The 57,671-nt window shown below is 38.6% G+C and carries 62 protein-coding genes (2 of these 62 only partly in view); 3 read left to right on the forward strand and 59 right to left on the reverse strand.

Annotated elements, in window-relative coordinates; all coding sequences use genetic code 11:
- The 3 genes from MKX83_RS22195 to MKX83_RS22205 all read right to left on the reverse strand — a co-directional run.
- A protein-coding gene (locus tag MKX83_RS22195) for a S8 family serine peptidase (protein ID WP_322909828.1) crosses the window boundary here: on the reverse strand, nt 1-125 show its 5' end (the start). It extends 3,805 nt beyond the left edge of the window; 125 of the gene's 3,930 nt are visible here — the first part of the coding sequence; the start codon lies at nt 123-125; its stop codon lies beyond the left edge, outside the window.
- 661 nt (nt 126-786) lie between these two features.
- Nucleotides 787-1,197 (reverse strand): single-stranded DNA-binding protein, encoded by a 411-nt coding sequence (locus MKX83_RS22200; protein WP_307318234.1) that lies wholly within the window; start codon nt 1,195-1,197, stop codon nt 787-789.
- A 184-nt stretch (nt 1,198-1,381) separates the two neighbouring features.
- The gene (locus MKX83_RS22205; protein ID WP_322909829.1) at nt 1,382-1,852 is read right to left on the reverse strand and encodes a DUF7878 domain-containing protein; all 471 of its coding nucleotides are present in this window, start codon (nt 1,850-1,852) and stop codon (nt 1,382-1,384) included.
- 180 nt (nt 1,853-2,032) lie between these two features.
- Between MKX83_RS22205 and MKX83_RS22210 the strand changes: the two genes are divergently transcribed.
- Nucleotides 2,033-2,464: a YwpF-like family protein gene (locus tag MKX83_RS22210; RefSeq protein ID WP_095371620.1), complete on the forward strand. Its 432-nt coding sequence runs from the start codon at nt 2,033-2,035 to the stop codon at nt 2,462-2,464.
- A 131-nt stretch (nt 2,465-2,595) separates the two neighbouring features.
- On the opposite strand, the gene MKX83_RS22215 is transcribed toward MKX83_RS22210, so the two are convergent.
- From MKX83_RS22215 to spoIIID, 7 genes are all read right to left on the reverse strand, one after another.
- Entirely contained in the window at nt 2,596-2,868 is a 273-nt protein-coding gene (locus tag MKX83_RS22215) for a hypothetical protein (protein WP_095371619.1), read from the reverse strand.
- Between the two features lie 182 nt (nt 2,869-3,050).
- Complete coding sequence (gene fabZ, locus MKX83_RS22220) at nt 3,051-3,473, reverse strand: 3-hydroxyacyl-ACP dehydratase FabZ (protein ID WP_095371618.1); 423 nt, start codon at nt 3,471-3,473, stop codon at nt 3,051-3,053.
- A 147-nt stretch (nt 3,474-3,620) separates the two neighbouring features.
- On the reverse strand, nt 3,621-3,902 hold the full coding sequence (locus MKX83_RS22225; RefSeq protein ID WP_095371617.1) for a DNA-directed RNA polymerase subunit beta: 282 nt from the start codon (nt 3,900-3,902) through the stop codon (nt 3,621-3,623).
- Nucleotides 3,903-3,916: 14 nt separating this feature from the next.
- On the reverse strand, nt 3,917-4,753 hold the full coding sequence (locus MKX83_RS22230; RefSeq protein WP_095371616.1) for a flagellar hook-basal body protein: 837 nt from the start codon (nt 4,751-4,753) through the stop codon (nt 3,917-3,919).
- A 29-nt stretch (nt 4,754-4,782) separates the two neighbouring features.
- Nucleotides 4,783-5,598, reverse strand: a complete 816-nt coding sequence (locus MKX83_RS22235) for a flagellar hook-basal body protein (protein WP_095371615.1) — start codon at nt 5,596-5,598, stop codon at nt 4,783-4,785.
- Nucleotides 5,599-5,745: 147 nt separating this feature from the next.
- Nucleotides 5,746-6,747, reverse strand: coding sequence for a rod shape-determining protein (locus MKX83_RS22240; protein WP_341058054.1), 1,002 nt, complete (start codon nt 6,745-6,747; stop codon nt 5,746-5,748).
- Between the two features lie 441 nt (nt 6,748-7,188).
- Entirely contained in the window at nt 7,189-7,461 is a 273-nt protein-coding gene (gene spoIIID / locus MKX83_RS22245) for a sporulation transcriptional regulator SpoIIID (RefSeq protein ID WP_095371613.1), read from the reverse strand.
- Between the two features lie 653 nt (nt 7,462-8,114).
- Between spoIIID and MKX83_RS22250 the strand changes: the two genes are divergently transcribed.
- Nucleotides 8,115-8,771: a LysM peptidoglycan-binding domain-containing protein gene (locus MKX83_RS22250; protein WP_095371612.1), complete on the forward strand. Its 657-nt coding sequence runs from the start codon at nt 8,115-8,117 to the stop codon at nt 8,769-8,771.
- 78 nt (nt 8,772-8,849) lie between these two features.
- Here the strand turns inward: MKX83_RS22250 and MKX83_RS22255 are convergent, their stop codons facing one another.
- The 41 genes from MKX83_RS22255 to prfA all read right to left on the reverse strand — a co-directional run bounded on the left by MKX83_RS22255 (nt 8,850) and on the right by prfA (nt 48,898).
- The gene (locus MKX83_RS22255) at nt 8,850-9,716 is read right to left on the reverse strand and encodes a M23 family metallopeptidase (RefSeq protein WP_095371611.1); all 867 of its coding nucleotides are present in this window, start codon (nt 9,714-9,716) and stop codon (nt 8,850-8,852) included.
- 201 nt (nt 9,717-9,917) lie between these two features.
- A complete protein-coding gene (spoIID, locus tag MKX83_RS22260; protein WP_095371610.1) occupies nt 9,918-10,949 on the reverse strand; it encodes a stage II sporulation protein D in 1,032 nt (343 codons plus the stop codon).
- 478 nt (nt 10,950-11,427) lie between these two features.
- Nucleotides 11,428-12,744, reverse strand: a complete 1,317-nt coding sequence (murA, locus tag MKX83_RS22265) for a UDP-N-acetylglucosamine 1-carboxyvinyltransferase (RefSeq protein ID WP_095371609.1) — start codon at nt 12,742-12,744, stop codon at nt 11,428-11,430.
- 33 nt (nt 12,745-12,777) lie between these two features.
- Entirely contained in the window at nt 12,778-13,527 is a 750-nt protein-coding gene (locus tag MKX83_RS22270) for a YwmB family TATA-box binding protein (protein WP_095371608.1), read from the reverse strand.
- Between the two features lie 219 nt (nt 13,528-13,746).
- Nucleotides 13,747-13,983: a DUF1146 family protein gene (locus tag MKX83_RS22275; RefSeq protein WP_095371607.1), complete on the reverse strand. Its 237-nt coding sequence runs from the start codon at nt 13,981-13,983 to the stop codon at nt 13,747-13,749.
- Nucleotides 13,984-14,192: 209 nt separating this feature from the next.
- Entirely contained in the window at nt 14,193-15,692 is a 1,500-nt protein-coding gene (gene nuoN, locus MKX83_RS22280) for an NADH-quinone oxidoreductase subunit NuoN (protein WP_341058059.1), read from the reverse strand.
- 7 nt (nt 15,693-15,699) lie between these two features.
- On the reverse strand, nt 15,700-17,193 hold the full coding sequence (locus MKX83_RS22285) for a complex I subunit 4 family protein (protein ID WP_341058062.1): 1,494 nt from the start codon (nt 17,191-17,193) through the stop codon (nt 15,700-15,702).
- Nucleotides 17,193-19,058, reverse strand: coding sequence for an NADH-quinone oxidoreductase subunit L (nuoL, locus tag MKX83_RS22290; RefSeq protein ID WP_341058064.1), 1,866 nt, complete (start codon nt 19,056-19,058; stop codon nt 17,193-17,195). Before nuoL ends, MKX83_RS22285 begins: the two co-directional genes overlap by 1 nt.
- A gap of 48 nt (nt 19,059-19,106) precedes the next feature.
- The gene (gene nuoK / locus MKX83_RS22295) at nt 19,107-19,421 is read right to left on the reverse strand and encodes an NADH-quinone oxidoreductase subunit NuoK (protein WP_095371603.1); all 315 of its coding nucleotides are present in this window, start codon (nt 19,419-19,421) and stop codon (nt 19,107-19,109) included.
- Nucleotides 19,414-19,929, reverse strand: coding sequence for an NADH-quinone oxidoreductase subunit J (locus MKX83_RS22300; RefSeq protein ID WP_341058068.1), 516 nt, complete (start codon nt 19,927-19,929; stop codon nt 19,414-19,416). The genes nuoK and MKX83_RS22300 overlap by 8 nt, the downstream gene beginning before the upstream one ends.
- Complete coding sequence (nuoI, locus tag MKX83_RS22305) at nt 19,926-20,345, reverse strand: NADH-quinone oxidoreductase subunit NuoI (RefSeq protein ID WP_095371601.1); 420 nt, start codon at nt 20,343-20,345, stop codon at nt 19,926-19,928. Before nuoI ends, MKX83_RS22300 begins: the two co-directional genes overlap by 4 nt.
- Before the next feature lie 15 nt (nt 20,346-20,360).
- A complete protein-coding gene (gene nuoH / locus MKX83_RS22310) occupies nt 20,361-21,368 on the reverse strand; it encodes an NADH-quinone oxidoreductase subunit NuoH (protein WP_095371600.1) in 1,008 nt (335 codons plus the stop codon).
- Complete coding sequence (locus tag MKX83_RS22315) at nt 21,368-22,468, reverse strand: NADH-quinone oxidoreductase subunit D (protein WP_224936751.1); 1,101 nt, start codon at nt 22,466-22,468, stop codon at nt 21,368-21,370. The genes nuoH and MKX83_RS22315 overlap by 1 nt, the downstream gene beginning before the upstream one ends.
- A gap of 6 nt (nt 22,469-22,474) precedes the next feature.
- Nucleotides 22,475-23,542 (reverse strand): NADH-quinone oxidoreductase subunit C, encoded by a 1,068-nt coding sequence (locus MKX83_RS22320; RefSeq protein WP_341058072.1) that lies wholly within the window; start codon nt 23,540-23,542, stop codon nt 22,475-22,477.
- 1 nt (nt 23,543) lies between these two features.
- Complete coding sequence (locus MKX83_RS22325) at nt 23,544-24,056, reverse strand: NuoB/complex I 20 kDa subunit family protein (protein WP_157733862.1); 513 nt, start codon at nt 24,054-24,056, stop codon at nt 23,544-23,546.
- Nucleotides 24,047-24,421, reverse strand: a complete 375-nt coding sequence (locus MKX83_RS22330) for an NADH-quinone oxidoreductase subunit A (protein WP_095371596.1) — start codon at nt 24,419-24,421, stop codon at nt 24,047-24,049. Before MKX83_RS22330 ends, MKX83_RS22325 begins: the two co-directional genes overlap by 10 nt.
- A gap of 786 nt (nt 24,422-25,207) precedes the next feature.
- Nucleotides 25,208-25,615 carry a F0F1 ATP synthase subunit epsilon gene (locus tag MKX83_RS22335; protein WP_095371595.1) on the reverse strand — a complete coding sequence of 136 codons (408 nt, stop codon included), beginning with the start codon at nt 25,613-25,615 and terminating at the stop codon, nt 25,208-25,210.
- Between the two features lie 22 nt (nt 25,616-25,637).
- Entirely contained in the window at nt 25,638-27,059 is a 1,422-nt protein-coding gene (atpD, locus tag MKX83_RS22340) for a F0F1 ATP synthase subunit beta (protein ID WP_095371594.1), read from the reverse strand.
- 32 nt (nt 27,060-27,091) lie between these two features.
- Nucleotides 27,092-27,952, reverse strand: a complete 861-nt coding sequence (locus MKX83_RS22345) for a F0F1 ATP synthase subunit gamma (protein WP_095371593.1) — start codon at nt 27,950-27,952, stop codon at nt 27,092-27,094.
- Nucleotides 27,953-28,098: 146 nt separating this feature from the next.
- Nucleotides 28,099-29,607, reverse strand: a complete 1,509-nt coding sequence (gene atpA / locus MKX83_RS22350; RefSeq protein ID WP_095371592.1) for a F0F1 ATP synthase subunit alpha — start codon at nt 29,605-29,607, stop codon at nt 28,099-28,101.
- 24 nt (nt 29,608-29,631) lie between these two features.
- A complete protein-coding gene (locus MKX83_RS22355; protein WP_095371591.1) occupies nt 29,632-30,168 on the reverse strand; it encodes a F0F1 ATP synthase subunit delta in 537 nt (178 codons plus the stop codon).
- Nucleotides 30,165-30,683 carry a F0F1 ATP synthase subunit B gene (locus tag MKX83_RS22360; RefSeq protein WP_224936757.1) on the reverse strand — a complete coding sequence of 173 codons (519 nt, stop codon included), beginning with the start codon at nt 30,681-30,683 and terminating at the stop codon, nt 30,165-30,167. The genes MKX83_RS22355 and MKX83_RS22360 overlap by 4 nt, the downstream gene beginning before the upstream one ends.
- A 131-nt stretch (nt 30,684-30,814) precedes the next feature.
- A complete protein-coding gene (atpE, locus tag MKX83_RS22365) occupies nt 30,815-31,027 on the reverse strand; it encodes a F0F1 ATP synthase subunit C (protein ID WP_095371589.1) in 213 nt (70 codons plus the stop codon).
- A gap of 79 nt (nt 31,028-31,106) precedes the next feature.
- Nucleotides 31,107-31,817 (reverse strand): F0F1 ATP synthase subunit A, encoded by a 711-nt coding sequence (gene atpB / locus MKX83_RS22370; RefSeq protein ID WP_341058076.1) that lies wholly within the window; start codon nt 31,815-31,817, stop codon nt 31,107-31,109.
- A 7-nt stretch (nt 31,818-31,824) separates the two neighbouring features.
- A complete protein-coding gene (locus MKX83_RS22375) occupies nt 31,825-32,214 on the reverse strand; it encodes an ATP synthase subunit I (protein ID WP_095371587.1) in 390 nt (129 codons plus the stop codon).
- Nucleotides 32,186-32,443, reverse strand: coding sequence for an AtpZ/AtpI family protein (locus tag MKX83_RS22380; protein ID WP_341058079.1), 258 nt, complete (start codon nt 32,441-32,443; stop codon nt 32,186-32,188). The genes MKX83_RS22375 and MKX83_RS22380 overlap by 29 nt, the downstream gene beginning before the upstream one ends.
- A 313-nt stretch (nt 32,444-32,756) precedes the next feature.
- On the reverse strand, nt 32,757-35,003 hold the full coding sequence (locus tag MKX83_RS22385) for a S8 family serine peptidase (RefSeq protein ID WP_341058081.1): 2,247 nt from the start codon (nt 35,001-35,003) through the stop codon (nt 32,757-32,759).
- Nucleotides 35,004-35,298: 295 nt separating this feature from the next.
- The gene (wecB, locus tag MKX83_RS22390) at nt 35,299-36,453 is read right to left on the reverse strand and encodes a non-hydrolyzing UDP-N-acetylglucosamine 2-epimerase (RefSeq protein ID WP_341058084.1); all 1,155 of its coding nucleotides are present in this window, start codon (nt 36,451-36,453) and stop codon (nt 35,299-35,301) included.
- A 145-nt stretch (nt 36,454-36,598) separates the two neighbouring features.
- A complete protein-coding gene (upp, locus tag MKX83_RS22395) occupies nt 36,599-37,228 on the reverse strand; it encodes a uracil phosphoribosyltransferase (protein WP_095371583.1) in 630 nt (209 codons plus the stop codon).
- Between the two features lie 210 nt (nt 37,229-37,438).
- Complete coding sequence (gene glyA / locus MKX83_RS22400) at nt 37,439-38,680, reverse strand: serine hydroxymethyltransferase (RefSeq protein WP_341058088.1); 1,242 nt, start codon at nt 38,678-38,680, stop codon at nt 37,439-37,441.
- A 279-nt stretch (nt 38,681-38,959) separates the two neighbouring features.
- Nucleotides 38,960-39,496, reverse strand: a complete 537-nt coding sequence (locus MKX83_RS22405; RefSeq protein ID WP_281203298.1) for a TIGR01440 family protein — start codon at nt 39,494-39,496, stop codon at nt 38,960-38,962.
- Nucleotides 39,497-39,604: 108 nt separating this feature from the next.
- Nucleotides 39,605-40,051 carry a ribose 5-phosphate isomerase B gene (rpiB, locus tag MKX83_RS22410; protein ID WP_281203297.1) on the reverse strand — a complete coding sequence of 149 codons (447 nt, stop codon included), beginning with the start codon at nt 40,049-40,051 and terminating at the stop codon, nt 39,605-39,607.
- A gap of 100 nt (nt 40,052-40,151) precedes the next feature.
- The gene (locus MKX83_RS22415; protein ID WP_341058094.1) at nt 40,152-41,441 is read right to left on the reverse strand and encodes a methyl-accepting chemotaxis protein; all 1,290 of its coding nucleotides are present in this window, start codon (nt 41,439-41,441) and stop codon (nt 40,152-40,154) included.
- A gap of 23 nt (nt 41,442-41,464) precedes the next feature.
- Entirely contained in the window at nt 41,465-41,926 is a 462-nt protein-coding gene (locus MKX83_RS22420; protein WP_224936764.1) for a low molecular weight protein arginine phosphatase, read from the reverse strand.
- A gap of 163 nt (nt 41,927-42,089) precedes the next feature.
- Nucleotides 42,090-42,641: a manganese efflux pump MntP gene (locus tag MKX83_RS22425; RefSeq protein WP_341058095.1), complete on the reverse strand. Its 552-nt coding sequence runs from the start codon at nt 42,639-42,641 to the stop codon at nt 42,090-42,092.
- A gap of 594 nt (nt 42,642-43,235) precedes the next feature.
- A complete protein-coding gene (locus tag MKX83_RS22430) occupies nt 43,236-43,802 on the reverse strand; it encodes a hypothetical protein (protein ID WP_341058097.1) in 567 nt (188 codons plus the stop codon).
- A gap of 300 nt (nt 43,803-44,102) precedes the next feature.
- The gene (locus MKX83_RS22435; RefSeq protein ID WP_251162317.1) at nt 44,103-45,146 is read right to left on the reverse strand and encodes an L-threonylcarbamoyladenylate synthase; all 1,044 of its coding nucleotides are present in this window, start codon (nt 45,144-45,146) and stop codon (nt 44,103-44,105) included.
- 165 nt (nt 45,147-45,311) lie between these two features.
- The gene (locus MKX83_RS22440) at nt 45,312-45,764 is read right to left on the reverse strand and encodes a GNAT family N-acetyltransferase (protein WP_224936767.1); all 453 of its coding nucleotides are present in this window, start codon (nt 45,762-45,764) and stop codon (nt 45,312-45,314) included.
- A gap of 85 nt (nt 45,765-45,849) precedes the next feature.
- The gene (gene spoIIR, locus MKX83_RS22445) at nt 45,850-46,533 is read right to left on the reverse strand and encodes a stage II sporulation protein R (protein WP_224936768.1); all 684 of its coding nucleotides are present in this window, start codon (nt 46,531-46,533) and stop codon (nt 45,850-45,852) included.
- 432 nt (nt 46,534-46,965) lie between these two features.
- Nucleotides 46,966-47,832, reverse strand: a complete 867-nt coding sequence (gene prmC / locus MKX83_RS22450; RefSeq protein ID WP_341058100.1) for a peptide chain release factor N(5)-glutamine methyltransferase — start codon at nt 47,830-47,832, stop codon at nt 46,966-46,968.
- Complete coding sequence (gene prfA, locus MKX83_RS22455) at nt 47,825-48,898, reverse strand: peptide chain release factor 1 (RefSeq protein WP_191816256.1); 1,074 nt, start codon at nt 48,896-48,898, stop codon at nt 47,825-47,827. The genes prmC and prfA overlap by 8 nt, the downstream gene beginning before the upstream one ends.
- Before the next feature lie 216 nt (nt 48,899-49,114).
- Here prfA and MKX83_RS22460 point away from each other — a divergent pair, with 216 nt between their 5' ends.
- Nucleotides 49,115-50,092, forward strand: coding sequence for a DMT family transporter (locus MKX83_RS22460; RefSeq protein ID WP_224936771.1), 978 nt, complete (start codon nt 49,115-49,117; stop codon nt 50,090-50,092).
- Between the two features lie 12 nt (nt 50,093-50,104).
- Here the strand turns inward: MKX83_RS22460 and MKX83_RS22465 are convergent, their stop codons facing one another.
- The 8 genes from MKX83_RS22465 to MKX83_RS22500 all read right to left on the reverse strand — a co-directional run.
- Nucleotides 50,105-50,551, reverse strand: coding sequence for a hypothetical protein (locus MKX83_RS22465; protein WP_251162320.1), 447 nt, complete (start codon nt 50,549-50,551; stop codon nt 50,105-50,107).
- 144 nt (nt 50,552-50,695) lie between these two features.
- A complete protein-coding gene (locus MKX83_RS22470) occupies nt 50,696-51,310 on the reverse strand; it encodes a thymidine kinase (protein WP_341058103.1) in 615 nt (204 codons plus the stop codon).
- 192 nt (nt 51,311-51,502) lie between these two features.
- Nucleotides 51,503-51,709 (reverse strand): 50S ribosomal protein L31, encoded by a 207-nt coding sequence (gene rpmE, locus MKX83_RS22475; protein WP_095371567.1) that lies wholly within the window; start codon nt 51,707-51,709, stop codon nt 51,503-51,505.
- Between the two features lie 155 nt (nt 51,710-51,864).
- Nucleotides 51,865-53,133 (reverse strand): transcription termination factor Rho, encoded by a 1,269-nt coding sequence (rho, locus tag MKX83_RS22480; protein WP_095371566.1) that lies wholly within the window; start codon nt 53,131-53,133, stop codon nt 51,865-51,867.
- 307 nt (nt 53,134-53,440) lie between these two features.
- Nucleotides 53,441-54,403: a class II fructose-bisphosphatase gene (gene glpX, locus MKX83_RS22485; RefSeq protein ID WP_095371565.1), complete on the reverse strand. Its 963-nt coding sequence runs from the start codon at nt 54,401-54,403 to the stop codon at nt 53,441-53,443.
- Between the two features lie 92 nt (nt 54,404-54,495).
- Nucleotides 54,496-55,782, reverse strand: coding sequence for a UDP-N-acetylglucosamine 1-carboxyvinyltransferase (locus MKX83_RS22490; protein ID WP_251162321.1), 1,287 nt, complete (start codon nt 55,780-55,782; stop codon nt 54,496-54,498).
- Between the two features lie 458 nt (nt 55,783-56,240).
- The gene (locus tag MKX83_RS22495) at nt 56,241-57,098 is read right to left on the reverse strand and encodes a class II fructose-bisphosphate aldolase (protein ID WP_095371563.1); all 858 of its coding nucleotides are present in this window, start codon (nt 57,096-57,098) and stop codon (nt 56,241-56,243) included.
- A 228-nt stretch (nt 57,099-57,326) separates the two neighbouring features.
- On the reverse strand, nt 57,327-57,671 hold the 3' portion of the coding sequence (locus tag MKX83_RS22500; RefSeq protein ID WP_095371562.1) for a response regulator. 24 nt of this gene lie beyond the right edge of the window; only the last 345 of its 369 coding nucleotides appear in the window; its start codon lies beyond the right edge, outside the window — the gene reads right to left on this strand; its stop codon occupies nt 57,327-57,329.

Below are 57,671 nucleotides of genomic sequence, written 5' to 3' on the forward strand. Positions count from 1 at the left end.
TTGAGCTGATTTTCTTTCCCTTTAGTATTTTCTACCTTCTTCTCAGGTACTGCTGCTGACACTGACCCAGAGAAAATAAGTAAAAAGGCCATTAATACGACAAGAATCCTGCTTTTTTTCAACATTCAACTCCCCCTCTGTAAATAAAATTCAGAATTTTTCGTTTCTCTATTAAATTAACATAAGGAAAAATTTAGTTTTAGAGTACTAAAGTACCAATTTATGCTAATTTGCCTAGTAAAATATAATTATTTTATAATTCGAAATATTTTTTATTAATGAACCATTCACATATACCCACTTTTTCCTCTCTCAAAATAAAAACAAACGGGAAATCATAAATGGTATAGTGGAGAAATGTAACTATAACAAGCGCACTTGTTTTCAGCATAAAATGATAAAGGAAACGAAAAATGATATATTGTCATGGTCCTATTCTGCTAAGTCTGTTATTGCACCCTTTTGCTACAATGCTTTTAGCCTTCCTATTTGAGTGTGGGGTTTCTCCATTCTCCACTTGCTTCCTTATTTTGTTGACTTCAAAATTTACTTTTAAATATCCTATACGTCCTAATACTTACAAGAAAAAAACAGTGCGATAGGCACTGCTTCAAGTTGGGGATATTATGAGGATGTTCATTGATTCTTTCTAATAGAAGGTAATAAGGGGATAAAAGTAAATTGAGGTTCCTTTAAGCTCTTTTTCTTCCTCTATCATACGATTCTTTCAATATACATTCTAATTGTGCCAGTCTACTCTCCATCTCACTCATTCGATAGTTTGCATTACCAAGCATTTTGATAAGACTCTCTATGAGTGTTTCCATCACTTTTTGTTCTTGAGTCATCTGGATTCATCTCCTCCCTTTGTTGTTTTTCTTTCTTTCGATTATCGAGGAAACGTACTTGCTCGACAATCACTTCCATCACATACTTCCTTTTTCCATCCTTTTCATATGATCTTGATTGTAATCTGCCAACAACACTTATAAGTGACCCTTTCGTACAATACTGAACGAGATTTTCCGCAGATTTATGCCAAAGTGTACATTGAATAAAATCAGTTTCTATCTCTCCATTTTGATTGCGAAATTGACGATTGACCGCAACCGTTATATTTGCCACCGACCTTCCATCTGATACAAGTCTTAAATCCGGCTCTTTCGTTAACCTTCCAACAATGCCAACTTGATTCATCATCCTCCTCCTTTCTGACACTAGGTTAATATAGCTTGTATAACTTGTAAAAAAACGGAAAAATAATTTTCATTTACGACAGGCTTTCAAAACTGCGGATAGACGGTCAGAATTTAAATTTTCCCATAAAAATATGGCAAAAAATTAACTTTTGCAATAAAGGTAAGATAAATTTCGACAAATTTCAACATTCTTCTCTATAAGGAATATGAGGCATAAATGAACTGATTTTAATATCAAAATAACGTTCTATATCGTTTTTTAAATTTCCTTCTAGTAAGCTTAGCTCGTTTACAAGATATTGGTGGGCAAAAACATTATAAACCTCAGCTTCTGGCCAGCTAGTGTTCAATCGTGCTAACCGATGAAAAGGAATCATTTCCAAAATAGCTCCTTCATCATACTCAATTGAAAAATAATAAAATGCCGCTTGTTGATTTTTCAACCATTTTTTTTGCCATTTCGCCAATGCTTTATAAAATTCAAAGGCAGGTAAATCTGCTTGGAAATATAATTGATTGTTAATCTTTATTGTAAAAAAAATATCAATCGACAGAATTTTTGCAGTGTCACGTTTATCGCTTGCTGTTATTTCATTGGGAGAGCATGTGAAATGGTATGTAAAATATAAGGTATTGGTCCGATATTTTTCCAATATTTATCTCCTTCAAACTGTTTTCCTTAAGCATATCCTATTTCTTTTTATATGTGTAAAGGGGACCTAAAAAGGGGTAAATAAACTATAACTTACCTTTTGTAAGATATTTTCGTTTTGTATATCTTCTATGATATAATTTAGACAACTCAGTTAACTTTTGAGAAAGGGAGGGGTCGCATGAAGACATTTAAGCTAGTTTCCATGCAGGTTTGGGATGAGGATGAGTTAGTAGATGTCGAATTGGAGGACGGACTCATTATTAATAAAGAGGATGAGAATAGTCGGTGGCTACTCGAGGCCTTTATTGATAAAAAGCACCTTTCCTTCTTTTCCAATCTCCGCAAAAAAGAAATCGATGTACCGCTACAAGTAGTAATTACGAAAAAAGATAATGATCCAGCACATTTCATTACTAAAATTGCATCCATTAATGAATTTGAAGAACATATGAGTGTCCTTTTCTTAGGGAGCATTCGTCATAAAAGAAATGAATTCGCAGAGATATTACTTAGTGACCTCGTTTCTAAAGGGTTAAGTGGCGAAAAACTTCTTGCTGAATTTAAAGGCCAAATGAAAAGAGCACAAAGATTGACGAGTAATAAAAAATAAGGAAAAGCTAATATATGCTTTCTCCGAGGATCTCCACCCGATTTTTCGAGATGTTCATACTCGTAATATTCGCGTGGATATCTTTAAACTTTAATGAGGCTCCGATTGTTTAATCGGAACCTCTTTTTTATTTACATATTATCTTTGTTTTCTTCGTCCGCAGGTGCATCTTCATTTAAATTTTCATCTGTATTATTGTCATCTTCAAGCATACCATCATCATCATTGTTTAGATCGTCTTGATCATTATTATTAATGTCATTTCCATCCTCTAATTCTGCTGGCTCTTCAATATTATCATTATCTTCTGGCGGTGGCTCTTGCTCATTGTTTGCTCCACAACCAACAAGCATTGTCGCCGCTAAAGCAGATGCAGACAGTAATTTTAACAGCTTTGTATTCATGGGTAAAACTCCCTTCCAATTTCAAAAATTTTTGACCTCTATTGTGGTCTTTTGTTATCGTTCCCGAAAACCTGAACAAAATTTCAAATTGATTGATTGTAAAATTTTCCGCCTGTGATAGTGCCTTGCAGAGAAAAAAAGAAGTAATGCCCTATATAAAGCGGGCATTACTTCTTTTGATGTTATTTCAATGCAAACATCATTTCTGTTTCACAAACTAGTTCGCCGTCGACGGTTGCAACACCTTTTCCTTTACCAATCGGGCCCTTCACACGAGTCATTTCGACCTCTAATCGCAGCTGATCGCCCGGCTTCACTTGTTTTTTAAATCGACATTTATCAATCCCAGTGAAAAAAGCGAGCTTTCCTTTATTTTCTTCTTTTTTCAGCATCGCCACTCCGCCTACTTGTGCTAATGCTTCCACAATTAAAACACCAGGCATGACGGGGTAATCAGGAAAATGGCCATTAAAGAATTCTTCATTAGCCGTAACATTTTTAATGCCAATAGCTCTTTGACCTTCTTCCACTTCAAGGATTTTATCTACTAATAAAAAGGGATAACGATGAGGAATAATTTCTTTTATTTCATTAATATCAAGCATTTTTAGTACCTCCTACTAATAATAGGTATAATATTAATTATTATTGTACTAAAAAAAAGCCCAAATGCAAAGATAAAACAATTTCATTTTCAAATTCTTAAAATAAGTCAAAACAAAAAGGAGGCATATACATGCGCTCCCCATTCTTCAGTTCTCTTTATTAACCAAATCAATCATATGCATCCACGTTTCTTTTTTAAAAATATCTGTTGCCTGGCCATCACCAAGCACACTATATCCGAACGCTGCACCCGCGATGATACAAATGGCAAGTAAAACTAGCACAATAATAATTCGTAGCCAGATCGGTATAAGTCGCACTCTAATTCGGTTCACTGTGGTTTTATCTTCACGTGTAGTAGTTGAATTATGTTGCGCTTTTTGTTTAGTTATTCTTGTTGACGAATCTTGCTCGTTATTAAGTGACATCGTTTTCTTCCCCTTTAACGAATTCCATTAATGAGGCCCATCATTTGATCAGCCATCGTTATTGAACGTGATTGAAATTGGTATGAACGTTGTGTGTTCATTAGGTCGGTCATTTCCTTTGAAAGGTCGACATTTGATTGTTCTAGGACACCTTGTGATAGTGAAATATCGCCACTGAACTGCCCAGCTAAATCAGTATAAATATCAATGCCATCCATTTCAGCCTCTGCAGGCAAGCTTAACATATTTTCACCGATTTGTGTTAAATATTGTGGTTTATGTACGACCGTAATCCCAATATTTACCGTTTCAATGTCTCCATTAGCAGTATGAGCTTGGAGTCTGCCTTGCTCCAATAATGTAAACTGGTTTACATCTGAAGAAAAAGTAATGGGTTCATTATTCTGTCCTAAAACGGCATCACCATTCCCAGTTACAAGCATCACTTCATTATTCCCTGACGGCGTAAGATGGAAAGAGCCGTCTCTGGTATAACGGATTTCAGCACCGTTTTCGGTTTGTTGAAGAATGCGGAAGTATTGACCTTCTCCTGTTAAAGCGAAGTCTAATGCCCGATCAGTTGATTTTAGACTGCCTTGTGTGCTCACTAGCTTAGCTTGGGCAAGTTTAGCCCCTACACCTTGTCTAACGCCTTCTGGAGTCATTCTCTGTACGCCCATTAGTTCTTCAGCAGGTTGATTATTAAATTGTTGAACGAGAAGTTCACCAAAAGACGCTTCTCTTCTTTTAAAACCTGTAGTATCGACATTCGCCATATTATTGGCGTGTATATCCATTTGCTTTTGTAATTGTGATAAGGTGTTTGTTGCTGTAATCATTACACGGTTCATTTCATCGCCTCCTTATAACTTCCTGGTTGTTATCCAAGACGGCCAACTTCGTTTACTGCTTTCTCCATACTGCGGTCGTATGCTTGTAACACTTTTTGGTTGGCTTCAAACGTACGATAGCTTGCCATCATATCTGTCATCGTTCTTGAGGTATCAACATTGGAACGTTCTAAGAAACCTTGGTGGATACGAAAGGCTACATTACCGTAACCATTTTGCAAAGCAGTATTATCTTCCGTAGCGAAGAGTCCATCTCCTTGTTTTAGAAGATTCTCTGTTGTTTCCGCATAAGCTACGCCAATTCGTGTGGTATTTCCAGCTGCATTTGTTAAATACCCTTCATCATTAACGGTAAATGATTCACTACCTGGTTGGATTCTGTTCCCGTTTGTATCTAAGACGTATAAACCACTTGCTGAAGTCAAATACCCTTGGCTATCTAATGTAAAATTACCATTGCGTGTATATTTTGTATTCCCATCTTCACCAGCAACAGTAAAAAACAATGCACTACCGTCCGGAAGATTACCATTTTCAAGCGATAAGTCTGTAGCCAGACCTGTTTCATTCAAATCACCCTGGGTATATAAAGGCATTGCTTCTTGTAAATATACACCTGTACTAATACTTCCAACTGTTTCGTTAACTGGTATACGAAATCCGTTTTCAGTAGGGATATTTTGACTATCTATTCTTTGCAGTAACATATCAGAGAAACTGCTAATTGCTGTTTGATCTGCTTTAAAACCAGGTGTATTTGCATTGGCCATATTGTTAGCTAACATTTCCGTTCTTCTTTGCTGCGTTAACATACCTGATGCTGCAGTGTAAAACCCTCTAAACATATCGGTCACTCCCGTATATTATCGTCTCCCTTTTATATCGGAAAGGCTGCATAATTAATTAACATTATTTACTTAGAGGTAAATGCATTCCTCTTCAACGAAAAGGCTGGCCTATAGGAGAATCATTAGGTCAGCCTTACTCATTTGTTAACTTAATTTTTTCCGTGGTAAACGATCAATGTTATCAAGCATAATTCCAGTTCCAATTGCGACACAGTCCATCGGATTTTCAGCAATGAGAACAGGTACTTTTAATTCTTCAGCAAGAAGCATATCGATACCATGAAGCAATGCTCCTCCACCAGTCAGAATAACGCCACGATCAATAATATCTGCTGATAGTTCAGGTGGTGTCCGCTCTAAAACGCTTTTTGCAGCTTGAACAATCACGTCTACAGGCTCTTTTAAAGCTTGTTCGATTTCTTTTGAATGAACAGTAATTGTGCGAGGTAATCCAGAAACCATATCACGTCCACGAATTTCCAAGCTCTCATTTCTAGAGTCAGGGAATACTGTTGCAATAGAAGTTTTAATATCTTCAGCCGTACGCTCACCAATTAAAAGCTTATACTCCTTTTTAATGTATTGGAGAATTTCATTGTCAAATTTATCACCGGCCATTTTAATTGAAGAAGATGTAACAATATCACCCATAGATAGAACAGCCACATCCGTTGTTCCTCCACCAATATCTACGACCATATTACCACTTGGTTGGAAAATATCCATTCCCGCACCAATTGCAGCAACTTTCGGTTCTTCTTCAAGATAGACTTTCTTACCGCCACTTTTTTCTGCGGCTTCTCTAATCGCTTTTTGCTCGACACTCGTTACATTTGTAGGGCAACAAATAAGAATACGTGGTTTAGATAGAAAGCCCTTTACATTTAATTTGTTAATAAAGTGCTTAAGCATCGCTTCAGTTACATCAAAGTCAGCAATAACACCATCTTTTAGCGGGCGAATAGCAATAATATTTCCAGGCGTTCTCCCCACCATACGGCGTGCTTCTTCACCAACAGCTAGTACTCTATTCGTGTTTTTATCAATGGCTACAACAGAAGGTTCGTTTAATACGATCCCTCTTCCTTTTACGTGTATCAGTACATTTGCCGTACCTAAGTCAATTCCAATATCTCTTGCAAACATTGTTCCTAACTTCCTCCTCGCAACTAAATCTTCTTCTCATTTTTACAGTTCAAATGGCTTAATAGGCATGTAAAATGCCTTTTGTGTTTTTTGCTTATGTAAGCAATCTATCATTGATTTTTCGTTTCCGCACGAATATTTCCCCATACAAAAGCCTTTCTCAAGCAACCTGAGAAAAGAGTTGTTTTATGTATATCCTAGGGCTTCCACGTTAACAAAAGCACATATCAAGTTCATTATATCCTAGTTAATTATTTTAGCACATCTCTAGGAGAATAAATAACTATTTGTCAAAATATATTGTGACTTTTTAAGGAGAAATTGTCGAATTGGTTGATTCTTGGGATAAAAGCTGGTGAGAACACTTTGAAGTAATAAAGGAGTGATGGTTAAACGGGCAGATGGTGGTTGTATCTTACCTCCCTCTGCCCGCTTCATACATTATTTGATGGGTTCTTCTTCAAGCTCTTCTTTTTTATACTTTAACTTTGTTGCTTCTCCCCCTCGCAAATGACGAATGGACTTATGATAATCTAATATTTCTTTTACTTCATTAGCAAGGTCAGGATTTATTTCAGGCAATCTTTCTGTAAGATCTTTATGGACTGTACTTTTGGATACGCCAAACTCCTTCGCAATTACGCGAACCGTTTTTCTCGTCTCCACGATATACTTTCCAATCTTGATGGTTCTCTCTTTGATGTAATCGTGCACACTACTCGCCCTCCCTAAATTGGATGTGAGAAGTGTGAAATGAGACTCGTTTTTACTTTGTCTTATAGTGTGTTTTTTACTAGTTGTTAAAAGAGTAGCAGGTAAACCTGCCGAGCAGTAGCTAAACATATCCTAGAGATTATACAGCTGTTACTAAACAAACGACCCCTCACCTCAAACATTCTCTTTGTAAGGTTTGTAACAGTTTATTAGCTTGGATTAAAATATATGCACAAAAAACACAAGTAGGACAAGTAGCTGTATGTTTTTTTCATTTTAAGCAATCTTTTTCAAGAAGACATTCTCTATAAAACATGGTTGTTATTTAATACCTGCGACTTATGACTTAAAAAAGGGTGATTAGACCTGATTATAAATTCTTATTTTTCGACAAGTTTCGCAAACCCTTTTTCTTACTCTATATTACAAAAGAGCATTTTTTAGTTCTAATCACTCAATTAAATGTATTTCAGTAACCAATGAAAAGTGATAAAAGTCCATACATAAAATCCAAATACCCAATTCTTTATAATGAACAAGAGATTCTTTATTCCTATTGTTGTTTAATCCATCCCTGACTTACACTAAAAATCGAGCCAATAGATAAAACATGGTTATATAACAATTATTTTCCAATTGAAGGGTGATTTATTTTGACAGTGTTAAAGCCACGGAAAGAGAGAATCTTTGAAGCGAGACAAAGAAGGATGAAAATAAGAAGAATGAAATTAACAGGCATCTTGGCTGCTACAGTCATTATTCTTGCTGTCATTTTCAGCTTGAATGAGCAATCATCAGAAGCCGCTACTTATAAAGTTAAAAAAAATGATACACTCTATCGTATTGCCAAAAAACATAATCTTTCTGTCGAAGAATTAAAAATACATAACCAACTTGTAGACAATTATATTACTGTAGGGCAATCGCTAGACATTCCATATCCTACAAACTATCAAGGTTTATCAGGTGAACCATTTATACATATTGTCGCTCCTGGGGAAACATTATGGAGAATTGCCGGTAGATACGGACTAAGCGTTGAAGAATTAAAAACACTCAACAACCTTAAAGATAATCATATTAACGCTTTTCAGCCATTAACCATCATTGATGAAATGTATACATCGCAAGCTAAACTTATTGGAGCTGCAGATGATCGTGTGCTCGAATTCCAAGCCGATGAAGAGTTCTTCACTTTACTGGCACCTCTACAGTCTGCTTCTAGACTTCAAGCATTTACTGGTCAAGATTTATTCATTACATATAAAAAAAATTCATTACTATCAATACATTCTACTCAAACACCATAAGAAATAAAAAGGGAAATATTCACGAATGAATATTTCCCGAGAAATGTCGAAACTTTTCCATTTTTGTCTCAACATTATTTATGATTCTTGTGAATCCGAAGAAGTATCAGCGTCTGTTTCATCTTCATTGCTTGCACCATCATCTTCTGATTGGCCTTCATCACTTGGCGCAGCATCTGATTCATCATCAGCACTTTCCGTTGAACCTTCTTGGGCTGCATCTTCAGCAGGTGTACTCTCTTCAGCTATTTCAGCTTTTTCCAATTGACTTAACGTTTTACCAACAAACTCTTCTGGGTTTACAGCTACACCATCTTTACGGATTTCAAAATGTACGTGCTCTCCAGCTTCTTGGTTAATTTGGCTTTGACCAGATTGAGCAATTGTATCTCCTTGCTCCACTACACTACCTTCTTTTACTTTCATATCAGTAATGGATTGGTAGCGTGTCACAATTCCTTCAGCATGCTGAATTTCAACGACATTACCTAGTGTTGCATCTTCTTCCACCTTAGTAACTGTTCCACTTAATGCTGCACGAACTTCAAATGTTTTCCCATCTTCCATAACAATGTCAATACCTGCATTTGGTTGGTATGTGTTATTGTAGAATACCAAAGCTTCTTCTTGAGCCGCTTCCTCACCATGTACATCATAGAATTTAGTTTGGATTACTGCTCCGTCCGCTTTTTCTACCGGTAGCACAAAGTTCTCCATTGCATTATTTACTTCAACTGCATCCTCATTACCTTTGCCAGTAAGATCTGTCTCACCGTAATCGAATCCATCTGTGTCTGAAGCATTTTCATTGCTGTTTTGGAACCATAGAACGCCACTAAGTATGAGTGCTGCACTCGCGATGTAAATTGCTGGATAAGCCCAACGTTTCTTCATAAACTTTTTAAAACTAGAATCTTGAGAAGTCTTTTTTTCTTCCTCTCTCATTTTTCATCACCTCTGGCATCAGTTTGAACAGATTCCAGAAGATATATACATCATCTAAAAATTTTTTTGGATTTATTTTTTACTAACTCGATTTTTATATACATGTTTTATCAAAATAATTATTTTCTGAATACTTAAGTACTAAGAGATCTACATTCAAACAGAAAACAAACAGCTCCGATTGAAGCTGTTTGTTTAAACTTACTTTTGTGCAGTTAATTTTGCCACCATCGTATCAGATTCACTTATTTCGATTCCTTTATAATAATAAGAAACGATTTCTTTATATGATTTACCTTCTTTCGCCATACCGTTTGCACCATACTGACTCATGCCAACCCCATGTCCATATCCTTTTGTTTGTATATTAATCTGATCGCCATTTCTCTTCAGGGTAAAGTCAGTTGATTGCAATCCTAATTTCATTCTAACATCTGTTCCTTTAATCATGGTTCCATTAATATTTACTTTCCCTATTCGATTACCATCTGTTTTCTCAACAATTTTAGCAACAGTTTGACCCGAAGGTACTTTCACATCTAATTTTTTTTCAAATTCGGACACAGGGATAGAGATTTGATCAGCAAATTTTGGTGTATCAATGTCCCAGGGGCTTTTGACACTTTTTAAATACGGGGTCGCATTAGCCCAAACATTTTCTGCATTTTCCGTATAGCCATTACTTGTTGAAAAGAACGCTGCTGTTATAGGATTACCATCATAGGTAAGAATTTGCCCACTTGTTTCTTGAACTGCTTGCGTAATTTTCTCGATTTTCCAATCATAATCGGACTTCCATATTTTCTTGAGCTCTTCTTTGTTTTTAAAAACTTGATCATCAGTGGAATCAGTAATCATGGCACCATCTGGTAATGAACCCTCATCTGCCAGTAGATGCTGCATTGTATACGTTCGCGCTGCTAATGCTTGTGCCTTCAACGCCTCTAGCTCAAACTCAGCAGGCATCTCAGAAGCAACAACCCCAATAAGATAGTCTTCAAAAGCAAAGGTTTCCACTTTGTTGGCATCGGTACGGTAAACAGCCACATCAACTGCAGGTTCCATCGAGGTGAAAGGTGTTGCCTCCCCCTTCTTCTTCTCCGCAGTTACAGTTTCTCGATTCTCTTGCTTCTCATCATTTCCCAAAGGAAGAACTACTAGTAAGGCTGGAATAATTAATACAAGTGTAAAGAGTAATGCTGATAGTACGATGAATGGTTTGAATTTTGTCATATGCTAGCCTCCATCAAGATTCACGTCTCATTCAATCATATGGTCGAAATAGAGCCATTATGACAAAATCCCACTATTGAATTTCTCTAGTAAAGTAGCTATTTCTTGTGTAATGGTAGAGATAGAGAACCGAGTGAAAATGGAGTTAGGGCTAATTGCGAGAGCTAAATGTTCACCTTCACTATGGTAATGAATAGTTTTGAGTCCACAACCAAATCATAGATAGAGTCCTACAACACCTAAAAAAAATTGTGGATGAACCTTTGTCCTTTTTTGCCCTCAATCACATCTCGATGGTTATGTGACTTCATTTGTGCGCATTTCCTGTTTGCCCAACATCTCATCAGTTTTATATACTCTGTGCACCCATTCCCTAATATAACTTGGCTTTTTTGATCTCACATATATGTACATCTACATTTTCATCCTTAGCTAAAAAAAACCACCAATCTCTAAAAAGATTAGTGGTTCGCCATTTTTATGCATTCAAATCAGTAATGATGGTTTGTTCAGTTGTAGACATATCTTCGTCTGCTTCAGTCACACGTTCAATGTCTGCACCTAAGCTCGCTAGTTTCTTATGGAAATCGACATAGCCACGGTCAAGATGTTTTAATTCTGTTACACGTGTTATGCCGTCTGCTACAAGTCCTGTTAAGATGAGAGCAGCTGCAGCACGTAAATCGGTTGCGGCAACTTCTGCACCTTGTAGGTTGGATGGTCCTTCCATAATAACAGAGCGACCTTCGATTTTCACATCTGCATTCATGCGACGGAATTCTTCCACATGCATGAAGCGGTTTTCAAATACAGTCTCCGTAATAACACTTGTGCCTTTGGCATGAAGCAATAGTGCCATCATTTGAGATTGCATATCTGTTGGAAAACCTGGGTGAGGCATCGTTTTAATATCGACAGCTTTAAGTTCTGACGGGCCGATGACGCGAACGCCTTCTTCCTCTTCGATAAACTGAACGCCCATTTCTTCCATTTTTGCTATTAAAGATGTTGCATGTTCTGGTACAGCGCCTTTGACAAGAACATCGCCGCCTGTAATGGCTGCTGCTACCATAAATGTACCTGCTTCAATTCGGTCTGGAATAATATGATGCTCAGCACCAAATAATACATCCACACCTTCAATACGAATCGTTCCTGTTCCAGCACCACGAACTTTTGCACCCATTTTATTAAGGAAGTTCGCAAGGTCCACAATTTCTGGCTCTTTTGCTACATTTTCTAGAATCGTTGTACCCTTTGCTAATGTAGCAGCCATCATAATATTTTCTGTTGCGCCTACGCTAGGAAAATCAAGATATATTTTCGCACCATGCAGTTTTCCTTCTGGAGCTTCTGCTTCAATAAAACCGTTGCCAACCTTAACTGTTGCACCCATTGCTTCAAAACCCTTTAAATGTTGATCTATCGGGCGTGAACCAATCGCACAGCCGCCTGGCAATGCTACTCTTGCTCTTCCATTTCTCGCTAATAGTGAACCCATGACTAAAACAGATGCACGCATTTTTCGAACATATTCAAATGGTGCTTCTACTTTTAACTCTCTAGATGCATCAACAGTTACTGTATTGTTATCAAACCCCACTTCGGCGTTTAAAAAACGTAATACTTCATTAATTGTATATACATCGGAGAGAGTTGGGACATCACGAATTACGCTTTTTCCATCACTTGCTAACAATGTTGCAGCGATTACCGGTAAAACAGCATTTTTTGCGCCTTCTACTTTGACTGTGCCACTTAACCGATTTCCGCCGCGGACGATGATTTTTTCCAAAGTGTATTCCCCTCCGCGTCCATTTTCTCTATATTAATATTCAATCGTTATGATGGGTGTGCCGATAACAATAGTTGTCTTAGCGCCCAACCCTTCTTTTCTTAAGCCAATTTGTAAATTCATATCTTTGCCATCCGTTGTAACAGACTCTTTGAACATAGGTGAATATGCCGATGTCGAAATAAATTGCTCTTCTTCTAACGCTTCTATTTCTTTCGCATTAAATGTGGACAATAATCCGTTCATTTGTTCAAGCATAGACTCCCTCATATTACCATCATAATGACCAATGATACAAGAGAAAATATTGGGTTTTTTAGTAAAAATGTCAGACATCTGACTTTTCATATAGTTCCCCATATTTTCCTGGATACTGCCTTCGTAGCCAGCACCTTTCGCCTCATAAATGACATACGTTTGTACATTGTTTTTTGTGTCGGTTGAAAGTATTTTTATCGTTTCAGTCAGATCATTTTTTTTAAGCGTTCCTATGACTTCATATCTTTCTTGAGATTCCTTTTGGACAGACCATTTCCAGTCCGTAAAACTCTTTTTCATCTCTTTAGTATATGCTTTTACTTCTGCAAAGGTTTGTAGTGTTTCCAAGTTTTCCCTTGCATGAACTGACCATTCTTGAATCAAAATATTCTCGTCCTGTACAGTTTGAGCGATTTGTATTAGTGAAAGCTCTTCTACAGATGCTGCATCCGAATGATTGCCGAAAATAATCCAAACTAACCCGACAATTCCCATTATAGAAAATATAAATGAATACTTCTTCATTTAACTCCCTCCCTTACTACCATTGTTACCAAAGGAGAGATCGGCATACTTGGGAATTATCGTCACATTTTGACATCCACTAGTTGAGTGAATATTAAGTCAGATTATATGTATAGTTTTAAGAAAATTTATAGCAACATCATGCATTGTACTCAAACTTTGAGCAAATGAAAACATGTACGAAGACCTATATTTAAGGTCTATTTTTTGACAAATGGATTATTGCAAAATAAATGGAAGTTGTTGAGACCAAAGAAGATAATCAAGCACAAAGTTACCGACAATCGATCCAAGTGCGATCGATAACAATACATATAATACCCTTGCTTGCAAAACATGGTTCGCCTTGATCCACGTATCAATTTTAATCGCTTGCAAAGCATACCAAGCTACAGCAATAAATATTAAATGTACAATAATACTAACCAATGCCTGTTGGCCAAATCCAGAGATCACATGACCCACTCCTTCAATCAAAAACTACACCATTTATTTTAACTCAAATCACCTTCAGAAAGATAGCACACACCCTCTTAACAATTGACGTTTTTGTTTCAGTTTTCGTTTCACCTAAATTTATTTTTCCATAATTTACTTTACTTTAAGCTCTTTGCTTTCCATAAATAAAAAAGAAGAAGGAGCTCTCCCTTCTTCTATACCCGTTTCTACTGTAAGAAATCATAAAATGATAAAAAATTTTGATGGAGGAAATCATAAGCTAATTGTGGAAAAACGCCTAGTAATACTGTCATCATCACGCAAATACTTATGATAATGCCATTCAACTTCTTCCCACTCATTTGAAAATTATGATTCGCTTCTCGGAAGAAAGCGTAAATAATCAACTTAAAATAATATATATAAGATATCACCGTAGTGGCGATTAGGATAACAGCTAATAGATAATGCGTTGGTTCTGTGCTTAATGCGCCTAGAAAAATATTCAGTTTGCCAATAAACCCTGATGTTCCTGGTATCCCCGCTAACCCTAGCATAGTAAGTGCGAGTGCAACAGCTAAAAGGGGAGCGCGTTTGGAAAGCCCAGACAATTGCTTTAGCTCTTCAATATTCATTAATTGTAACAAGGAAAAAACAGCGATTGTCATAAATAAATAGGCCGTTAAATAAAACCAAATCGTCTCTACCATAAAGGCGGAGAAAGCCGTTACCGCAACTAATAAATATCCCGCATGTGCAATGCTTGAATAGGCAAGCATCCGCTTAATCTTCGTTTGCCTTAGTGCCACTAAATTCCCCCATATCATCGTCACGGCAGCAAGAACGGCTAAAAAGTTTTGCAGCGCCATTAATAAAGAAGAATTGTTACTCACATCCGGAATATGATAAAAAACCGTGATGAACATTCGAATGATTAAAATAAACCCTGCTGCTTTTGAAATAATACTCAAAAAAGCGGTAACTGGTATCGGCGCTCCTTCATAAACATCTGGTGTCCACATATGAAAAGGTGCTGCAGCGATTTTAAATGCTAAACCAGCTAAAATCATCAGAAAAGCTAGTGCTAATAAAAATAGATGTTGAGTATTCGTTAACTCTTGAAGCCTACCCGCCATTTCTAAAATATTGGTTGTCCCAGCAATCCCATATAAATAACTCATACCGAACAAAGTAATAGCTGTGGCAATTCCACCATTAATGACATATTTCATTGCTGACTCGTTTGAAGGGAGATGCTTCTTTCTTATTCCTACTAATATATAGGATGATAAGGTCATTAGCTCTAAACCTACAAAAAGAGTAATTAAATCAGCGCTGGAGGACATAATCATCGCACCAAGTAATGCCACTAAAAATAAATAGAAAAACTCTCCCCTGAACTCCGTTAATTCTTCTTTCGGTTCATATGAAATAGCTAACAACAACACAAAGCCGGCAGCAACTAATAACACTAATTTAAAAGCAATCGCAAAGGAATCTAATCGGAAGGTGTCATAGAGGATCGCAAAAGGTGTGTCCCCTATGAGTGTAAGTAAAAAGATTAAAGCTGCAACGATACTTCCTACACCAAGCCAACCGAGCCATTTCCGATGAAACGACCTCGGTAGAAATAAATCTAGGAGGGATAGTAGAGTAGCTGTACCAAGAATAATGAATTCTGGAACCATCGCATGCCAACTAAATGATAATAATGTATCAAGATCCATTTTTATTTCACCCCCCTAATCCAATGATGATTGATTTTAAAGTTGAACCGATAATATCTGGATAAACACCAATACCAACAATACATAAAAGCAAAATAATTGCTGGCCAAATCTCTAATGACGTCATATCTCTTACCCTTTTCACCTTCTCTTGTTGGCCAAAAGTAATCCCTAGTACTGCTCGTAATATATATACAGCCGTCAATATAATTCCTAAACATGCGATAACTGCAAGCACTGGCCATTCTTGAAATAGACCCAGGAACACGAGAAATTCCGCGACAAACCCTGACATACCGGGTAAACCTAATGAGGCGAGACCTGCTACTAACAAAAAACCTGAAGCGATTGGCATTGTTTTCGCTAGCCCATTTAAATCATCCATGGAACTAGATTGATATCTCTCGTAAAAGATACCGATAAGATAGAAGAACAAGGCGGCAATTAACCCATGTGAGACCACTTGAAACATCGCTCCTTGTATCCCCGCTTCATTTAATGCAGCCAATCCGATAAGCACGATACCCATATGCGAAATCGATGAGTAAGCTAAAATTTTTCTCAGTTCTTGTTGGGATAATGCTAAAAACGCACCATAAAGCAAGTTGATTACACCAAGTATCGCCAGCCATAAAGTGAGCGATTGAAACTGGTTAGGAAAGAAGCCTAAACCAAAATGGATGAGACCATAGGCGCCAATTTTCAACAGTACACCCGCATGCAGCATGACAATTGCTGCTGGCGCTTCAGCATGAACCTTAACCATCCAGCTGTGAAACGGCCAAATAGGAAGCTTAATCCCAAAGGCAATGAATAAGGCAAGCAGCAAGCCCGTTTTCTCTTTTGATGAAAAAACCGTTCCATCATCTGCACTTAAAATAGACATTAAGGCCTCGATATTCGCCGTACCTGTTTTAGCAAACAATACCATGATGACAACTAAAAGGATTGCTGACCCAATCCCGTTATAAATGAGCAAAGAGAAGGCTGTTCGTTCTTTTTCATATAGCCCCCATTTACCTATTAAAAAGAAGGTTGCCACTAATGTCACTTCAAAAAAGATAAAGAATAAAACTAAGTTCTCAGCAGCAAACACCCCGAGCATGCCAACTTCTAATAATAGAAATAGCATGTAATATCCTTTCCACCCTGCTTTGATCTGAAATGAAGCAAAAGCGGCTAACGTAGAGAGTAAGGCAGTTAATAACAATAGAGTAAGAGAAAAACCGTCTACTCCTAATTCATAATCAATACTGTATAATTTGCCAAAGACTTCGGGATTACCAAATTGCATCCAACTTAATTTCCCGGAATAACTAACTAATTCTACACCCATCTTAGATGAGATAATTAAGTAGATTGATAGAAAAAGAGAAGGAAGGGTACTAAGTATAGCGACTGTTTTAATCGTTTTCTCCTTCGTTTTTGCAACCAGTGTTAATAATAAGAGACCGAGAAGGGGCGCAAATACAATAATGCTCAATATAAACGGAAATCCCACTATAAGCCACCTCCTGTCAATGCAAACACTACAATCAGAATGGCTAACCCAACAAAAGCAACCGTCCCATACAATTGAGTCTGCCCATTTTGGAACTTTGAACCAAGCATGCTCAACTGTCTAATTGTGATGGTTACGAGAGAAATGAGACCTTCAATCAAATAAACCTCCACGAAATGTAGTACTTGACTTACGAAGCGGCTACCTTTAACAAAGATATACTGATACACTTCATCGATATAATATTTATTTACTACCAGCTGATACGTATAAGGAGCTCTTGATGTAAACCAATCTCGGGAAATCACTTTCTTACTATACATTAACCAAGCAAGCAAGATACCTAAGAATGCTACAACCGTGGCTACAATCATCACCCAAAGCGGACCATCGAGATGACCATGTACATTTGCAGCTATGCCCGTTGTTAACCAATCTCCTAAAAATGTTCCGAACCAAGGGGTTTGTATATAACCAGCAACAATCGCTAACAAAGCAAGAACCAGCATGGGAACAGTCATCCAATTGGATGATTCTTTTACCATTGAATGCTCTTTCTTTTCTTCTCCACCAAATACTAAGAAAAATAGGCGGAACATGTAAAATGCAGTGAAGAAAGCAGCAACGATTGCAAGCGTGAATAATAAGTAATGACCACTCACCCAGGCAGACACTAATATTTCTTCTTTACTAAAAAAGCCTGATAATAAAGGTACTCCACTAATCGCCATTGTCCCGATTAGAAAGAATGGCGCAGTCCATTTCATCTTCTTCCATAAGCCACCCATTTTCTCAATATCTTGGGTATGAACAGCATGGATGACACTACCAGCAGCTAAAAACAATAGTGCCTTAAAAAAGGCGTGTGTTGTTAAATGGAAAACACCTGCCACGTAACCTCCCACCCCTAATGCAAGCATCATATAACCTAGCTGACTTATAGTAGAATACGCTAATGCTCTTTTAATATCTTTTTGGGTCATCCCAATCGTTGCAGCAAAAATGGCGGTAAAACCACCCACAATAGCTATGGTAAGCATGGCCACCTCACTATAGGCGAATAACGGATAAAGCGCTGCTACAAGGTAAACACCAGCTGCTACCATTGTGGCAGCATGGATTAATGCCGATACAGGCGTAGGTCCTTCCATCGCATCAGGTAACCACGAATGCAACGGGAACTGACCAGACTTCCCAACGGCTCCGATAAAGATAAGAATAGCTGTTAAGGTAGCCATCGTTTCTGATAGATCACCCGCTGAGATAGCAGCAAAAATCTCATCATACTCAAAGCTCCCTACTTGCCAAAAGAGAAGAATCATACCAATGAGAATGCCGACATCACCAATTCTCGTCATGATAAATGCTTTCTTGGCAGCTACTTTTGCCTCTTCTTTATAAAAATAAAAACCGATTAATAGAAATGACCCAACGCCCACAAGCTCCCAGAATATATATGTTTGTAATAGATTGGGAGAAAGAACAAGTCCAAGCATCGCAAAGGTGAATAGTCCTAAGTAGGAGAAAAATACTGTTATGCGCTCATCTCCCTCCATGTATGCCTTTGAATACATATGTATGAGGAAGCTAACGAGCGAAACAATGACAAGCATTAGGGCATTTAATTGATTGACTTCAAAACCTGCAGTCAATTGAGTCTCCCCTATGGTTAGCCATATGAACTCTACCTTTACATTTTCCTGTGTGAAACGCGCAAATAAAACCAGTAAGGCACATATAAAACTAACTAAGGAAAGAATTACTGCGAAATCAATTTGCCCTCTCCGCCACTTCCTTCCAAAAATAAGTAGCACTAAGAAGGAGAAAAGCGGAAAAAGCGGTATGATCCATGCAATCTCCATCATTTCTTCATGTCCCCTTTTATTCATACGAATGACGTATGTTCATTCAAGCTAATTTTTCAAAGAGTTGTAATCATCTACATTGACGGATTTACGGTTTCGATAGATAGCTATGAGGATAGCGAGCCCAACTGCCGCTTCAGCCGCAGCAACTGCAATGGCAAAAAGGGCAAATATTTGACCATCTATTGAAGGCATCATGCCATACTTACTAAAAGCAACGAGGTTAATATTAACCGCATTTAACATTAATTCAATGGCAATAAGTACAATGACAGTATTCTTCTTCGTTAATGCCCCGTATAATCCGATACAAAAGAGGATAATGGCTAGTGTTAAATAGGCAGATAACGGCACACTACTCACGTTCTTCCCCCTCCTCATCATCCCGTTTCGCTAACACTATCGCACCAATAAGAGCGACGAGTAAAATAACCGAAGTTAATTCAAAAGGAATAATATATTTCGAATAAAGGGCAATCCCTATTTGCTCTGTATTATTTTCATGCAATGAAGTGGATGGTTCCCCTAGTTCAAGTTGGTATATACCTAAGTAGAAGACGAGCCCGAACCCAAGGATGGCAAGAAAGATGAGAAATTTTCTAAAGCCTCCTCCACTCGTCTCGCTCTTGTCATTATGACGCGTTAACATAATGCCAAAAAGCATCATAATTGTGATTGCACCTGAATAGATGAGGATTTGAACTACTGCAATAAATTCTGCAGAAAGCATGACGTAGATGCCAGAAATACTAATGAAAGTAAAGACGAGAGCGACGACCATATGAACAACCTTCGTTAAGTTGATCATCATAATCCCACCGCCTATAGCGATGAGTGATAAAACAATAAATATGAAAAACTCGCCGCTCATGCCTTATTCTCCTTTCGTAATTGGGTATCATTTTCATCCAACCACACAAGATCTTTAAATAATTCATCACGACTATATTCTGCGAGTTCAAAATGATTTGTCATAATGATTGCCTCAGTAGGACAAACTTCCGTACATAAATCACATAGAATACAAATTTCGAAATTTATATCATACGTATCAATAATTTTCCCCCGCTTACTTGAATCGGGATGCTTTTTCCCCGTGAGTGTAATGCAATCTGTCGGACATATATTGGCACATTGATTACAGACGATGCATTTTTCTGGGTAAAATTTTTGAATTCCCCTAAAGCGATCGGGAAGTGGTAAGGGTTCATTAGGATAATCATAGGTTAGTTTCTTGCGCGTCATATTTTTCAACGTGTATTTCAATCCTTTTGCTAATCCAAACATACCTTTGTCACCCCTTTAAAATAGATTGATCCATTCTTTTAATAATGCAGTGAGGAAGATATTCGCAATTGCTACTGGCAATAATACCTTCCAGCCGAACTCCATTAGTTGGTCGGCACGTATCCTTGGGAAAGTAACACGGAACCAAATAAGCAGAAAGATAACAACCATAAATTTAAGCGCAAACCAAACGGCTCCCGGTATAAACCCTAAATAGGGTAATGGTAGCCAACCACCTAAAAAGACGACAGTTATTAACGCTGACATTGCGAACATATACACATACTCAGCTAACATAAAGAACGCCCAACGAAAACCGGTATACTCAACAAAATAACCTGCAACAAGTTCCGACTCCGCTTCAGCCAAATCAAACGGCACCCGATTCAATTCAGCTACTGCTGCAATAAAGAAGACGATAAAGGCAATCGGTTGCCAAAGAATATACCAGCCATTTTCTTGTGCTAACACAATATCATTTAAATTCATACTTCCTGTCAGGAGAATGACACCAATGACCGACATAACTAGTGGGATTTCATATGATATCATCTGTGCGGCTGCCCTCATTGCCCCCATTAATGCATATTTATTATTCGAAGCCCACCCTGCGGTCACAACTCCGACAGTCGTAATACCAGAGACAGCAATATAATAAAGCAAACCAACACCGATATCAGCGAATTGAAATCGATCAGTGAATGGAATGATTGCTAAAACCATAAAAGCAGGTGTAAAAGCAATTAACGGCGCAAGAATAAATAATGGTTTATCTGCTGCTCGCGGAATGGCATCTTCCTTAATCAGTAGTTTCAAGACATCCGCAACTGTTTGTAATAGCCCCCATCTTCCTCCTACTTGGTTAGGCCCATGCCGCAATTGCATAAAGCCCATAACCTTTCTTTCTGCTAAAATGGCATAAGTGACAAAGCCTAGAACAATAAATAACAGCAGAACCGTTAATGCAAAATAAATGAAGAAATGGAGCCATGTCGCTTCAGAGGTTAATAATCCTTCAATCATTATCCGTCCACCTCCCCAAGCACGATATCAATTGCGCCAAGGATCGCGATTAAATTAGCCATATTCTGTCCAACTAGTAACTTCGGTAAGATTTGCAGATTATAAAAAGACGGCCGCCTAAATTTCAGACGATATGGCTCTTTCTTACCTTCACTGGCAATATAACAACCGATCTCTCCTCGAGGAGACTCAATGCGTACAAATGCTTCTCCTTTAGGCGGTTTAATGACTTTAGGAACCTTACCCATGACTTCACCTGTTTCAGGGAATTGCTCCACTGCTTGCTCGAGTATCCGTAAACTTTGTTCTATTTCCTGGATACGCACTTGGTACCTTCCCCATGCATCACCTGTATCTGCTGTACATATTTCAAAAGAAAAACGGTCGTAAATGGAATAAGGTTCACTTTTCCGTAAATCCCAAGCAAGCCCAGTACAACGTAAATTGGCTCCGCTTAAGGAATAGTCCATTGCCTCTTCTTTTGTGTATTGACCGATACCCTTTACACGATTAAGGAAAATTTCATTCCCGGTTACGAGATCTCCGTAACCCGCTAACTGCTCTCTCATGTAAGGAATAAACGCCTTCACTTTTTCTATCCAACCGTCTGGTGCATCCCACTTCACTCCGCCTACTCTCATATAATTAAATGTCAGACGGCCACCTGAGATTTCATTTAATAAATTAATGATCATTTCTCTTTCTCTAAAAGCGTATAAAAATGGACTTGTCGCCCCTAAATCAAGCAAATATGTACCCCACCAAACAAGATGACTAGCAATTCTACCGAGTTCCATCGTGATGATGCGAAGGTATTCCGCTCGTTCAGGAATGTCTAGCTCCATCATCGTTTCAACTGCATGGCAAAGCACATAATTATTTGTCATCGCGGCCAAGTAATCTAAGCGATCTGTATAGGGAATAATTTGTGTATATTGCAGGTTTTCAGCTATTTTTTCTGTTCCTCTATGGAGATAACCGATGACTGGTTTGGCATCAATAATCATTTCTCCATCTATTTTGATAACAAGACGAAAAACGCCATGTGTACTGGGATGCTGTGGTCCCACATTTAATAACATCTCTTCTGTTCTAATCATTGCCTTTTACACCTCCACATCATAAGGTTCATAATCCTTGCGGAGAGGATGACCAACCCAATCTTCCCCAAGCATAATGCGATGTAGGTCAGGGTGGTTGGTAAATTGAATACCAAGGAGGTCATATGCTTCACACTCTGGCCAGTTCGCACCTGGCCATATAGATGCAATAGAATCAACCCTTGGATTTTCACGATCCATTTTCACTTTCAAAGCGACAGACTGCTTATTTTTAAAGGAGTATAAATGAACATAAATCTCCATATATGTTTCAAAATCAGTTCCATGTAATTCTGATAAAAATTCAAAATGAAGACCACTATGTTGTTTGAATAACAAGGCAAGGGAATAGTAATGTTCTAGCTTAACAACAATAGTTGGCACATGCTTGCTCATACGATTAATATAGGAATCTTCTAAAATATCTTCTTTGTAGTGTTCTTTTACAATGTTGAGGTAACGATCTAAGATTGGTTGTTGAGGTGATGGTGTGATAGGTTCTGGCTCTTCTGTTTCTTTTGCTTGAGTTGTTTTCCCTCTTGCCTTTGCTGCTGCAGCTGCCTTTGCTTTAGCGGCTGCGATCGCTTTAGCCTTCTCTGAATCGCCACTTTCATTCGCGTTCTTTGCCTTTCGTTTCGCTGCAGCGGCTGCTTTGGCTTTGGCAATAGCGATTGCCTTTTGTTTTTCTAAGTCTTGGTTAGATGTTGGCTCTGTTTCTTTTCCTTTTGTCTCTTTTGCTTTTTTCTTTGCTATTGCGGCTGCTTTTGCCTTGGCGGCGGCCGCTGCTTTTTGTTTTTCTAGATCTTGATTGGAGGTTGGCTCTGTTTCTTTTCCTTCTGTCTCTTTTGCTTTTTTCTTTGCTATTGCGGCTGCTTTTGCCTTGGCGGCGGCCGCTGCTTTTTGTTTTTCTAGATCTTGATTGGAGGTAACATCATCTTTTGTTTGGTTCACTTCGGATACTGAGTCATGCGATTCTTCTTTTTTCTTTTCCCTCTCTTCCCGTTTTCTTTGTGCAGCTGCTCTTGCTTTTTCAGCTGCTTCCTTCTTTAACCGCTCTTTATCTTTTTCATCCAAGTCAGATCACCCGCTTTCCTGTTTTCGCCTCATAACGGATTTTTGCCTTTAACTTATTGACACCGTATATGAGTGCTGCAGGATTAGGTGGACAACCTGGTATGTACACATCAACTGGGACCACTTGGTCTACCCCTTTTACAACAGAATAAGAATAAACATATGGACCACCTGCAGTTGCACAAGAGCCCATAGCAATCACCCACTTCGGTTCAGGCATTTGATCGTAAAGCCGTCTAATTACTGGAGCCATTTTTTTCGTGACGGTACCAGATACAATCATGACATCAGATTGTCGTGGAGAAGTGCGGAAAAAAGAGCCAAAACGATCGAGATCATAGTGAGAAGAACCCACACCCATCATTTCAATGGCACAACAGGCGAGGCCAAACGTCATCGGCCATAATGAATTACTTCTAGCCCATCCTTTTAACTGCTCTAATGTAGACATGAATATATTACGCTGAATTTCAGCCATTTCTTTTTCACTCATTTGATCTAATTTTAAATCCATTTCAGCACCTTCTTTTTCCAAGCATATATTAAACCTATCACTAACATAAACACGAAAATCAGCATCTCTATTAAAGCAAATATGCCTAATTTTTCATATGCTACGGCCCATGGATATAAAAACACTGTCTCCACATCAAAAATGACGAAAAGAAGAGCAAACATGTAATAACGAACCGTGAATTGTACCCTTGAGTCTTGAAAGGGATCAATTCCACTTTCATAAGTAGTATACTTATTCTCATTAGGTTGATATGGTCGCAACAATTTCCCGAAAAATAGAGCAACTAATGGTAATAGCACACCGATAATTATAAAAGAAAGGACTATCAAATAATTATTTTGATACAGATGCCATAATTCCAATATCATCCCCTCCATAATATAGAAACTATTCAAAATTTTTAAAATGTAATCGGATACATTATAACACCCTTGCCATATTCTGTCGATAAGCCACTAGTCATTTCCATCTATCCCATACTTCATTTATATGACAAGTTGTATAGGATATATCTTTTTTACTGAATCTTATCCGAAAAAAATAAGAACTGTTGGTAGGATAAAGAGAAGGTTTATATTATTGTGAGGAAATAGATAGATCTATATAGCTTTTGCTCACAAGGGGTCAGAAATCTTATCAGCAGGATGAGTGAAATTCAATTCACTATGAGCATGTTTGCTTGCAATTACAAAAAGATGAAGGCTGAGAAACTGAGCGTAATTGACTTATTTAACACTGGATACACTCATATTTTTCCTCTACCCCATTTTCTTGACTCGTTTAGCACCGAATCCAATCATATCTTTCTGCTACCTCATTTTTTTGACTCGTTTATCACTGAATCCAATCAAATTTTTCCGCTACCTCATTTTTTTGACTCGTTTATCATCGAATCAAATCATATTTTTCCAACCACACATTATTTGCCTCGTTTTGGTTTATCAGCTGAACTCATCCAATCAATTTAATTCACTCACGGGATTTCTGAAACGTATTGGTATTATAGAGGCATCACAGCACAAATTTATGTTATCGATTCATTCCACGGTTCGTTTACCACCCGAAAGACACGCTTAAATAGACCCACGCAAAACAAAAAACGAACCAATCCTGATGATAAAAACAGGATTGATTCGTTTTCATGATGATTATATATTTCTCTCCGAAACATTGATACGATTCATCGCACGTTTTAGTGCAAGTTCTGCACGTTTGAAGTCGACGTTTTCACGCTTTGTTTCATTCAAACGTTGTTCTGCACGATCTTTTGCACTTTTGGCACGATCAAGATCGATATCAGTTGCTTGTTCCGCAGATTGCGCTAAAATCGTTACTTGGTCCGGACGTACTTCGAGGAAACCACCGCTAACAGCAACCAAATCAGATTGATTTTCTTTCTTTAGACGGACAGCTCCAATTTGTAACGGTGCAACCATAGGGACGTGACCTGCTAAAATACCTAGCTCTCCACTTTCAGCTTTGGTACTTACCATTTCCACATCGGATTCATACACCGGGCCATCGGGAGTAACAACACTGACTTTAATCGTCTTCATTTTTTACCCTCCTGGTCCTAAATTATACCTCTACGCCCATTTTTTTAGCAGCTTCAATTACTTCTTCAATACGACCAACTAGACGGAAAGCATCTTCTGGTAGGTGGTCATATTTACCTTCAAGGATTTCTTTAAATCCTTTAACAGTTTCTTTTACAGGAACATAAGAACCTGGTTGGCCTGTAAATTGCTCTGCTACGTGGAAGTTTTGAGATAAGAAGAATTGGATACGACGCGCACGTTCAACGATAAGCTTATCTTCGTCTCCAAGCTCGTCCATACCTAGGATCGCGATAATATCTTGAAGCTCTCTGTAACGTTGTAACGTTTGTTGTACAGTACGAGCTACTTCATAATGCTCTTCACCAACTGTTTCAGGTGAAAGTGCACGTGATGTAGATGCTAATGGATCCACGGCAGGGTAAATACCCATTTCAGATAATTTACGCTCTAAGTTTGTTGTTGCATCTAAGTGAGCGAAAGTTGTTGCTGGAGCCGGGTCAGTATAGTCATCGGCAGGTACATAAATCGCTTGGATTGATGTAACAGATCCAACATTCGTTGAAGTAATACGTTCTTGTAATTTACCCATTTCAGTTGCAAGTGTTGGTTGGTAACCAACGGCAGATGGCATACGACCAAGTAGGGCAGATACCTCAGAACCTGCTTGCGTGAAACGGAAGATGTTATCCATGAAGAAAAGAACGTCTTGTCCTTGCTCATCACGGAAATATTCAGCCATTGTTAAACCAGTTAGGGCAACACGCATACGTGCTCCAGGTGGCTCATTCATTTGTCCGAATACCATCGCAGTTTTCTTAATAACGCCTGAGTCAGTCATTTCATAGTAAAGGTCATTACCTTCACGTGTACGCTCACCAACACCAGCGAATACAGAAATACCACCGTGCTCTTGAGCGATGTTATTGATTAACTCTTGAATTAAAACGGTTTTACCAACACCGGCACCACCGAATAGACCGATTTTACCACCTTTGATGTAAGGAGCAAGTAAGTCTACTACTTTAATTCCTGTTTCAAGAATTTCTACTTCTGTAGAAAGTTTTTCGAATGTAGGTGCTTCTCTATGAATAGAGTCACGACGAGCATCACCAGTAATGGCTGGATCCAGGTCAATTGTATCACCTAGTACGTTAAATACACGGCCAAGAGTGATATCACCTACTGGTACAGAGATGGCTGCACCTGTATCTATTACTTCAGTTCCACGTTGTAAACCATCTGTTGAAGACATAGCAATTGTACGTACAGTGTCATCACCTAAATGAAGGGCAACTTCAAGGGTTAAGTTGATTCCAACTTCAGATTCGTTACGCGAAGTGTTATCAATTTGCAATGCGTTATAGATTGCTGGTAATTGACCGTTTTCGAACTTTACGTCAACAACCGGACCCATAACTTGAAGAACGCGTCCTTTGTTCATCTTTTTCCCTCCTAATAAGAAATGCTATTTAATTATTCTAGAGCAGCTGCTCCACCGACAATTTCAGTAATCTCTTGAGTAATTGCAGCCTGACGCGCACGGTTATAGCTTAAGTCTAATGCATTGATTAGATCCTTCGCATTATCCGTAGCATTCTTCATCGCTGTCATACGCGCGGCATGCTCACTAGCTTTACTATCTAATAATGCACCATAGATTAAGCTTTCAGCATACTGAGGTAGCAATACTTTCAAAATTTCTTCAGCGGAAGGCTCAAATTCATACGAAGTTAACTGGTCTGACCCACTAGAAATATCTGTTAGTGGTAAGATTTTTTTCGATGTTACTTCTTGAGTAATTGCGCTGACATAGTGATTGTAATAAATGTATAGCTCATCATATGTTTCATCAGAGAACATACCAACCGTTTTAGTTGTTAAGTCTTTGATTTCAGCAAATGATGGCTGGTCTGCTACGCCGACGATATCGACGATTACATTCATCCCTTTTCCTTTGAAGAAATCAACGGCCATTCTACCAATCGCTATTATCGCAAACTCATCATTAGACTTATGTCTTTGTTGAATTGTTTGGTTAACGGCTTTTAGAACTCTACTGTTAAATGCCCCAGCTAGTCCACGGTCAGATGTAATGACGACATAACCCGTTTTCTTAACCGGACGGCTCACTAACATTGGATGTGATGCATCTGCACTACCAATTGCGATAGACGCTGTTACCTCTTGGATTTTTTCCATATAAGGTACAAATGCTTTTGCATTCATTTCCGCACGAGTCATCTTTGAAGCTGATACCATTTGCATAGCTTTTGTAATTTGACTTGTTTTCTTCGTAGAATTGATTCGGTTCTTTATATCACGTAATGATGCCACAGGTTCTCACCACCCTTATACTTAAGTGTGTTTGATTGGTTAGCGCGTAGGCTGTCCCAATCCTTATATATCATTAGATCCTGTAAAAACAATGCATGAAAAGGCAGGAAGGGACAACGATCCCATCCTGTCTAACTCTGCAATGATTATTCAGAAACCACAAACGTTTTCTTGAATTCGTTAATTGCAGCTGCCATATCTTCATCAGCCGGAAGGCCTTGAGTTGTAGCGATATGGTCAAGCAATTCTTTATGATTTTGATCTAACCAAGTAAGATATTCTTCTTCAAAACGACGGATATCTTCAACTGGAATATCATCAAGGAAACCACGAGTTAACGCATAAAGAATCGCAACTTGCTTTTCTACTTTAAGTGGTTTATTAAGGTCTTGTTTAAGAACCTCAACTGTACGAGCACCACGGTTTAACTTCGCTTGTGTTGCTGCATCTAAATCTGAACCAAATTGAGAGAATGATTCAAGTTCCCGGAATGAAGCAAGGTCTAGACGTAATGTACCAGCTACTTTTTTCATTGCCTTGATTTGTGCAGAACCACCAACACGTGATACAGAAAGACCTGCGTTAATCGCTGGACGAACACCAGAGAAGAATAGGTCAGACTGAAGGAAGATTTGTCCGTCAGTGATAGAAATAACGTTTGTTGGAATATAGGCAGAAACGTCACCTGCTTGTGTTTCAATGAAAGGTAGCGCAGTGATTGAACCGGCACCTTTTGCGTCACTTAGTTTAGCTGCACGCTCTAAAAGACGGCTGTGCAAGTAGAATACATCCCCTGGATATGCTTCACGACCTGGAGGACGACGTAATAATAATGAAAGTTCACGGTAAGCAGATGCTTGTTTTGTTAAGTCATCATAAACAACTAGTACATGTTTACCGTTATACATGAACTCTTCACCCATTGCTACCCCAGCGTATGGTGCTAAGTAAAGTAATGGAGCTGGTTGAGATGCAGATGCAGTTACAACAATCGTGTAATCTAGTGCACCTGTTTTACGTAATGTTTCAACAGCATTACGTACAGTTGATTCTTTTTGACCAATTGCAACATAGATACAAATCATATCTTGGTCAGCTTGGTTTAAAATTGTGTCGATTGCAACAGATGTTTTACCTGTTTGACGGTCCCCGATGATTAACTCACGTTGACCACGACCGATTGGCACTAATGCGTCAATCGCTTTAATACCTGTTTGTAATGGCTCATGTACAGATTTACGATCCATAACACCTGGAGCCGGTCCTTCAATCGGACGAGTTTTTGTTGTATTGATTGGTCCCATTCCATCAACAGGGTGTCCAAGAGGGTTTACAACACGGCCAATAAGTTCTTCACCTACTGGTACCTCCATGATACGTCCTGTGCGGCGTACTTCATCGCCTTCTTTGATCTCTGTGAATGGTCCTAAAATAACAATACCGACGTTACTTTCTTCAAGGTTTTGCGCCATACCCATAACGCCATTCGAAAATTCAACAAGTTCGCCAGCCATGGCGTTATCTAAACCATGAACACGCGCGATACCATCACCTACTGAGATAACTGTACCGACATCACTCACTTGAATTTCCGACTGATAACCTTCAATTTGCTTTTTTATCAGCGCACTGATTTCTTCAGCTTTGATGCTCATGAGTTTCACCCCTATCTACGAATCTTAGCCTAACAATTGTCGCTCAAGTCTATCTAGCTTGCCACGTAAGCTGCCATCGAAAATCTTGTTTCCTATGCGAAGCTTGACACCGCCCAATAAATTTGAATCAACGATATTTTCTATACGAAGGGATTGCTTGCCCACTTTAGCTGCAAATGTTGCAGATAAAGCGTTTCTCTCTTCATCAGTTAAAGGACGAACAGAGTAAACTTTCGCTTCAGCAATTCCTTTTTGCTCATCTGATAGGTCTAAGAAATGCTCGACCATACCTGTGATTTCATCTTCACGATGACGCTCCACCATGATGAGTAAAGTGTTTATCACATATGTGTTAACAGATGCAAAAGCTTCCTTTACGATCTCTTTCTTTTTTTGAATAGAGAGCTTAGGAGTCTTTAGAACTGCTTTAAATTCAGAGTCATGATTCACTACGTCTTTCACTGCACGAAGCTCATCTTCCATTTGGTCAAGAAGCTGATGTTCATTCGCAAGCTGGAATAGAGCTAACGCGTAACGTTTTGCCACTATTGAGCTCGTCATTGCTTCTCGCCTGCCTCTTGAATATATTCGTTAATTAGTTTTTCTTGATCGGCTGCACTTAATTCCTTCTCAATAACTTTCGAAGCAACTAGGACAGATAATGAAGCAACTTGTTCACGAATAGCTGATACAGCTTGTTCTTTTTGCTGCTCGATTTCAAGTTTTGCAGAATTTTTCAAACGATCGCCTTCAGCACGTGCCGCAACAATTATCTCTTCGCGTTGCGCTTCACCTTGCTTTTTCGCGCTTTCAATTAACGTTTGCGCTTCTGTACGCGCTTCTTTTAATAGAAGTTTTTGCTCTTCTAGTAATTTCTTCGCCTCTACACGACTTGCTTCTGCTGCTTCAATTTCACCAGCGATATGTTCTTCACGTTGGTTCATGATTCCCATAAGTGGGCCCCATGCAAACTTTTTAATTAAAGCTAACAAAATGATGAACATAATCAATTGGAATACGATGTCGCCACCATTAAAGCCGCCAGATGCACCTAATACATAACTATCTAATAACACCCTCGATTCACTCCCTTCAAGAGACGTTCACTTAAGGTCAAACTATTTTAAAGTCATTCGATTGATTTTCACATAAAGGAAAGGCGAAGGTCCACTTGTGATGATCTTCGCCATTTTACAAATACAAAAAATTAGCCACCGATAACCATGAATGCGATAACTACGCCGATGATCGGAATCGCCTCAACTAACGCTACCCCGATGAACATAGTAGTTTGAAGCATACCACGAGCTTCTGGTTGACGTGCCATACCTTCAACTGTTTTTGAAACGATTAATCCGTTACCAATACCTGCACCAAGTGCTGCTAAACCGATTGCGATTGCTGCTGCTATAAGACCCATTATTTGTTTCCTCCTTAAAATTTTGGAATATAATTATTTTTAACAAACATGTTTTGTTCATGTAATGAACAGGTATATATTAATGGTCGTGACTCACTTTGTGAGACATATAAACCATTGTTAACATACAGAAAATAAATGCTTGGATAGCACCGATAAATACGGAGAATCCCATCCATAATAATGTTGGTAATACTGCTACAGCTGTTCCTAAGAACCCTGTTGCAAGTGATCCTGCAAGTAATGTCAGTAGGATTTCCCCTGCATAAATATTACCGTAAAGACGCAAACCAAGTGTTAATGTGTTGGCAAACTCTTCAATGATTTTCAATGGGAACATAAACCACATTGGCTTGAAGAAATCTTTCCCATATTCTTTCAGACCCTTCACTCTCACACCATAATAATGTGAAAGACCTACCACCATCGCTGCTAGTGTAAGCGTTACGACCGGATCAGCTGTTGGTGATTTCCACCATAGCTCGTGGTTATAGGTGACTGCAAATGGAAGTCCTAGCATGTTCGATACAAATACGTACATGATGAGTGTGATTCCAAGCACGTGGAATCTACCACCATCTTTCCATGCCATGTTGCTGTTGATGATGTTCTTAACGAAGTCCATCACCCATTCAAAAAAGTTTTGCATGCCTGTCGGCTTCATTGCTAAACGACGAGTTGAAATGACAGCAATTAAGAAAACTATCGCACTTGCTACTGTTATCATCAGAATATTAGATAAGTTGAAGTTTAACCCCATAAATTCTCTCAATGGAGCTCCATGATCCATAAATTATTCACCTCTCTTCCCGCTTTTTACGTAAATGAAAAGATTGAAGAAAAAAATCTATCATAATGACTAAATAGGACGTCATTAATCCCAACACTACACTTATAAGGTGAAAATACGCTGGATACTCCAGTGCGATGATAACTGCCAAAGCGGCAGATGCCATTCGCGACATTGTTCCTAGTGAACGCACCTTTTGCTCTTTCTCTACTGCTTCTCGGAACTGAATCATCTTCCTTACAATTAACCAAAGATTAAAGAAGCTGAGAACGGTTCCCAAAATCAGGCCAAGAAAGATAGATTGATAAGACGTAAAGCCCCAGCCGAGTACAAAGAACGACAACAAGAAAAGCATGTATTTACGTTGTCTACTGAATCTTTCTTGTATTTCCGGCATATTTGTTTATTCTCCTGAAAAAAAATTGTTGGATTAAACGAAGCATGGCATAAATGCCCACTGTCAAACCTAGTAATAAACCGATTATTAGAAACAGTGGTTCGGTCTCTAGTAACCGATCGAACCATCTTCCAGCAAAAACACCTAGAAGGATGGCGCCTACTAATTGGGAAAGAATGGCGGACATGAGTGCCATCGCTTTAAAAGGGCGACGGTCATTATGACGCATTAAAACGCATCCTCTCAGTCGAGAATGGTAAGAGGTTTTCTGAGGAAAGCAGTATGTTAAATCGTCAATTTCATATGATATAAAACTATAAAATCTGCTCATGAAAACCTTATCAATAATACCCTTTGTAAGCATACAATAGGGGCATGTCAATGTCAATGCGTTTAATGGGAATTTCGCCAGTTCTCTTTTGGGCAAAATATGGATGTTCACACTTTTTTCATAAAATCTTCACTAGATTTTTCTTGCAAATTCAGAAAATTTATGCGTTATTTTTGCCAATTGTTTTTCAATTATAATAATTTTATACTGCTTAATTCCCTATCATTTCTAATTCACCATTAGCCCCAATGAATAAACGGGTCTCTATCCAATCTTCTTGTCCAGATTTGCGAGCAAATACTTTTGCAATATACAAACCAGGTTGTGGTAAATCGCTTATGAATAAATCCTCTTCTACCTGGCCTTTCTTTACATCTTTCTTCCAATCGAGCATGCCTATAAAAGTTAATGAAGTTGAATCGAATAAAGCAATCCCAAACTCTTCAGCTCCACCTGGTAAATATACTTCATAGCGATACGTTTTCTTACTATCACCTTTACCAAAACTAAAGCCCATGACACGGGGATAATCCGGTTCTTCCAATACGTATAAATAAGGAAGCTGAATCGTTTGCTTATTACTATTCAATCGAATCGTACCGTCTGCCAGTTTTTCAGTGAGTTCTTTCGGATTGACGATCATATGTAAACGAATGGTTTTCTTCTCCTTAGGCTCAAGCATAAATGATAATGGTAGACGCCATTCAATCCCCTTTTGTTTTTTCGGGATTTCAAAAGCATAGGACTGCTTTTCATCGGTTGTATTTTCTACCGTAATTTTTGCTACATGGTCATGATGTTGTTCTGATAACTTAAACTTACCAAACTGTATGGACGATGGATAGATCAATGTGGATGTCATTAATGCTTCCTTCAATTGAATCCGGCCCGCACCTTGTTCAAAAGTCCGGTAAGGTGTACCAACTTCATTCACCATAGATAAGGCTGTATTCATGAGTGCTGCTTTTACTTGTTCAGGTCGCCAATCAGGATGAGCCTGTATTAACAAAGCAGCTGCCCCCGCCACATGAGGCGCTGCCATACTTGTTCCTTGTAATGGTGTGTACCCACCAGGTACCGTACTATTAATGGCTACTCCTGGTGCAACCACATCGGGCTTTATTTCCCAAGTAGAAGTCACAGGACCCCTTGAGCTAAATTCAGCTAAGATGTCTTTTTCTTCCTTTATCACTGTTTGTCCATATAATCTTTTAGCTTGTGAAAGCTCTTGATTAATCTCTTCCCCATCTGCCTTCGTTAAGGACACAACCGGGATATCTAACAGCTCTTCTAAATTGCCCATGAAGGAGCCCGGTGTATTATTGTATATGAGCAAAGCAATTGCTCCTGCTTCCTTGGCATTCTTACTTTTTTCCGTGAAAGTTAATTCCCCTCTCTCAACAATAACTACTTTTCCATTAGCCCCTTTTAATTGCTCCTCTTTCCCAATGCCACCGTTATATAACTCAAATGACTTGTTTAAATCCCATGGAATCGTTCCTTGCATTGGGTACAACTTCATTTCTTTTTTACCAATATGTAAATAAGGTACTTTTAATGTAGGGGTAGAAGCTCCTACAGAAATAGCTTTGGCAGCCGTACCCGGTGAGCCAACACTCCATATGCCAGGCCCTGAATTACCGGATGATGTAACAGCAACAATTCCACTATCGACTGCCTTATTTAAAGCAAGACTAATAGGGAGATCAGGTCCGTTTACATTATTTCCCAATGAAAGATTAATGACATCTACTTTATCTTTCATTGCTTGTTCTATTGCTTGTAACACTTGCTCTGTCGTCCCGCTTCCTCCTGGGCCTAAAGCACGATATGCAATAATCTCAGCTTTTGGTGCTACACCTTTTACTTTTCCGTTGGCTGCAATGATACCTGCCACATGGGTGCCGTGCAATGTATCCAACCGTCCCATATTCACTGTTTCCATCGGATCGTCATCTTGGTCCACGAGGTCTTTCCCACCACCATAACTAATGCGTAAATCTGGATGACGATAATCAATTCCCGTATCAATGACGCCAACCTTAACACCTTCTCCAGTGAGGCGGTGATTATCATCATCAAAATATCCTCTAATGGCTTCTCCACCAATCAGCTGAATATTGTCATTCTCTGCTTGCACAGTATAATTTTGTACGGTCGTAAGGTGATGAATTGGTTGATTCCCTTCTATTTGTGCTAACTTATCATTTGTTGCTTCAACTGAAAATCCTTTGAGGGCATAGTTAAATATGTATCTTATTGCGACACCTTGTGCTTTAAGCTTCTCCTTTTCTACTTGTAAGTCAGCGTCATCACTATAAACGATGATAGCTACTTGTTCTTCTGTTTGAATTTCATCCAAGGAAGGCACTATTAGTTGAGATGAAGATGCGCTCATACCTAACGTACAAGGAAAAAGAAAAAGAATAATAACGAGAATAAATAGATTTTTCTTCATTACGACGCCTCCTTTTTTATGTTAGCGTCTTCGATTTCTTGCCTCCCTATACTACGGAATTTAATGGGAAGCGCAAATAAAAAAGGTGAATACCTTTTTTAAACTTAGGCAATCACCTTTTTTATTATAGGCTGTTTAAAACCAATGTGGAATGGAGCAGAAATCCTCGAGTTACCGTGCAGGCAAAACCCGAGGATGCTTATATGATCTTCGCGAAAAAGCGAGTGTCTAGTGCACAATGAAAAGAATCAATTGTCATAAGTAGTTAAAAGCTACATCCGTTACGAAAATAGCGTTATGATATTAAGGGATTAAATGGAGCTGGCCTCTTTAAACCTTCACGAAAATAATACCTAATGGCCTCTGCAATTCTTTCAGAAGCGTGACCATCCCCGTATGGATTAGAAGCTTTCGACATCATATCGTACGCCTGTTTACTAGTTAATAGTTCATGAGCGTTTGCATAGATAACTTCCTCATCTGTACCAACGAGTTTCAATGTACCTGCTTGAATACCTTCAGGGCGTTCTGTTGTATCACGCAACACTAACACAGGCACTCCTAGCGATGGTGCTTCTTCTTGTACACCACCTGAATCAGTTAAAATTAAATGGGCACGCGAGGAAAAATTATGAAAGTCGATCATTCCTAGTGGTTCAATCAAATGAATCCGAGGATGCCCTTGTAAAATTTCATTTGCGACTTCTCTTACAGCAGGGTTTAGGTGAACAGGGTATACTAATTGTACATCTTCATGCGTTTCGACAATTTTTTTGATCGCTTTAAACATATGTCTCATCGGCTCGCCAAGATTTTCCCTGCGATGGGCTGTCATCAAGATTAAGCGATCGTCACCAATTTTCTCTAAAATCTCATGCTGATATTCCGGTCGAACTGTTGTTTTTAACGCATCAATCGCCGTATTACCCGTAATGAATATTTGCTCTGCAGATTTATTTTCCCGCAATAGATTATCGGCCGATTTCTCTGTTGGCGAGAAATGAAGATCACTGATTACACCTGTCAGCTGACGATTCATTTCTTCTGGGTAAGGAGAAAATTTGTTCCAAGTGCGTAAGCCTGCCTCCACGTGACCGACAGTAATCCCGTTATAAAAAGCTGCTAAACTGGCCGCAAATGATGTTGTTGTATCCCCATGAACAAGAACAATGTCTGGTTCAACCTCTTTCATTACTTCATCTAAACCAGACAATACACGGTTTGTCACTTCTACTAACGTTTGTCTTGCTTTCATAATATTTAAATCAAAATCCGGTTCTATTTGAAAAATCCTAAGCACCTGATCAAGCATTTCTCGATGTTGAGCAGTCACTGTAACGATAGAATGAAAGTCTTGTGGGTGCTTGTTGAGCTCAAGAATAAGCGGTGCCATCTTTATCGCTTCAGGTCTTGTTCCAAATATACTCATTACCTTAATCGGTCTTTGCATAAAACACTCGTCCACCTTTCTAAAAGAAGTGCTGGTTGCACTCACCTTCCGACAAACAGCTGTCGAACAGATCTTTATCAGATCCACTTCTTGTAAAAAAGCCCGTCCAAGGACGGGCTCATTTTCTATAATTAACTTTATTTTATTATTTCGTACCGAATAAACGATCTCCCGCATCCCCAAGACCAGGAACGATGTAGCCTTTTTCGTTTAACATTTCATCTAATGCAGCGATATATATATCCACATCCGGATGGGCTTCTTTTAATGCTTCTACCCCTTCAGGTGCAGCAATTAAACACATGAATTTAATGCTTTTTCCTCCGCGTTTTTTCAAAGAATTGATTGCTTCAATTGCAGATCCGCCTGTTGCAAGCATTGGATCAACAACAATGAAGTCACGCTCTTCAATATCACCAGGGAATTTTGCATAGTACTCAACTGGCTTTAAAGTCTCTGGATCACGATATAGGCCAACATGTCCTACTTTAGCTGCAGGGATTAATTTCAAAATACCGTCTACCATCCCAATACCCGCACGTAAAATTGGTACAATTCCCATTTTCTTTCCAGAAAGCACTTTTGAATTTGTTTTTTGAACCGGTGTATCTATTTCAATTTCTTCTAAAGGCATATCTCTCGTGATTTCGAAAGCCATCAAAGTTGATACTTCATCAACGAGTTCACGGAATTCTTTCGTACCTGTATTTTTTTCACGAATGTATGTAAGCTTATGTTGGATTAATGGATGATCGAAAACATATACTTTTGCCATAAATATCTCTCCTTTTACTGATTGTACAAATCACACTTCGTACTATTTTACAGAAAAAATGTTTGTGGGGCAACTACGATTCTTGACATAGAAACATTTATTGCCATTGGAAGAAAAGAAAATGTTGAAGATGCTTTTAGAACATTCGTTATAGATGGCATAACTTAACAAAAATCCAGCCCTCAAGAGAAGGCTGGATAAACTAGATGATTATCTTTCTGGATATAAAATAAATTTGCTTGTTAATGCTTCTACTCGTTGTGAAGCTTCAGCTAACTTTTCTTCGTCTTCCGCATTTTTCAACGTGAACGCGATAATAGAAGCAATCTCTTCCATATCGTTCTTGGCAAATCCACGAGAAGTAACTGCAGCTGTACCAATACGTATACCACTTGTCACAAATGGGCTTTCTGGATCAAATGGAATTGTATTTTTATTAACAGTAATACCTACTTCATCAAGTACTTTTTCTGCTACTTTACCTGTTAAACCTAATGAACGAACATCTACAAGTAAAAGATGGTTATCTGTTCCATCAGATACTAAGTCGATGCCTTCTTTTTTAAGTGACTCTGCTAAATGCTTAGCATTTGTGATAATGCTTTCCGCATATTCTTTAAAGCTATCTTCTAATACCTCTCCGAAAGCTACAGCTTTAGCGGCAATGACATGCATTAATGGACCACCTTGAATACCTGGGAAAATCGATTTGTCGATTTTTTTCGCAAATTCTTCTTTGCAAAGAATCATACCACCACGTGGACCTCTTAATGTTTTATGAGTTGTTGTTGTTACGAAATCAGCGTATGGTACTGGATTAGGGTGAAGACCAGCTGCCACTAAGCCCGCAATATGAGCCATATCGACCATTAAATAAGCGTCAACCTCATCTGCAATTTCACGGAAACGCTTGAAGTCAATTACACGAGGATACGCGCTTGCACCTGCTACAATTAGCTTCGGTTTATGCTCTTTCGCTTTTGCTAATACATCATCGTAATTGATGGTATGAGATGTTTCGTCTACACCATATTCAACGAAATTATATTGGACACCACTAAAGTTTACAGGACTCCCGTGCGTTAAGTGGCCACCGTGGGATAGATTCATACCAAGGACAGTATCACCTTGTTCTAAAATCGTGAAGTACACTGCCATGTTTGCTTGCGCACCTGAATGAGGCTGAACATTCGCATGCTCGGCTCCAAAGATTTGCTTCGCACGATCTCTAGCTAAATCTTCCACTACATCAACATGCTCACAGCCACCATAGTAACGACGACCAGGATACCCTTCAGCATATTTATTCGTGAGAACAGATCCTTGTGCCTCCATTACCGCCTCTGACACAAAGTTCTCTGAAGCGATTAATTCAATCTTACTTCTTTGACGTCCTAATTCATCTTGAATTGATTTGAAAACTTGCTCGTCCTGCTGCGCTAAATGCTTCATACAATAATCCTCCCTTATCTCTACCACACTATCAAAAATGAATAGCTATTATGAAAATTCTCCTTTATTCTATCATGTTTTTTCGGGAGGATACAGGCAAGCTTACTGTTTATTAAGAGAAAAAAATTATCCATACTAACGGAAAACGGTTACATGTAAATGATTATGAAATGGAGGGTAAAGTTGGTATTTTTGAATAAAAGGTGTGCAGAAATAATGAGTAACATACATCATTTATCTACTTATCGCTAGCAGCACATTATCAGACAATGACTATTTCTATTGGTAGACCGCTCTTTCTCCTCCAATCAACTTCGGCCTAGTCGTTGCTAATGTGACGTGTGCACCACCTACTTCTTTTAATGAAAGACGGATAGGTACAACCACATGCTTCAAGTGCATGCCAATGAAGGTATCACCGATATCTATCCCTGCATCAGCTTTTATATGCTCGACTACAACAGGGTCATCCAAATGTTGAAACGCATAAGTCGCCATCGCACCACCCGCTTTTCGGATTGGCACAACACTCACCTCTTCTAAGTTATACTTCTTAGCGGATGCCCGTTCGAGAACAATGGCGCGATTTAAATGCTCACAGCATTGAAAAGCGATTTGAACATTTGTTTGTTTTTGTAAGTTCATTAGTTCTGAAAAAATGAATTCAGCCACACCCTCTGAACCAGCCGTGCCGATATGATTACTCATCACTTCACTCGTACTACAGCCAATAACAATTAATTTGTCTTCGTTTAGTGAGACTTTTTGTGTAAACTCTGTTAAAATATCCCGCCATTGTTGTTTTAACTCTTCCATCATCAGATGCTCCCTCTCTTCTCAGATTTATTCATAACCTTAGCTAATAGATAAAAAAGATGCATATGTCTTCCTTCCTTTCATGAAGTCAACATATGCAACAAAGTTTTATAAATTTTCTTTTTCGTATTGATCTATCTTCCCAATACGGTTCTGATGACGCCCGCCTTCGTAATCCGTGCCAAGCCATACTTGGGCAATCTCTCTTGCAAGCCCTGGGCCAATGACTCTTTCTCCCATCGCTAACACATTACTATCATTATGCTGTCTGGTTGCTTTCGCACTGAAAGTATCATGAACAAGCGCACAGCGAATACCTTTCACTTTATTGGCTGCTATAGACATCCCAATCCCTGTCCCACAAACGAGAATACCTTTATCAAATTCACCGCTCGCTACTTTTTCAGCAACCGGCAAAGCATAATCAGGGTAATCTACAGAAGTACTACACTCACAACCAAAATCTTCATATTCAATATTGAGTTCTTCTAATAATGATTTTATTTCCGCACGAATGTTTAATCCACCGTGATCTGATGCAATTGCAACTTTCATTTTTTTATGCCTCCAATCAAACTTGATTGTATGATTATCACTTTATTCTGACACAAAATTTAAAAATTATAAAGATGCAATTACTTTTCAGTTGGGTAGGCTACACTTTAAATTTATTCATATCTGTTTTTAACTGGTTTGCTTGCTCTTGTAATTCTTTTACTAGTATGTCGACTGTATCAATCACAGATGTTTGAGCCTCAGTTGAAGCAGCAACTTGTTGTGCACCAGCAGACGTTTCCTCCGCAATCGCTGCTACTTGCTGCGATTGGGCTGAAGTTTCCTGCATGGCATGCATTTGTTTATCTACTAGATCTTTAATCATGGTCACTGCAGCATTCATTTGATCTACAGTTTGCGTCATCTCTTCAATGACGGCATGTGTCTCGGTCCCTTTTTGTGCTTCTTGATTGGCAGACTCCACTTGATTAGAAATTTGACTGACCACATTACGCACTTCTTCTTGAATGTTTTTAATTAATTCCGATATTCCTTGCACAGCTTTCGCACTTTCATCAGCCAACTTGCGCACTTCTTCGGCTACTACAGCAAAGCCCTTCCCATGCTCTCCTGCTCTCGCCGCTTCAATAGAAGCATTTAATGCTAATAAGTTTGTTTGCGTAGCAATATCGCCAACAAGTTGGATAATTTGTTCTACTTTGACTGCATTTTCTTCTAAAATTTTTACAGTCTCTAACGATTTCTGATTACCTACTGCTAGTTTTTCTATTCCAGAAATAAGTGAATGCATGGCATGTTTGGATTTATTCAGATCACCGAAAAGCTCTTCAGATACTTGCTCAGATTGCTTTGCCTGCACCTGAACTTCTTCAGCAATTCGAATGACTTCATCAACAAGTTCGGCAACAGATTGAGTTGCGACCGCTGAGTTTTCTGCTCCTTGAGATATTTCTGAGATAGTTGTAGCAATTGCTTCAGCCTGCTCATTAGCAACCGAAGACTCAGAGGAAATTTCGTGCACTTTTTTATTTGTCATAGCAAAGTTCTCATCAATTCGTTCAATCATTTCTCTTAAACTCGTTAGCATTTGATTAAAGGCTAATCCTAAAGAACGTATTTCATCATCCGAACGCGACACCTTTGCCTTTTCTTGTAAATTACCATTCGCTGCTTTTATAGCAGAAATCTCTAAGTCTTTAAGTGGTTTTGTAATAAACCCTGCTGCAATAAACGCTAAGATCGCAGACCATATCGCTCCAAGCAAAAGGACAATAATCGTAAAAAATTCTTTACTTATCGGCATATTTCCCATTAAAGGATATACGAACTGAATACATATCGCGCTTATTGAGTATGTAATAACGGCTAATACTGAGATGAGAAGAACCAATTTTTTTCTTAAACTAAATTTCATCTTACGCGTCTCCATGATTGCCCCCTACTTCAACCTGTTCATCTTTGTTTATCTTGATTCCTATCTTTTAATATTTCTGCTATTTTTCTTATGCTTCCCTGTAGTTCATTATAGGTTTCTTTATATTGTTGCAACGTCCCCCCGAATGGATCAATGATATCTTCTTGTTTACCATCATAAGCAAACTCTTTTATTAAAAAAACTTTTCCCTTAGCATTAGGAAAATGTGATAAAATCGCATGTTTATGTCCATTAGTCATCACTAATATATGTGTCGCCCATTGAATAAGCTCTTCATTCAATTGAGCTGATTGATGATTGATGCTTATGCCCTCTTCTTCTAAAACTTGCGATGTATAAGCAGATGCAGGTCCACCTTGACTTGCAAAAATCCCCGCAGATTTCACCTTCACATCAGGAATGTCTATATGACGTAATATCGCTTCAGCCATGGGGCTTCGACAAGTGTTACCTGTACAAATAAATAAAACGTGAGCCATAAAGCTCGCCTCCTTCTCTTACATTATAATCCAAAACTCCTATTTGATATAGACAAAATAAGGTGTCTATCACCGACATATTTCGACAATTTTAAGAATTTTTTGTCGAAATACATCAATAATACGCACCTTAACTGCTTTTTATTAGGAAATTTTAACCATATTACATGAATAACATTTTGACGCCAAAAGCAAAAAGAATCGCCCCTCCAAGTGTCTCACTATATTTACCGAACCATCCTTGCATTCTTCTTCCTATCATTAATCCTGCCCAAGTAAGAACCATCGCAATTACACCAAATAATGTAAGAACAAGAGCCGTTTTTGCCCCCAATACACCTAATGTAAGCCCGACTGAAAAGCTGTCTAAACTTACACTTAATGCAAAAATTAATAAGCCAAAACCTACAGGGGTTAACAGACTTTCTTTTTCAGCCTTTAAGCTTGACCAGAACATTCGCAGGCCCAAAAGCATCAACAAACCGGCACCAATATAGGCAGCAATCTCACTAAAATAAACCGATAAAAACTTCCCTGCCATCATTCCTAACATTGGCATGATGACATGAAATACTCCAATCGTAAAGCCTATATATAATATTTGCCGATACCTTAATTTGTACATCCCCATACCTAATCCAACTGAAAATGCATCCATTCCTAAGGCAAACGCCATTAAACTTAAAGTTAAGACTTCACCTACTAACAACGTCATCTCTTTAGCCTCCTCGGGACTTGCTCTTTTGAAGATATGCATGTCCAAGGAGAATTAGAATTGTTTTTTTAGGCGAAACAAAACAGCTTCGATAGAATCAAATATGATGGTTAAAAACTCAGCGCCTCTCTATAGGCTGGGGGATGTAGTTACGCCGCAGGATCATGCAAAATGCATACATACAGGGATTTTTGTATGGTTGTTTTGCCAGAGGATTCACAATTAAGGTAGGTTTTTTCTGTTTTCATAGTGATCTTCACTAGCAAAGATGCATCAATAGAGTTGCTTGCGGTGGATATCTTGCAGTAAAGAAGGAAACAAACGTTGTTTATAGATGATGAAATGTAAATTATTTGCAGGGTGAATCATTTTTAGTAGGCTTTTCGCGAATGATTTGGCATGAGATTTCTTTTTTAGTAGGGCTTTTGCTCTTTTCTCGACTTATCTTAGTTGGTTCTCCTTTTTTAGTCGCGATTCTTGCCTTTTTGCGACTTATAAAGAGTTTCACTGCTTTTTTAGTCGCGTATTTCCTCTTTTCACGACTTATCTTAGACGGTTCTCTTTTTTTAGTCGCGATTCTTGCCTTTTTGCGACTTATAAGAGTTTCACTGCTTTTTTAGTCGCGTATTTGACCTTTTCACGACTTATCATAGTCGGTTCTCCTTTTTTAGTCGCGATTCTTGGCCTTTTGCGACTTATAAAGAGTTTCACTGCTTTTTTAGTCGCGTATTTGACCTTTTCACGACTTATCTTAGTCGGTTCTCCTTTTTCAGTCGCGATTCTTGGCTTTTTGCGACTTATAAAGAGTTTCACTGCTTTTTTAGTCGCGTATTTGACCTTTTCACGACTTATCTTAGTTGGTTCTCCTTTTTCAGTCGCGATTCTTGCCTTTTTGCGACTTATAAAAAGTTTCACTGCTTTTTTAGTCGCGTATTTCCTCTTTTCTCGACTTATCATAGTCGGTTCTCCTTTTTTAGTCGCGATTCTTGCCTTTTTGCGACTTATAAAGAGTTTCACTGCTTTTTTAGTCGCGTATTTGACCTTTTCACGACTTATCTTAGTTGGTTCTCCTTTTTCAGTCGCGATTCTTGGCTTTTTGCGACTTATAAAGAGTTTCACTGCTTTTTTAGTCGCGTATTTCCTCTTTTCACGACTGATCATAGACGGTTCTCCTTTTTTAGTCGCGATTTTCCTCTTTTCGCGACTTATCAAGGACGGTGCTTCTTTTTTAGTCGCACAAAATAAAAAAGCCCCGCTAATAAGTAATACAATCGGAATATGATCACTTTACCCACACAACTTACCGGATTTCTAATGAAATAGCACGCTATAGGAATCATTGAAAAAATCTTAGTAACCAACATTTGAGCTTCTGTTTTAGTTTTTAAGGTAACAAGGGATAACAAATCAGAACCTGAACAATTTTCGTTCAGGTCCTGAAACACTCATCTTTAAGTCTACTTATAATTGAATGCGCCGATGGCCTGCTGCTTTTTCTAAGCGATTCATAATCGCCACACCGACACCTTCATATGGGAAAACCTCACCTAAAATGATATCGACATTCTCATGATTAAATGCTCTCAAGGCATAGTATAAACCAGCAGCCACCGTATCTAGCGCTTCCCGCGCACCCATAGAAAGGACAACATCCGTTTCATAGAAATCTTTATTTTCATCTGTTGTCAGTACACCTACTCGCAGTCCTTCTGCCCTTTTTTCATTGATCAATTGTTGCAACTGCATCGGAGTTGAATCGACTAATGTTAATGGTGCATCTGGTGCGTAATGTGTATATTTCATACCAGGCGATTTTGGTTTGGCTTGTTGATTATGTAGCGCGGGATCTAATTTTACTTCACCTATCACCGCAATCATCTGTTCCTTGGTCACACCACCCGGCCGTAGAATAACAGGTATCTCTTCTGTGCAATCAATAACGGTTGACTCCACACCAACGCCAGTAGCTCCTCCGTCTACCACACCAGCAATTTTTCCTTCTAAATCTTCCCACACGTGATCCGCTGTTGTTGGACTCGGTCTTCCCGAGCTATTTGCACTTGGAGCAGCTATTGGTAATTCAGTTTGGGCAAGAATGGCTAACGCTACAGGATGATCCGGCATACGGAAGCCAACGGTTTGTAATCCTGCTGTTGCTAAATCAGAAAGGCTACCCCTTTTTTTCTTAAGAATAATCGTTAATGGTCCTGGCCAAAAGGCATCCATCAATTGCTCTGCCTTTAATGGAATCTCTTCAGCCAGTTCCTGCAGTTGCATTCTCTTTGCTATATGAATAATTAAGGGATTATCTGCCGGCCTTCCTTTGGCAGCAAAAATTTTCTCTACGGCACCGTCACTTTTTGCATTCCCACCTAACCCATATACGGTTTCAGTTGGAAAAGCAACAACCTCATTTTCTTTAAGTAAATCAGAGGCTTGGACAATTTGTGGGTAACTATTCAAATTATCCACATTATTATCCACTGACCATCTAATTGTTTTCATTGTTATCCACCTTCAATATCTTTCATTCTAAATAGGAGAAATCCCCCTATTTTCAGTCTATCATCTAAGACAGTATAAAAGAAGCAAGGTGATAACTCAAGGTATTATCCACAAATTGTGAATAAATACATCGTTTTTGTGCATAACTTTGTGGATATATCCACATTATTCGAGTGAATATTTCAAAAAGAAAGAGTTATCCACAGATTGGACATTTTTAATATGTTCTTTTTCTACTAAAAATGTTGGCAATTCCGATTTATCCACTTGTTGAAAACCCATTAATAAAAATAATTGTAGTGTACTTTTGCGATTTGATCCTAAATATACTGTGGATAACCCTTTTTCTTTTGCTAATAGAAAAATTTGTTGCAATAAATACAATAAATCTGTCTGCACGGTTGTTTCTGACTTCATAACAAGCGAGCGTAACAAACCAACCGTTTCGTAAGGTTCGATGCCAATTGTCGCTTTTATTTCTCCCTCTTCATCTTCCATTATTAAAAAGTAATCAATTAAGTCCGCCACACCTTCCGATCGAACTGACGCTTCTGTTAAAAATTTCATGAGCTCGTTTTCATCTTGCTTCTGTGCAACTCTTACAATACTTGTTTTCATTCACTTCACCCTCTACTCATTTTATAGTCTATGAATATGAGTTAATTGAAATTGATAGAACTAAAAATTTGCTAGAGTTAAAATATTATCCGAATAGCTTATCCCATATCTCTGCTAAAAAGAATTTTACTTCCACTTCTTCTTCATCTTGTTCACCTGCATAAACAGGGTCTTCTTCTTTTTCGGTCATTTCTTCCTCTACATTCTCTTCTTCCACTACTAATTCTTCCTCTTGCTGTTCTTCATCACTAAACCCTTCGCTCACAGCCACACCATTTGAAAAATCAAGAAAGCATAATGGTGGAAATAAAACACACCACCAGTTCGCACCGTCTCCATCACCAAGCGTAATTAGAATCGCTTCATACTCACCAGCAGGGTATAAAAACTGGCCATAAAGTTTCGTCGGAAAATCTACTTTATCAAACTCCGTCTTAACTGTTTGTTTAGAGCCCGCTTCTGCTACAACTCGTTCGGCTATTTTTTGGATTTCTGGTAATTTTGATTGAATCAATGCTCTTGCTTCTTCTAAAGAGGTTAAATCAGATACCCACTCAGTTATATTTGCATTTACTTCGTCTCTCACCGCACGTTTAATCTTTTGATCTTTCTCCATATCGCTATTTGCTAGAATTCTTAAACGGATTGCTTCGTTAGGAATGACTAGTGATTCATCAGCCACTACCTCTGTTTGCGGAATATATAAACTAAATAAAGTACCTAATGATAAAATTAAGATATATAAGTTCACAATCGATTTCGTTTTCATCTTCCTGCACCATCCCTTCACTATCCACAGTGTGGTCAGAAAGAGAACATCTTAAACTATTAAAATTAAAAATTTATAAAATAAGAAGGAAAGATAGACCCCATTTAGATGGTAAACGGATTAAGTTAACATGTATCAAGCGTTACTATGTTAATAATCCATACATATGTCCATGGCGGGTCTTTTTTCTTTTATAATGGGAGAAGCTTGCAGAAAATATCTTTGGGGGGTTTTTACATTTGTACGGCTGTTGGCTTTTTTACCGAGGACCGTTCATTTTGCAACGGTCTTACTCTTGGACGTTTCACCAAGTGCCGTCATTTTTCTTTTTCCACCGCGCTCTGTTCCTATTTCCTTACAGAGAGCGGTGGTTTTTACACAGACACCATTTAACATTTCACTTAGTTCCTAATGATATAAACTCTCTTCACATTAGCCACTTATTTCAGCGAAAACCATTCGATCTTTCCCGTTGATGTCAAAGACGACTTCGACCTGTGCTTGTGGGAGGGCACCTTTTAATAAGTTTGCGACCAATTCCCCTTGCCCTGCACCTACTTCAAATCCAACAAGTGCTTGTTCGTTTAGTACATGTGGTAATTCATTTACTAAACGGCGATAGATGTCTAAACCATCCTCTCCAGCAAACAACGCACGATTAGGCTCATGTTCAGTTACAATCTCTGACATCCACGAACGATCTGCAGTTGGAATATAAGGGGGATTGGAGATAACTACATCTAATTTTACTCCAGAGTTGATAAAAGGCTGCAGCAAGTCCCCTACTATCCAATTTATGTCTGCGTCTAAATAAGCCCCATTACCCTTAGCTACTTCTAAACTTGCAGGATATAGATCAGTTCCAAAACAATCAAGCTGAGGGTTTTCTCGTTTCAGAGTAATAGCGATTGCACCGCTACCTGTACCAACATCGGCCACTTTTAATCCTGTATCGTCTTGCCAACGTGCACGAATACGCTCAAGCGTAGCAAGGACTAACTCCTCTGTTTCTGGCCTAGGAATTAGAACTTCCTTATTCACCATAAATTTTCTACCATAAAACTCCTCATAGCCCATAATATACTGAATAGGCTCACCAGCAATATGAGTGAGTATCGCCTTTGAAAAAAGTTGATCGATCTCCTCAGGAAGTTCTTCACGTAATCTTGTTAAGAATTCAGCTCGACTCATCTTCATATAATGTCTTAGTAAAATTTCAGCAGCATATGCTTCCCGTTGATTTTCTTCTAAAAAAGAAGAAGCCCAGTTAAGGGCTTCGAATACTCTGCGATTACTCATTAGTCGCACTTTCTAGTTTAGCCGATTGCTCTTCTAAAATAAGAGCATCAATAATTTCATCAATCTTACCGTGTAGGATCTGATCTAACTTTTGGATAGTTAAACCAATTCGGTGATCAGTTACACGGTTTTGTGGGAAATTATACGTACGGATACGTTCAGAACGATCCCCTGTCCCTACAGCTGATTTACGCTGCTGATCGTATTCAGCTTGTGCCTCTCGTTGGAATTTATCGTATACACGTGCACGCAAAACTTTCATCGCTTTTTCTTTGTTCTTAATTTGCGACTTTTCATCCTGACAAGAAACGACAGTTCCCGTAGGAAGGTGGGTAAGTCTTACTGCGGACATAGTCGTATTAACACTTTGTCCACCCGGTCCACTAGAAGCAAAAGTATCCACACGGATATCCTTATCATGAAGCTCAATTTCCACTTCTTCTGCTTCAGGTAACACCGCTACTGTTGCCGTAGACGTATGAATGCGACCGCCTGATTCTGTTTCCGGTACACGTTGCACGCGATGCGCACCATTCTCATATTTTAATTTAGAGTAAGCACCGTTGCCGTTTACCATGAAGATAATTTCTTTATAGCCACCGACCCCTGTACTACTTGCTTCAATGACGTCAATTTTCCAACCTTGGACTTCAGCATAGCGACTATACATACGGTACAAATCACCCGCAAACAGTGCAGCTTCATCTCCACCAGCTGCACCACGAACTTCTACGATAACGTTTTTGTCATCATTAGGGTCCTTTGGAATGAGAAGGATTTTTAATTTTTCTTCTAATTGCTCCACTTTTTCCTCTAATTCAGAAATCTCTTCTTTCACCATATCACGCATTTCAGCATCTAGTTTCTCTTCCAACATGGCCTTTGCGTCTGTATATTGTTCATGTATTTCTTTATATTCACGATATGTATCCACTGTTTCTTGGATATCAGACTGTTCTTTTGAATACTCACGTAATTTTTTTGGATCATTTACTATTTCTGGATCACTAAGCAATTCATTAAGACGTTCATAGCGTTCCTCTACAGATTGAAGACGATCAAACACGGTTATTCACCTCTAATTCATTATTAACATGCATCTATCTTATCACTGCTATCAGTATGCAGTTTCATTTCCAACGTATAACATTCTAATTATAGTATAGCCGCCTTGTTCAGTCAAAACCACTTTAGATTATTTTAGAAATTTCTGTTATTCGATTGATGAATCTTTCATCGTTTACTATAGTAAAGTTATCTACTTAAAAATGAGGTGCAGCACATGAAAGCCATTATGATTGGAATACTCTCCGCATTCTTTTTTGCTTTTACATTTGTTTTAAATGCAGCTATGGAAATGAATGGAGGAAGCTGGTATTGGAGTGCATCGCTCCGTTACTTCTTTATGATCCCACTTCTACTTATCATTGTTTTATACCGTAAGAGCTTACGTGCACTTATGATTGAAATGAAAAAAGCCCCTGGAAAATGGATACTATGGAGCACAATTGGATTTGGGCTATTTTATGCCCCTATATGTTTTGCTGCTGCCTATGGTCCCGGCTGGCTAATTGCTGCCACCTGGCAAATCACAATTATTTCTGGCAGTCTACTTGCCCCATTATTTTATGAAATGCGCCAGACTTCTAAAGGAGTCATTCGCATAAAAGGGCAAATTCCTTTTAGAGGACTACTCATGAGTCTCATTATTTTAGTTGGCGTATTTGTTATCCAATGGGACCATGCCTCTGTTGTATCGGTGAAAGATACATTTATTTGCACCTTAGCCATTCTTATTGCATCGTTTGCTTACCCTCTAGGGAATCGAAAAATGATGGCCTTAACAAACAAGCGCTTAGATCCTTATCAAAGAGTGCTTGGTATGACAATAGCTAGCCTTCCCTTTTGGCTCTTACTTGCATTTATTGGTTTACAAACAGCTGGCATGCCATCGATGAGTCAAGTTTATCAATCGGGGTTAGTAGCCTTATTTTCCGGTGTTTTTGCAACAGTACTATTCTTTGCTGCCACCGATCTCGTTCAAGGCAACATGCAAAAACTTGGAGCTGTGGAGGCAACACAGTCCTTTGAAGTGCTTTTCGCAATGATTGGTGAAGTGATCATTTTATCTGCTCCTCTTCCTTCTGCTACTGCTACGGTTGGGATCAGTTTAGTAATACTCGGCATGGCACTTCATAGTTATGTATCCAATTTACCTCAAAAGGGATTCAAAAAGAAAAAGGTAGAAGAGACGGTTTAATTCACCGTCTCTTTAATCTGTATGATCTTCTCTAATTTTCACATTTATATAATAGGTCGGCACCGCACCAACTAATTTTTTTTGCAAACTTTCCTCAGCTTTTTCACGTTCCGCTTTTGAGGAAAAGTCTTTATTCGTATACACAGTTACATGCATATATTCCCCGTCAATCCATATACCACCTGGTTCATAATCAGTAAGCTTATTAATCGTTGATCTTGCTTGATTAATATCGCTACGGTCAGATTTTTTATCGCCATTGGTATTTAATAAGTTGGGATTTTGTTCATACATTGACCATTCCTGAACATCTTCGGAACGATGACCAGAAGGGCTGCTTATTCTAACGGTTTCGGTATGTTTGTTGATATCATAAGTTTTATCAGCATTTGCACCGTAATTATAAGAACAACCAGTTAGTAGACTGATTAACAAAACACCTGTAATGGTTTTTTTCATGAATGAATGGCACCCCCTACTAAATAAAATGCCCATTCATTTTAAAATTTCAGCAAGCAATTTTTCCTATGTAAAAAAATGTATGCCAGGGAGTTTTTCGTTCCAAAAAAGACGCCAAAGTTAGCGTCTCCAATCAAAAATGTGTTATTTCATCATTTCCGTGTGATTTTTAATACTTTTTGGTTTGCCAATCACTTCATGATGTTCACGGCACCGAGGTTCATACGATTCAGATGCGCCCACAAGAATAGTGGGGTCTGTATATGATGCCGGTTTACCATCAATTAAACGCTGTGTTCGACTAGCAGGTGATCCACAAACAGCACAAACGGCTTGTAGTTTTGTCACTAACTCAGCAGTAGCCATTAAATCTGGCATCGGACCAAAAGGCTCACCACGAAAATCAACGTCTAACCCAGCCACAATGACACGATGACCGTTTCCCGCAAGCATCTCCACAACTTCAATGATTTGATTATCAAAAAACTGAACTTCATCAATAGCTACGACTTCTGTATCAGACGTAACAAATGACAAAATATCCTCTGAGCAGGCTACAGGTTGAGCAATAAACGATGCCCCATTATGAGAAACAACTGATTCATCACTATAACGTTTATCGATTTGAGGCTTGAATACAGCAATTTGCTGTTTGGCAAATTGTGCCCTCCTTACTCTGCGAATAAGCTCCTCTGACTTACCAGAGAACATACTCCCGCAAATTACCTCAACCCATCCATGATGATTGATAACATACATGAAAGGTCTCTCCTTCCGCAACAATCTAATCTATCTATAAACACCTATTACAGTCCTTACTGTTAAGGTCTCACAAAAGAAACATTCTTATGTTAAATGCCGAAAAATAGTGGTGGTGTGCACCACTATTTTTCGACATTCATGAAAAAACAGGCAAGTATCATGACTTGCCTGCTTTGATTGTTATTTAAATTACTTCTGTTTGATGCCGTATTTTTTATTGAAACGGTCAACACGTCCGCCAGCTTCAGCGAATTTTTGACGTCCAGTATAGAATGGGTGGCATTCTGAGCAAGTTTCTACACGGATTTCTTCTTGTACAGAACCCGTTTCGAATTCGTTACCGCATGCACATTTCACCATTGCTGTTTTATAGTTAGGATGAATTCCTGCTTTCATTCTTTTCATCTCCTTCCGCCCTGAATCATTCTGAAACAGAGTTATATAGTTACGGATTCACCGTAATCTTAGAAACGCACTGGAATCATTATAACAAGGTCGAGCTTAATTTGCAATCATCGATTACGAATGAGCTTTACCATTTGATTCCAAACCTAATGAGAGCGCTTTGCTTTCATCTCTTCACTCAATAAGGCAAAGAAATCCTCATTCGATTTCGTTTGCTTTAATTTTCTCATGAGTTTTTCCGCAAAATCAGGAGAATCAGTCATTGATTTACGGATTGCCCATAGTTTATCAAGATGATCCTTAGGAATCAACAATTCTTCCTTACGGGTGCCAGATCGTCTAATATCAATTGCAGGGAAAATTCGTCTTTCAGCAAGCGAACGATCAAGATGTAACTCCATATTCCCCGTTCCTTTAAACTCTTCATAAATCACATCATCCATACGTGATCCCGTATCAACCAGAGCAGTAGCTAAGATAGTTAAGCTTCCGCCTTCCTCAATATTTCTTGCGGCACCGAAAAACCTTTTCGGACGGTGGAATGCGGCTGGGTCAATACCGCCTGATAACGTACGACCACTTGGAGGAATGACCAAGTTATAAGCTCTAGCTAAACGTGTAATACTATCCATTAAGATGACAACATCGCGCTTATGCTCAACTAGACGCATCGCTCTCTCTAATACGAGCTCTGCCACTTTAATATGATTTTCCGGCACTTCGTCAAATGTTGAACTAACAACATCACCAGCAACAGAGCGTTCAATATCTGTTACTTCTTCCGGTCTTTCATCAATAAGTAATACGATAAGCTCTGCTTCAGGATGATTCGTTGTAATACTGTTGGCAATTTCTTTTAACAACATCGTTTTCCCTGCTTTTGGAGGAGCGACAATTAAGCCACGTTGTCCAAAACCAACTGGTGAAATTAAGTCCATAATTCTAGTGGAAATATGTCTTGTTTTTGTCTCTAAATTCATATGACGATCAGGATATAGAGGCGTTAAACCTGGGAAATGAACACGTTCCTTTGATGTCTCTGGATCATCTCCGTTAACCGCTTCCACTTGTAGCAAACCAAAATAACGTTCATTTTCTTTCGGCGGACGAACTTTACCAGAAACTTTGTCACCATTTCTTAAATCAAAGCGACGAATTTGCGATGCAGAGATATAAATATCCTCTGAACTTGGCGAATAGTTAATCGGCCTTAAGAAACCGAAACCTTCTGATTGAATGATTTCTAGAACACCTTCCATAAAGAAGTATCCTTCTTGTTCCGCTCTCGCTTTTAATATCGCAAAAATAAGTTCTTTCTTTGATAATTTACTATAATAAGAAACTTTATATTCTCTTGCATGTTCATAAAGTTCTTTCAATTTCATATTCTCTAGACTTGAAATATTTAGTCCCATTTCTACACCACTCTTTAGATTTTTCGATTATTTCCCCCATATGCTAAAAAAATAAGATTCATTATATATTCGAATATGGTTGGAAAGGAAAGTATGTTTGAGGCTTCCTGAAGTAAACGAAGAGTTTGATTTAGTCAACTCTCCTTGTAATAGAGGAATGATTGGTCTTCCTTTGAAAATATCTTTTATTTTACCCCTAACCTCTATGTTAGGCAACTACATTTTATAGTAGGATATTTGGAAGGATTCTTTCTATTTTAATTTAACCTAAGAAATGCAAGGATGCACTTCTTAGGTCTATCAGCAATTATTTAATTACAAGATTAGGTTTTTTCTTCAAGCTATGACGACCATCAATAAACCTTACTGTGCCCGATTTAGCACGCATAACGACTGAAGACGTCGAACCGTAAGATCCTTTAAATTGAACGCCTTTCAAAAGTTCTCCATCCGTAATACCTGTCGCAGCAAAGATTGCGTCATCACCTTTAACTAGGTCTTCCATCAATAATACTTTGTTAACATCTAATCCCATTTTAATACATCTTTCTAGTTCCGCATCGTTTTGGGGAAGCAGTTTACCTTGCAATTCACCACCAAGACATTTCAATGCTACAGCTGCAACAACACCTTCAGGGGCACCACCTGCTCCAAATAAAATATCTACGCCTGTATGATCGAACGCCGTATTAATGGCTCCTGCTACATCGCCTTCATTAATTAGCTTAATTCTAGCGCCAGCGTCACGCAATTGTTCAATAATATGTTGGTGCCGATCACGATTAAGTACAGTTGCAACAACGTCCTCAATATCTTTGTTTTTTGCTTTCGCAACAGCTCTCAAGTTATCAATCACTGGAGCATTGATATCGATTTGTCCAACCGCCTCAGGTCCAACGGCAATTTTATCCATATACATATCTGGTGCATATAGTAAGTTACCTCGATCTGCCACTGCCAGAACCGCAAGCGCATTCCAACCACCAGAGGCAACAATACTTGTACCTTCGACAGGGTCGACTGCAATATCAACTTGAGGGCCAGAACCTGTTCCAAGCTCTTCGCCAATATATAGCATTGGTGCTTCATCCATTTCACCTTCACCAATCACTACTCTACCTTGCATAGGAACTGTATTAAAGATATCTCTCATTGCTTCAGTTGCTGCACCATCTGCTTCATCTTTTAATCCACGGCCCATCCAACGAGCAGATGCTAGTGCTGCACCTTCTGTAACACGAACCAACTCCATTGATAAACTTCTTTCCATTTTTACTTCCTCCCCAATATTCACTTCGTCTCAGTATGTACTGAAATCGATGCGGAATCTAGATGTACATTTATAACATTGTCAATTCATCATTAAGCATTATTCATTTGTTCAATTTCTTGATCAGTTAGCTTTTCTCTCCAAATCGTTGCTCCTAAACCATTGAGTTTTTCAACTAAATGACTATAACCTCTATCAATGTGATCAACGCCAGTAACCTCTGTTACCCCTTCAGCCATAAGGCCTGCGATGACTAGCGCTGCTCCAGCACGTAAATCACTTGCCTTTACTTTGGCACCTTGCAATTTCATAGGGCCGTTAATAATAGCCGAACGACCTTCCACTTTAATATTGGCATTCATTCTTCTCAATTCATCAATATGCTTAAATCTAGCCCCATATATCGTATCAGTTACCATGCTTGTTCCTTCTGCATTCGTTAACAATGCCGTTAATGGTTGCTGGAGATCAGTTGGAAAACCAGGATATACAAGTGTCTTAATATCTACTGCCTTCATTTTGTCAGCGGGACCGACAAAAATTTGATCATCACCCGCTTCAATTTGCACACCCATTTCTCTTAACTTTGCCGTTAATGATTCAAGATGATGGGGAATAACATTATCAATTAAAACGCCCTCTCCAGAAGCTGCAGCAAGCACCATATAAGTCCCAGCTTCAATACGGTCAGGAATAATTGTATGCTGGCATCCATGGAGCTGATCTACACCATCAATACGGATTACATCAGTACCCGCGCCTTTTATCTTTGCACCCATATTATTCAGCAATGTAGCAACATCAATAATTTCAGGTTCTTTAGCCGCATTTTCTATAACCGTACGACCCTTTGCCTTTACAGCAGCGAGCATAATATTAATAGTTGCACCAACACTGACGACATCTAAATAAATACGTGCACCTCTTAGTTCATCTGCACGTAAATAAATCGCGCCTTGTTCATTTGTTACACTTGCGCCGAGTGCCTCAAAACCCTTAATATGCTGATCAATCGGTCTCGGTCCTAAATGACAACCACCCGGAAGTCCAATGACTGCTTTATTAAATCGTCCAAGCATGGCCCCCATTAAATAATAAGAAGCACGAAGCTTTTTCACCTTGCCATTAGGCATAGGCATCGAGATCATTGCAGAAGGATCAACCTGCATATCTCCATCAGCGAATGTTACTTCACCACCGATTTCCTCTAGTAAACCTTTTAAGATTTGCACATCCGAAATATCTGGTAAACCTTCTATTGTTACAGGCGAATCTGCCAGTATTGTTGCCGGTATTAAAGCAACTGCACTATTCTTCGCGCCGCTAATTCTCACTGTTCCTTTTAATGGGTATCCGCCTGCAATCATAAGCTTTTCCATTTTGAACTCCCTTCTAAGCCGTTAACGCAACCCCTTTATAGAGGATGCTCTATAAGAATAAGCTTGTCCTATGTGGAATCTTTGCTCTATCAGTCATAAAACAAACCCGCATTTTTAAAAAAACACAGGTGTAATCTACATTACCATTGTTGTCTATCTATTGAAAAAATAAGCATCTTTATGTTAACATGTCTAACAATTTTTAAAAAGCTCACATATGATAGGCATTTAGATGCATCTTCCTTCTTCTATTTTACACCATAACAATTGGAAATGTAGTTGTTGTTTCGAATTGTTATGAATATGTAAATTTTTAAGGAAACATTTGCATCATGGATTCATTCACCGATGGAAATTGTTGACTAATGAGTTTTCCGAGAGTCAAGAGGGATTGAATTGAGAAGTTGCTTTAAATAAGCTTAAGAAACCGTTGAATGAACAACGGCTTCTTTTCTATTTTATGCCTTGTTAGCAGAACCAAACTCGCGCATTTTGCCAATTACTGTTGCTTTAATCGCTTCCCGAGCAGGCCCTAAATATTTACGTGGATCGTACATTTTTTCATCTGCTGCAAGGACTTCACGTACTTTTTTCGCAGATGCAATTTGGTTCTCTGTATTTACGTTAATCTTTGCTGTTCCTAGAGAAATTGCTCTTTGAATATCTTTCGTTGGGATACCTGTCCCACCATGCAATACAAGTGGTACACCTGTTAAGCCACGAATTTCTTCCATTTCTGTAAACCCTAAGTTAGGCTCACCTTTGTATGGTCCATGAACAGACCCAAGAGCAGGCGCTAAGCAGTCAATCCCTGTTCTCTGAACTAATTCTTCACATTCTTTTGCATCTGCATAAATAACGCCATCTGCAACAACGTCATCTTCTTGTCCACCAACAGTGCCAAGCTCAGCCTCAACAGATACTCCTTTTGAATGCGCATATTCTACTACTTTAGAAGTGATTTCGATATTTTGCTCAAATGGATCATGAGAAGCATCAATCATAACAGAAGTAAATCCTGCATCGATTGCTTCTTTACATTTATCATAACTTGAACCATGATCAAGATGAATGGCCACTGGAACAGTAATATTATAGTCTTCCATTAGACCTTCTACCATTTTAACAACCGTTTTGAATCCACCCATATAACGACCTGCACCCTCAGAAACACCAAGAATTACAGGTGATTTTTCTTCCTCAGCTGCTTGTAAAATTGCTTGTGTAAACTCTAAATTATTTAAGTTGAATTGACCAACTGCATAGCCCTCTGCATTTGCTTTTTTCAACATTTCAGTCATAGAAACTAAAGGCATATGTAAAAATCCTCCTTGTCTTATTCACTTCAGTCATTCCTTTTAAAGGATTTCCTTCCAGCTACATGTTTATGTACCCTAATAGCTCTCCATCAAACGGAAAAAATGAAATGAACATATAAATTCCATTTGTATCATACCAAAATGTGCAGAGAAAATCTATGATTAGGTTATAACTTTTCATAAATAAGATGTACTATTAATTAAAAAAGGCATAATTGTATAACCTTATTTAGGTACTGGTAAATATTTCTTAACAGCCGCCCGAATGTCATCTATGTCGAATGGTTTAGCAAAATGTGTTAAAGCACCTAAATCTTTTGCCTCTTGAATCATATCTAATTCTCCATAAGCAGTCATAATGATGACTCTTATATCATGATGCCCTTCTCTCATTCTCTTTAGAATTTCAATCCCATCCATACCTGGGATTTTCATATCTAATAATACTAAGTCTGGGTCATGCTTCGCTACAATATCAAGAGCTTGAATTCCGTTTGCTGCTTGGTACGTTTCATAGCCCTCCTTCTGTAAAACTTCATTTAATAGAATCCTTATACCAAACTGATCATC

This window comes from Cytobacillus sp. FSL M8-0252 (assembly GCF_038007345.1).
GTDB classification, from domain to species: Bacteria; Bacillota; Bacilli; order Bacillales; family Cytobacillaceae; genus Cytobacillus; species Cytobacillus kochii.

Excerpts from the sequence above, each read along its gene's own strand:
- MKX83_RS22405 (WP_281203298.1), bottom strand. The coding sequence starts at position 39,496 with ATGGAAGAGTTAAAACAACAATGGCGGGATATTTTAACAGAGTTTACA.
- MKX83_RS22255 (WP_095371611.1), bottom strand. The coding sequence starts at position 9,716 with ATGAGAGAGGAAGAAAAAAAGACTTCTCAAGATTCTAGTTTTAAAAAG.
- MKX83_RS22470 (WP_341058103.1), bottom strand. The coding sequence starts at position 51,310 with ATGTATGTTATCAATCATCATGGATGGGTTGAGGTAATTTGCGGGAGT.
- nuoN (WP_341058059.1), bottom strand. The coding sequence starts at position 15,692 with ATGGATCTTGATACATTATTATCATTTAGTTGGCATGCGATGGTTCCA.
- glpX (WP_095371565.1), bottom strand. The coding sequence starts at position 54,403 with ATGGAAAGAAGTTTATCAATGGAGTTGGTTCGTGTTACAGAAGGTGCA.
- MKX83_RS22435 (WP_251162317.1), bottom strand. The coding sequence starts at position 45,146 with ATGAAAACAATTAGATGGTCAGTGGATAATAATGTGGATAATTTGAAT.
- nuoH (WP_095371600.1), bottom strand. The coding sequence starts at position 21,368 with ATGATTGAAGGATTATTAACCTCTGAAGCGACATGGCTCCATTTCTTC.
- MKX83_RS22385 (WP_341058081.1), bottom strand. The coding sequence starts at position 35,003 with ATGAAGAAAAATCTATTTATTCTCGTTATTATTCTTTTTCTTTTTCCT.
- glyA (WP_341058088.1), bottom strand. The coding sequence starts at position 38,680 with ATGAAGCATTTAGCGCAGCAGGACGAGCAAGTTTTCAAATCAATTCAA.
- MKX83_RS22460 (WP_224936771.1), top strand. The coding sequence starts at position 49,115 with ATGAAAGCCATTATGATTGGAATACTCTCCGCATTCTTTTTTGCTTTT.
- MKX83_RS22440 (WP_224936767.1), bottom strand. The coding sequence starts at position 45,764 with ATGAAAACAAGTATTGTAAGAGTTGCACAGAAGCAAGATGAAAACGAG.
- wecB (WP_341058084.1), bottom strand. The coding sequence starts at position 36,453 with ATGCAAAGACCGATTAAGGTAATGAGTATATTTGGAACAAGACCTGAA.
- atpE (WP_095371589.1), bottom strand. The coding sequence starts at position 31,027 with ATGGGTCTTATAGCAGCAGCAATCGCAATCGGTTTAGCAGCACTTGGT.
- MKX83_RS22425 (WP_341058095.1), bottom strand. The coding sequence starts at position 42,641 with ATGACGTTGTTAGTAGGTGAAGTCTTAACTTTAAGTTTAATGGCGTTT.
- MKX83_RS22300 (WP_341058068.1), bottom strand. The coding sequence starts at position 19,929 with ATGAGCGGCGAGTTTTTCATATTTATTGTTTTATCACTCATCGCTATA.
- atpA (WP_095371592.1), bottom strand. The coding sequence starts at position 29,607 with ATGAGCATCAAAGCTGAAGAAATCAGTGCGCTGATAAAAAAGCAAATT.
- MKX83_RS22325 (WP_157733862.1), bottom strand. The coding sequence starts at position 24,056 with ATGGATTTAAAATTAGATCAAATGAGTGAAAAAGAAATGGCTGAAATT.
- atpB (WP_341058076.1), bottom strand. The coding sequence starts at position 31,817 with ATGGATCATGGAGCTCCATTGAGAGAATTTATGGGGTTAAACTTCAAC.
- MKX83_RS22355 (WP_095371591.1), bottom strand. The coding sequence starts at position 30,168 with ATGACGAGCTCAATAGTGGCAAAACGTTACGCGTTAGCTCTATTCCAG.
- nuoI (WP_095371601.1), bottom strand. The coding sequence starts at position 20,345 with ATGTTTGGATTAGCAAAAGGATTGAAATACACGTTGAAAAATATGACG.
- MKX83_RS22495 (WP_095371563.1), bottom strand. The coding sequence starts at position 57,098 with ATGCCTTTAGTTTCTATGACTGAAATGTTGAAAAAAGCAAATGCAGAG.
- prmC (WP_341058100.1), bottom strand. The coding sequence starts at position 47,832 with ATGAGTAATCGCAGAGTATTCGAAGCCCTTAACTGGGCTTCTTCTTTT.
- MKX83_RS22490 (WP_251162321.1), bottom strand. The coding sequence starts at position 55,782 with ATGGAAAAGCTTATGATTGCAGGCGGATACCCATTAAAAGGAACAGTG.
- MKX83_RS22270 (WP_095371608.1), bottom strand. The coding sequence starts at position 13,527 with ATGAAGAAGTATTCATTTATATTTTCTATAATGGGAATTGTCGGGTTA.
- MKX83_RS22200 (WP_307318234.1), bottom strand. The coding sequence starts at position 1,197 with ATGAATCAAGTTGGCATTGTTGGAAGGTTAACGAAAGAGCCGGATTTA.
- MKX83_RS22210 (WP_095371620.1), top strand. The coding sequence starts at position 2,033 with ATGAAGACATTTAAGCTAGTTTCCATGCAGGTTTGGGATGAGGATGAG.
- spoIIR (WP_224936768.1), bottom strand. The coding sequence starts at position 46,533 with ATGAAAACGAAATCGATTGTGAACTTATATATCTTAATTTTATCATTA.
- upp (WP_095371583.1), bottom strand. The coding sequence starts at position 37,228 with ATGGCAAAAGTATATGTTTTCGATCATCCATTAATCCAACATAAGCTT.
- MKX83_RS22225 (WP_095371617.1), bottom strand. The coding sequence starts at position 3,902 with ATGTCACTTAATAACGAGCAAGATTCGTCAACAAGAATAACTAAACAA.
- MKX83_RS22375 (WP_095371587.1), bottom strand. The coding sequence starts at position 32,214 with ATGCCGGAAATACAAGAAAGATTCAGTAGACAACGTAAATACATGCTT.
- rho (WP_095371566.1), bottom strand. The coding sequence starts at position 53,133 with ATGGGACTAAATATTTCAAGTCTAGAGAATATGAAATTGAAAGAACTT.
- rpmE (WP_095371567.1), bottom strand. The coding sequence starts at position 51,709 with ATGAAAGCAGGAATTCATCCTAACTATAAAACAGCAATGGTGAAATGT.
- spoIID (WP_095371610.1), bottom strand. The coding sequence starts at position 10,949 with ATGACAAAATTCAAACCATTCATCGTACTATCAGCATTACTCTTTACA.
- fabZ (WP_095371618.1), bottom strand. The coding sequence starts at position 3,473 with ATGCTTGATATTAATGAAATAAAAGAAATTATTCCTCATCGTTATCCC.
- MKX83_RS22380 (WP_341058079.1), bottom strand. The coding sequence starts at position 32,443 with ATGCGTCATAATGACCGTCGCCCTTTTAAAGCGATGGCACTCATGTCC.
- atpD (WP_095371594.1), bottom strand. The coding sequence starts at position 27,059 with ATGAACAAAGGACGCGTTCTTCAAGTTATGGGTCCGGTTGTTGACGTA.
- MKX83_RS22335 (WP_095371595.1), bottom strand. The coding sequence starts at position 25,615 with ATGAAGACGATTAAAGTCAGTGTTGTTACTCCCGATGGCCCGGTGTAT.
- MKX83_RS22230 (WP_095371616.1), bottom strand. The coding sequence starts at position 4,753 with ATGAACCGTGTAATGATTACAGCAACAAACACCTTATCACAATTACAA.
- MKX83_RS22215 (WP_095371619.1), bottom strand. The coding sequence starts at position 2,868 with ATGAATACAAAGCTGTTAAAATTACTGTCTGCATCTGCTTTAGCGGCG.
- nuoL (WP_341058064.1), bottom strand. The coding sequence starts at position 19,058 with ATGATGGAGATTGCATGGATCATACCGCTTTTTCCGCTTTTCTCCTTC.
- MKX83_RS22415 (WP_341058094.1), bottom strand. The coding sequence starts at position 41,441 with ATGGAGACGCGTAAGATGAAATTTAGTTTAAGAAAAAAATTGGTTCTT.
- MKX83_RS22235 (WP_095371615.1), bottom strand. The coding sequence starts at position 5,598 with ATGTTTAGAGGGTTTTACACTGCAGCATCAGGTATGTTAACGCAGCAA.
- MKX83_RS22240 (WP_341058054.1), bottom strand. The coding sequence starts at position 6,747 with ATGTTTGCAAGAGATATTGGAATTGACTTAGGTACGGCAAATGTACTG.
- rpiB (WP_281203297.1), bottom strand. The coding sequence starts at position 40,051 with ATGAAAGTTGCAATTGCATCAGATCACGGTGGATTAAACATTCGTGCG.
- MKX83_RS22465 (WP_251162320.1), bottom strand. The coding sequence starts at position 50,551 with ATGAAAAAAACCATTACAGGTGTTTTGTTAATCAGTCTACTAACTGGT.
- MKX83_RS22315 (WP_224936751.1), bottom strand. The coding sequence starts at position 22,468 with ATGATTAGAACAGAAGAGATGTTATTAAATGTGGGACCACAGCATCCC.
- MKX83_RS22420 (WP_224936764.1), bottom strand. The coding sequence starts at position 41,926 with ATGGCTCACGTTTTATTTATTTGTACAGGTAACACTTGTCGAAGCCCC.
- MKX83_RS22430 (WP_341058097.1), bottom strand. The coding sequence starts at position 43,802 with ATGATCAGTCGTGAAAAGAGGAAATACGCGACTAAAAAAGCAGTGAAA.